The sequence below is a fragment of the Thermosynechococcus sp. GLH187 genome, assembly GCF_031583395.1.
Taxonomy (GTDB): Bacteria; Cyanobacteriota; Cyanobacteriia; order Thermosynechococcales; family Thermosynechococcaceae; genus Thermosynechococcus.
Map to the genome: position 1 here is coordinate 2,401,776 of NZ_CP134175.1, position 57,671 is coordinate 2,459,446.

The 57,671-nt window shown below is 54.6% G+C and carries 49 protein-coding genes and 1 pseudogene (2 of these 50 cut by a window edge); 35 read left to right on the top strand and 15 right to left on the bottom strand.

Going from position 1 to position 57,671, the window contains the following annotated elements:
• On the top strand, positions 1–818 hold the end of the coding sequence (locus RHI63_RS11790) for an SMC family ATPase (RefSeq protein ID WP_310821623.1). It extends 1,945 nt beyond the left edge of the window; only the last 818 of its 2,763 coding nucleotides appear in the window; its start codon lies beyond the left edge, outside the window; its stop codon occupies positions 816–818.
• Here RHI63_RS11790 and RHI63_RS11795 read toward each other — a convergent pair.
• A complete protein-coding gene (locus RHI63_RS11795) occupies positions 815–952 on the bottom strand; it encodes a hypothetical protein (protein WP_024125599.1) in 138 nt (45 codons plus the stop codon). The two genes, RHI63_RS11790 and RHI63_RS11795, sit on opposite strands and share 4 nt — an antisense overlap.
• A 326-nt stretch (positions 953–1,278) precedes the next feature.
• Here RHI63_RS11795 and RHI63_RS11800 point away from each other — a divergent pair, with 326 nt between their 5' ends.
• Together RHI63_RS11800 and RHI63_RS11805 are read left to right on the top strand one after the other, a co-directional pair.
• Positions 1,279–2,019, top strand: a complete 741-nt coding sequence (locus RHI63_RS11800) for an FHA domain-containing protein (protein WP_310744590.1) — start codon at positions 1,279–1,281, stop codon at positions 2,017–2,019.
• A 207-nt stretch (positions 2,020–2,226) separates the two neighbouring features.
• Entirely contained in the window at positions 2,227–2,553 is a 327-nt protein-coding gene (locus RHI63_RS11805) for a 2Fe-2S iron-sulfur cluster-binding protein (RefSeq protein ID WP_206200323.1), read from the top strand.
• Between the two features lie 129 nt (positions 2,554–2,682).
• Here RHI63_RS11805 and glmS read toward each other — a convergent pair whose 3' ends face one another.
• The gene (gene glmS / locus RHI63_RS11810; RefSeq protein WP_310821624.1) at positions 2,683–4,563 is read right to left on the bottom strand and encodes a glutamine--fructose-6-phosphate transaminase (isomerizing); all 1,881 of its coding nucleotides are present in this window, start codon (positions 4,561–4,563) and stop codon (positions 2,683–2,685) included.
• Positions 4,564–4,602: 39 nt separating this feature from the next.
• Positions 4,603–4,908 (bottom strand): hypothetical protein, encoded by a 306-nt coding sequence (locus RHI63_RS11815; RefSeq protein WP_206200325.1) that lies wholly within the window; start codon positions 4,906–4,908, stop codon positions 4,603–4,605.
• A 347-nt stretch (positions 4,909–5,255) separates the two neighbouring features.
• Between RHI63_RS11815 and RHI63_RS11820 the strand changes: the two genes are divergently transcribed.
• Together RHI63_RS11820 and RHI63_RS11825 are read left to right on the top strand one after the other, a co-directional pair.
• Positions 5,256–6,749 (top strand): UDP-N-acetylmuramoyl-L-alanyl-D-glutamate--2,6-diaminopimelate ligase, encoded by a 1,494-nt coding sequence (locus tag RHI63_RS11820; RefSeq protein WP_206200326.1) that lies wholly within the window; start codon positions 5,256–5,258, stop codon positions 6,747–6,749.
• A gap of 41 nt (positions 6,750–6,790) precedes the next feature.
• The gene (locus RHI63_RS11825) at positions 6,791–8,263 is read left to right on the top strand and encodes a helicase C-terminal domain-containing protein (RefSeq protein ID WP_206200327.1); all 1,473 of its coding nucleotides are present in this window, start codon (positions 6,791–6,793) and stop codon (positions 8,261–8,263) included.
• On the opposite strand, the gene larE is transcribed toward RHI63_RS11825, so the two are convergent.
• Complete coding sequence (gene larE / locus RHI63_RS11830; RefSeq protein ID WP_206201702.1) at positions 8,235–9,047, bottom strand: ATP-dependent sacrificial sulfur transferase LarE; 813 nt, start codon at positions 9,045–9,047, stop codon at positions 8,235–8,237. The genes RHI63_RS11825 and larE overlap by 29 nt on opposite strands.
• A gap of 153 nt (positions 9,048–9,200) precedes the next feature.
• On the opposite strand from larE, the gene psb30 reads away from it, so the two are divergent.
• A complete protein-coding gene (gene psb30, locus RHI63_RS11835; RefSeq protein WP_149819710.1) occupies positions 9,201–9,341 on the top strand; it encodes a photosystem II reaction center protein Ycf12/Psb30 in 141 nt (46 codons plus the stop codon).
• A gap of 19 nt (positions 9,342–9,360) precedes the next feature.
• Here psb30 and recJ read toward each other — a convergent pair whose 3' ends face one another.
• Complete coding sequence (gene recJ / locus RHI63_RS11840; protein WP_310821625.1) at positions 9,361–11,649, bottom strand: single-stranded-DNA-specific exonuclease RecJ; 2,289 nt, start codon at positions 11,647–11,649, stop codon at positions 9,361–9,363.
• Between the two features lie 136 nt (positions 11,650–11,785).
• Between recJ and RHI63_RS11845 the strand changes: the two genes are divergently transcribed.
• Positions 11,786–13,375 (top strand): iron uptake porin, encoded by a 1,590-nt coding sequence (locus RHI63_RS11845; protein ID WP_310821626.1) that lies wholly within the window; start codon positions 11,786–11,788, stop codon positions 13,373–13,375.
• Here the strand turns inward: RHI63_RS11845 and RHI63_RS11850 are convergent.
• A complete protein-coding gene (locus tag RHI63_RS11850; protein ID WP_206200329.1) occupies positions 13,372–14,316 on the bottom strand; it encodes a GTP-binding protein in 945 nt (314 codons plus the stop codon). The genes RHI63_RS11845 and RHI63_RS11850 overlap by 4 nt on opposite strands.
• Positions 14,317–14,425: 109 nt before the next feature.
• On the opposite strand from RHI63_RS11850, the gene RHI63_RS11855 reads away from it, so the two are divergent.
• The gene (locus RHI63_RS11855; protein ID WP_206200330.1) at positions 14,426–15,166 is read left to right on the top strand and encodes a DUF561 domain-containing protein; all 741 of its coding nucleotides are present in this window, start codon (positions 14,426–14,428) and stop codon (positions 15,164–15,166) included.
• Positions 15,144–16,148, top strand: a complete 1,005-nt coding sequence (locus RHI63_RS11860) for an RsmB/NOP family class I SAM-dependent RNA methyltransferase (RefSeq protein ID WP_302678380.1) — start codon at positions 15,144–15,146, stop codon at positions 16,146–16,148. Before RHI63_RS11855 ends, RHI63_RS11860 begins: the two co-directional genes overlap by 23 nt.
• Here the strand turns inward: RHI63_RS11860 and RHI63_RS11865 are convergent.
• The gene (locus RHI63_RS11865; protein ID WP_310821627.1) at positions 16,052–17,179 is read right to left on the bottom strand and encodes a hypothetical protein; all 1,128 of its coding nucleotides are present in this window, start codon (positions 17,177–17,179) and stop codon (positions 16,052–16,054) included. The genes RHI63_RS11860 and RHI63_RS11865 overlap by 97 nt on opposite strands.
• Positions 17,180–17,217: 38 nt before the next feature.
• Between RHI63_RS11865 and glgP the strand changes: the two genes are divergently transcribed.
• From glgP to RHI63_RS11950, 17 genes and pseudogenes are all read left to right on the top strand, one after another.
• The gene (glgP, locus tag RHI63_RS11870; protein ID WP_302677450.1) at positions 17,218–19,809 is read left to right on the top strand and encodes an alpha-glucan family phosphorylase; all 2,592 of its coding nucleotides are present in this window, start codon (positions 17,218–17,220) and stop codon (positions 19,807–19,809) included.
• A 12-nt stretch (positions 19,810–19,821) separates the two neighbouring features.
• Complete coding sequence (locus tag RHI63_RS11875; RefSeq protein WP_206200334.1) at positions 19,822–20,127, top strand: nucleotidyltransferase domain-containing protein; 306 nt, start codon at positions 19,822–19,824, stop codon at positions 20,125–20,127.
• Complete coding sequence (locus tag RHI63_RS11880; protein ID WP_310744596.1) at positions 20,121–20,603, top strand: hypothetical protein; 483 nt, start codon at positions 20,121–20,123, stop codon at positions 20,601–20,603. Before RHI63_RS11875 ends, RHI63_RS11880 begins: the two co-directional genes overlap by 7 nt.
• 59 nt (positions 20,604–20,662) lie before the next feature.
• Positions 20,663–21,535, top strand: a pseudogene (locus tag RHI63_RS11885) (efflux RND transporter permease subunit); the annotation flags it as partial.
• A gap of 35 nt (positions 21,536–21,570) precedes the next feature.
• Positions 21,571–21,792, top strand: coding sequence for a hypothetical protein (locus RHI63_RS11890; RefSeq protein ID WP_206200337.1), 222 nt, complete (start codon positions 21,571–21,573; stop codon positions 21,790–21,792).
• Positions 21,789–22,643 (top strand): hypothetical protein, encoded by an 855-nt coding sequence (locus tag RHI63_RS11895; protein WP_206200338.1) that lies wholly within the window; start codon positions 21,789–21,791, stop codon positions 22,641–22,643. The genes RHI63_RS11890 and RHI63_RS11895 overlap by 4 nt, the downstream gene beginning before the upstream one ends.
• Positions 22,644–22,655: 12 nt before the next feature.
• Entirely contained in the window at positions 22,656–23,342 is a 687-nt protein-coding gene (gene rppA / locus RHI63_RS11900; RefSeq protein ID WP_149819732.1) for a two-component system response regulator RppA, read from the top strand.
• Positions 23,343–23,455: 113 nt separating this feature from the next.
• Positions 23,456–24,055: an efflux RND transporter periplasmic adaptor subunit gene (locus RHI63_RS11905; protein ID WP_206200339.1), complete on the top strand. Its 600-nt coding sequence runs from the start codon at positions 23,456–23,458 to the stop codon at positions 24,053–24,055.
• A gap of 124 nt (positions 24,056–24,179) precedes the next feature.
• The gene (locus RHI63_RS11910; RefSeq protein WP_310821629.1) at positions 24,180–26,645 is read left to right on the top strand and encodes an ATP-binding cassette domain-containing protein; all 2,466 of its coding nucleotides are present in this window, start codon (positions 24,180–24,182) and stop codon (positions 26,643–26,645) included.
• 160 nt (positions 26,646–26,805) lie between these two features.
• A complete protein-coding gene (locus RHI63_RS11915) occupies positions 26,806–28,992 on the top strand; it encodes an amylo-alpha-1,6-glucosidase (protein ID WP_206200341.1) in 2,187 nt (728 codons plus the stop codon).
• 78 nt (positions 28,993–29,070) lie between these two features.
• Entirely contained in the window at positions 29,071–31,788 is a 2,718-nt protein-coding gene (locus tag RHI63_RS11920) for a bifunctional acetate--CoA ligase family protein/GNAT family N-acetyltransferase (protein ID WP_310821630.1), read from the top strand.
• A gap of 61 nt (positions 31,789–31,849) precedes the next feature.
• A complete protein-coding gene (locus tag RHI63_RS11925; RefSeq protein WP_206200343.1) occupies positions 31,850–32,986 on the top strand; it encodes a 5-(carboxyamino)imidazole ribonucleotide synthase in 1,137 nt (378 codons plus the stop codon).
• Between the two features lie 12 nt (positions 32,987–32,998).
• Positions 32,999–34,534, top strand: coding sequence for a hypothetical protein (locus RHI63_RS11930; protein WP_206200344.1), 1,536 nt, complete (start codon positions 32,999–33,001; stop codon positions 34,532–34,534).
• 1 nt (position 34,535) lies between these two features.
• Positions 34,536–34,829, top strand: coding sequence for a DUF2103 domain-containing protein (locus RHI63_RS11935; protein WP_206200345.1), 294 nt, complete (start codon positions 34,536–34,538; stop codon positions 34,827–34,829).
• A 3-nt stretch (positions 34,830–34,832) separates the two neighbouring features.
• Positions 34,833–35,840, top strand: coding sequence for an ABC transporter permease (locus tag RHI63_RS11940; RefSeq protein ID WP_206200346.1), 1,008 nt, complete (start codon positions 34,833–34,835; stop codon positions 35,838–35,840).
• A 133-nt stretch (positions 35,841–35,973) separates the two neighbouring features.
• Positions 35,974–36,336, top strand: a complete 363-nt coding sequence (locus tag RHI63_RS11945) for a single-stranded DNA-binding protein (protein WP_206200347.1) — start codon at positions 35,974–35,976, stop codon at positions 36,334–36,336.
• Between the two features lie 54 nt (positions 36,337–36,390).
• Positions 36,391–38,625, top strand: coding sequence for a transglycosylase domain-containing protein (locus RHI63_RS11950; RefSeq protein WP_206200348.1), 2,235 nt, complete (start codon positions 36,391–36,393; stop codon positions 38,623–38,625).
• Here the strand turns inward: RHI63_RS11950 and RHI63_RS11955 are convergent.
• Entirely contained in the window at positions 38,622–39,692 is a 1,071-nt protein-coding gene (locus RHI63_RS11955; RefSeq protein ID WP_310821632.1) for an ABC transporter ATP-binding protein, read from the bottom strand. The two genes, RHI63_RS11950 and RHI63_RS11955, sit on opposite strands and share 4 nt — an antisense overlap.
• Before the next feature lie 267 nt (positions 39,693–39,959).
• Positions 39,960–40,427, bottom strand: coding sequence for a DUF4079 domain-containing protein (locus tag RHI63_RS11960; protein WP_206200350.1), 468 nt, complete (start codon positions 40,425–40,427; stop codon positions 39,960–39,962).
• Between the two features lie 251 nt (positions 40,428–40,678).
• Between RHI63_RS11960 and RHI63_RS11965 the strand changes: the two genes are divergently transcribed.
• Positions 40,679–41,614, top strand: a complete 936-nt coding sequence (locus RHI63_RS11965; RefSeq protein ID WP_302678397.1) for a DUF1517 domain-containing protein — start codon at positions 40,679–40,681, stop codon at positions 41,612–41,614.
• A gap of 3 nt (positions 41,615–41,617) precedes the next feature.
• On the opposite strand, the gene RHI63_RS11970 is transcribed toward RHI63_RS11965, so the two are convergent.
• Positions 41,618–42,601, bottom strand: a complete 984-nt coding sequence (locus tag RHI63_RS11970; RefSeq protein WP_206200352.1) for a glucokinase — start codon at positions 42,599–42,601, stop codon at positions 41,618–41,620.
• A gap of 13 nt (positions 42,602–42,614) precedes the next feature.
• Positions 42,615–43,346 carry a phosphoribosylaminoimidazolesuccinocarboxamide synthase gene (gene purC / locus RHI63_RS11975; protein ID WP_302677432.1) on the bottom strand — a complete coding sequence of 244 codons (732 nt, stop codon included), beginning with the start codon at positions 43,344–43,346 and terminating at the stop codon, positions 42,615–42,617.
• Positions 43,347–43,486: 140 nt separating this feature from the next.
• On the opposite strand from purC, the gene RHI63_RS11980 reads away from it, so the two are divergent.
• Both RHI63_RS11980 and RHI63_RS11985 read left to right on the top strand, forming a co-directional pair.
• Positions 43,487–44,293, top strand: coding sequence for a helix-turn-helix domain-containing protein (locus RHI63_RS11980; RefSeq protein ID WP_206200354.1), 807 nt, complete (start codon positions 43,487–43,489; stop codon positions 44,291–44,293).
• A 10-nt stretch (positions 44,294–44,303) separates the two neighbouring features.
• Positions 44,304–47,795: an AAA-like domain-containing protein gene (locus RHI63_RS11985; protein ID WP_310821633.1), complete on the top strand. Its 3,492-nt coding sequence runs from the start codon at positions 44,304–44,306 to the stop codon at positions 47,793–47,795.
• Here RHI63_RS11985 and RHI63_RS11990 read toward each other — a convergent pair.
• Positions 47,792–48,112, bottom strand: a complete 321-nt coding sequence (locus RHI63_RS11990; RefSeq protein WP_011057339.1) for an MgPME-cyclase complex family protein — start codon at positions 48,110–48,112, stop codon at positions 47,792–47,794. The two genes, RHI63_RS11985 and RHI63_RS11990, sit on opposite strands and share 4 nt — an antisense overlap.
• A gap of 132 nt (positions 48,113–48,244) precedes the next feature.
• Here RHI63_RS11990 and RHI63_RS11995 point away from each other — a divergent pair, with 132 nt between their 5' ends.
• The 5 genes from RHI63_RS11995 (at position 48,245) to RHI63_RS12015 (ending at position 54,602) form a co-directional block, all read left to right on the top strand.
• Positions 48,245–49,162 (top strand): Rpn family recombination-promoting nuclease/putative transposase, encoded by a 918-nt coding sequence (locus RHI63_RS11995; RefSeq protein WP_206200356.1) that lies wholly within the window; start codon positions 48,245–48,247, stop codon positions 49,160–49,162.
• Between the two features lie 3 nt (positions 49,163–49,165).
• A complete protein-coding gene (locus RHI63_RS12000) occupies positions 49,166–50,047 on the top strand; it encodes an Rpn family recombination-promoting nuclease/putative transposase (protein ID WP_206200357.1) in 882 nt (293 codons plus the stop codon).
• A gap of 3 nt (positions 50,048–50,050) precedes the next feature.
• Positions 50,051–50,980, top strand: coding sequence for an Rpn family recombination-promoting nuclease/putative transposase (locus RHI63_RS12005; protein ID WP_206200358.1), 930 nt, complete (start codon positions 50,051–50,053; stop codon positions 50,978–50,980).
• 129 nt (positions 50,981–51,109) lie between these two features.
• Positions 51,110–51,847 carry a 3-oxoacyl-[acyl-carrier-protein] reductase gene (gene fabG / locus RHI63_RS12010; RefSeq protein ID WP_206200359.1) on the top strand — a complete coding sequence of 246 codons (738 nt, stop codon included), beginning with the start codon at positions 51,110–51,112 and terminating at the stop codon, positions 51,845–51,847.
• A gap of 25 nt (positions 51,848–51,872) precedes the next feature.
• A complete protein-coding gene (locus RHI63_RS12015) occupies positions 51,873–54,602 on the top strand; it encodes a valine--tRNA ligase (RefSeq protein WP_310821634.1) in 2,730 nt (909 codons plus the stop codon).
• Between the two features lie 136 nt (positions 54,603–54,738).
• Here the strand turns inward: RHI63_RS12015 and RHI63_RS12020 are convergent, their stop codons facing one another.
• From RHI63_RS12020 to RHI63_RS12030, 3 genes are read right to left on the bottom strand one after another with little or no spacing between them, the layout of a single operon-like run.
• Positions 54,739–55,095: a ribulose bisphosphate carboxylase small subunit gene (locus tag RHI63_RS12020; protein ID WP_206200361.1), complete on the bottom strand. Its 357-nt coding sequence runs from the start codon at positions 55,093–55,095 to the stop codon at positions 54,739–54,741.
• Between the two features lie 30 nt (positions 55,096–55,125).
• A complete protein-coding gene (rcbX, locus tag RHI63_RS12025; protein ID WP_302677423.1) occupies positions 55,126–55,506 on the bottom strand; it encodes a RuBisCO chaperone RbcX in 381 nt (126 codons plus the stop codon).
• A 53-nt stretch (positions 55,507–55,559) separates the two neighbouring features.
• The gene (locus RHI63_RS12030) at positions 55,560–56,987 is read right to left on the bottom strand and encodes a form I ribulose bisphosphate carboxylase large subunit (protein WP_149819787.1); all 1,428 of its coding nucleotides are present in this window, start codon (positions 56,985–56,987) and stop codon (positions 55,560–55,562) included.
• 413 nt (positions 56,988–57,400) lie between these two features.
• Here RHI63_RS12030 and ylqF point away from each other — a divergent pair, with 413 nt between their 5' ends.
• Positions 57,401–57,671, top strand: the 5' portion of a protein-coding gene (ylqF, locus tag RHI63_RS12035) for a ribosome biogenesis GTPase YlqF (protein ID WP_206200363.1). Its footprint extends 578 nt past the window's final position; the window shows 271 of its 849 coding nt (coding positions 1–271); the start codon lies at positions 57,401–57,403; its stop codon lies off the right edge, out of view.

Consider the following 57,671-nt stretch of genomic DNA (forward strand, 5'->3'; position numbering starts at 1 on the left):
AACAGCTTAGCGATGAGCTAGCTAGACTACGTCCCAGCTATGATACCTATCTCCAACACCAGCAGCAGGCCGCCCAAGTAGAAAGCTATGAAGCGGCCCTGAAAACAGCTATGCAAGCCGCCCATGATTTAAAAGCTGCCCTTGCCAAAGCCCAAGCAGAGTACGACGCCCAAGAGCAGCGGGTGGATTTAGCCGCTCTGGAAGCCGTGCGCGATCGCTACGAAAACCTACACCGCGAGTATCAACGGCTCCTTGGTGCGATTCCTGAAAAAGAAAAGCAGTACCAAAGCTGCCTTGCCACCCTCAAGCATCTTGATGAAGTCGCCGCCGAAAAGGAAAAGACACTGCAAAAGCTGGTAGCGGCACAGAAACACCACTATCTGATTGAGACGGCCCGCGAGATTTTCAAAAAGAGTGGCCCCCGCGTCAGTGAAGCCTATCTGCACACCGTTTCCAGCGAAGCCGATCGCCTACTGCGCGAACTCCTCAATCGTCCTGATGTAGCACTCCAGTGGACATCGGACTATGAGATTCAGGTGAATGAAGGCGGCTACTGGCGACCCTTCAAAAGCCTCTCCGGCGGTGAGCAAATGTGTGCGGCCCTTGCGGTGCGCTTAGCCCTGCTGCGGGTACTGGTCAACACTGACATTGCCTTCTTTGATGAACCGACCACCAATATGGATCAGGTGCGCCGCCAACAACTGGCCGAGAGCCTGAGCAATCTCAGAAGTTTTCATCAACTTTTTGTGATTAGCCACGATGAAACCTTTGAAGCCCTCACCGAGCACACGATCCATCTGGAGCGATCGCTCCCTTAGGCGTAGGCCGTGTGGAGTGCCCACCAAATGAGTGCCGCAATAAAGCCAAGAATCAAAACGGCAGAAATCGCGATCATCGCTGGGCTGTCGGCACCATCAAACTTCATAATGCCGCGATTAAAATCCGTGGCCATAGGAATAAACTCCAAGCACCATTGAATCCACAGTAACCAAATTAATTTTAGGCTGCTTTTCTGGCAGTGGGGTTGGGGATAACGACTTGTTACGATTTGTGGCGCTCCCTAAAAACCCTCTTAAATGTGATCAATATCACAGCAGCCCTAGGTGAAACAGGCAAAGGTAGAAGTAAGCACACAGCCTAGACCACTTGTTGAAGTGTCACGTTTTGTAACGTTTTGTAACGTTGCTCCTGCCCTAACTCAAGCTGAAGGCGGGGAGTATTCAGATTTGCAGAGGGGATGATTTCTTGAGGGCTGTTGAAACACGGGGGATAGAGATAATGAATAGCCTGCAACAGGAACGTCACGTCTTAATTTTGAATACCGTGGGTGGCCGGCGGGCGATCGCCCTTGAGGCAGCGGCCTACTCCCTTGGGCGCGATGAGAGTAATGCCATTGTTATTGACTTTGAAACGGTTTCTCGCCAGCACGCTATTCTCCTGCGGGTACCTGTCCCCGGTACCACCAGCTACCGCTATCGTTTGGTGGATGGCAATGCCAATGGTAAGCCCAGTACCAACGGCACCTTTGTCAATGGCAAGCGCATCAGTAGCCATGAATTGCAGCACGGCGATGTGATTCTCTTTGGTCGTAAAGCCAAGGCTTCCTATCTCATGCTCTCGATGGCGGATACCGAGTTCAGCCAATATCTGCAATCCATTGCCTTCCAAAGCATTAAATCCGATCTGCGGGGTGCCAAGGAAACCCTTGTGGGTATGGAGCTAAGTGGCGAACTGCGGCGAACCCCGAGCCGTGAATTGGTGGCAGCGGCAGCCACGCAGTTACATCCTGAAGCCGAATCCGCAAAAGAGACCTTGGCCAGTGAGAGCGACAGGGAGCCGCAGGGGAACAACAAAGAAACCGTCCATGAAAAAGAGAGCCAAGGCTCAAAAACCAGCCTCGTGGGTCTAGGGGCGATCGCCCTTGTGGTTGTTGCCATTATCGCAGGAGCCGTCTGGCGATCGGGCTTCTCCCCCAGTCAACCGCAGGGTACACCACCTGCCACTCAAACCCGCAACTAGCTCAACCCAGATCCTGCATTGCTTTGATAAATAGTTTCAAAGTATAAACAATTCCGTATAACAGTCGTTCCCCTGAGTGCCTTTGCTAAAATGAAAGCAATATGGAATGCGTTCTACAACTGCCTGTGGGGTTGCGATCGCTCTAAAGCCATGGGTTAAGCGGACAAACAGACAGACATTTCAAAAGCCAGTTTTAGGAGAGCTTAAATGACAAAGCGGGATCATAGCAAAGTTTATAGTGTCACACTGGTCAATGAAGCAAGAGGCTTGAATAAAACTATTCGTGTTCATGCCGACGAGTACATTCTTGATGCTGCCGAAGCCCAGGGCATTGCTTTGCCCTACTCCTGCCGCGCCGGTGCCTGCGTCAACTGTGCTGGTCGGATCATCAAAGGGACGGTGGATCAGTCGGATCACTCCTTTTTAAAGCCCAAGGAGTTGGATGCTGGATTTGTGCTGCTGTGTGCGGCCTATCCCACATCCGATTGCGTGATCTCAACCCACGAAGAAGATAACTTACTGAACTTGACTTAATCTTTTAGTTAATTTCGTCATTATTATCGCTCAAAAATTAAGTACCCCCTAGGAGCAGGGTCACAAGTTTTTCTATGTGGTCTTTTATCTTTTATTAGTTATTGGCATTGCCGTCGGTGTAATACAAGGTTATTCAACGGTTACTGACTTGGCGAGGTTGCGGGGTTGATCGACATCTAAGCCACGGCGGGCAGCAATGTGATACGCCAACAGTTGCAGGGGGATCACCGTCAGGATGGGGGAGAGAAGCTCATCGACCTCGGGTACAGGTAAAAGGTTATCGAAGGTGTGCTGGGCTTCAGCCCCGTCGAGGGGGGTGACACCAATGAGGCGGGCATCGCGGGCACGGGCTTCTTGGGCATTGGAGAGGACTTTCTCAAAGACACTGCCGGGCATGGCGATCGTGACCACCGGTACTTTGGCATCGAGGAGGGCGATCGGGCCATGTTTCATCTCACCCGCAGGATACCCCTCGGCATGGATATAGCTAATTTCCTTGAGTTTGAGGGCACCTTCGAGGGCAATGGGAAAGTTGATGCCACGTCCCAAAAAGATAAAGTCTTGGGTCTCGGAAAAGTCATGGGAGAGAGCTTCAATATAGCGTTCTTGGCTTTCTAAAATTTGCTCCATCTGGGCAGGCAATTGGCGCAAGCCAGTGACGAGTTCCGCCAAGCGGGAGCGATCGCAAGACTGCCGCTGCCATGTCAATTCTAGGGTCAGCAGATAGAAGGCCATCAACTGGGCAACGAATGTTTTTGTGGCGGCTACGCCAATTTCAATACCGGCACGGGTATCAATAATGTGGGGCACCAGATGCCCAAGACTACTTTCTGGGCGATTGGTAATCCCCAGCAAACGAGGTTGGAGAGCGCCCGCGAGTCCTTGGCGGCGTTTTAGCTCCATCTCTAGAGCGGCAAGGGTATCCGCTGTTTCCCCAGACTGGGTGACACCAATGGTCAGGGTATGGGGTAGCAGGGGCGGCGGCGCGTAGCGAAACTCTGAGGCATATTGCACACTGGTGGGAATCTGGGCGATTTGCTCAAGAAGATATTTGCCCACAAGGCTGGCGTGCCAACTGGTGCCACAGGCAACAATTTGAATGTGCTGCAGATTTTCGAGGAGGCTGGGGTCTAGGTGCAACTGCACCGGGCTAAAGGAACTGTTCTCATCCCAATCGGCTCGCAAATAGTCCTCTAAACAGGTGCGCACCACCCCCGGCTGCTCATAGATTTCCTTGAGCATGTAGTGCTTAAAGCCCTGCTTTTCCACCATGACGGGGTTCCAGTTGAGGGTGCGAGGGGTTTTGCGTAGGCGATGTCCCGCAAAGTCATAGACTTCAACCCCTGTGGGCGTCAACCGAGCCAGTTCGCCATTTTCCAGCGGCAATACAGCACGGGTATAGGGAATGATCGCTGGGGTATCGGAGGCGCAGAAGAATTCCCCTTGGCCAAAACCAATCACAAGAGGAGCTTGCTGCCGGGCCACGATCAATTCATCGGGATAATCTGCACAGATAACGGCGATCGCAAACGCCCCTTCCAATTGATGCACAGCTTGGCGCACCGCTTCTAGGAGGCCATTGGCGGTGGGGGTCTCAGGCAACGCTTCGGCAATCAGGTGGGGAATGACTTCTGTATCGGTTTCGGAGCGGAAAATGTGCCCCCGCGCTTGGAGTTGCTCCCGCAGTTCACGGTAGTTTTCAATGATGCCATTTTGCACCACGGCTAGGCGATCGCGGCTGTCGCGATGGGGGTGGGCATTGTGTTCCTCTGGTTTACCGTGGGTCGCCCAACGGGTGTGGCCAATGCCAACATGGGCAACAATGTCGAGCTGTTCAACTTTTTCGGCTAAGTTGTGGAGTTTGCCCTTGGCGCGGACACAGAGGAGTTCGCCCTCATTGAGTGTGGCAATGCCAGCGGAATCATAGCCCCGATATTCCAGCTTTTGCAGCCCCTGAAGCAGGACTTGGGCTGCTCGCTGTGGGCCAATATAACCAACAATGCCACACATAATTGATAGACCTCGTAAGCTGAGAGAAACAGGAGTGCTCTAACGACGGCTGGCAAATTGCGGCAGTTCCACCTGTGACCGTTTGAGGGGGAGTCGCGAACGGGAGGCAAAGCGTTCTTTGGTGAATTCGGCTTGCCACGGTTGAATGCCAATGGGTTGAATCGAACGCGGATGGGAAACTGCTGGCATGGTGATCGCGTCTAAGGGTTTCGAGGCGGTTCTGGAGGGAACCTGAACGCGGTAAACTGTCCTGTGCCAAGAGGTTTCAATCTGGCGGCGAGAATTGGCGATCGCTTGCCATTCTTGATCATCCATGTTCCACTCTGTTTTGTGCCACTCACTCATCACCCAACACCCACACCTTAATGACATGTTATTATTCGGATTTTTATGAACTAGATTATCGGAATTTTAACAAAAGGCAAGCTTTGGGCAAAAATTGTCACAGGATGCTAGGGGGACAGCCTGTAACTCCCGTCACCTGCTGTGTTGAGCAATTACGCCAATCCGCTAGGGTTCATGCGCTTTCAGTGCAACTCAAGACACTTCACAAACTGGTACGTGCCTAGGCTTCATCTCCTCTCGTAGAATTCCTCATCCATACAGTGGGGTCGTTCATTTCCGTATCTTTCACCGGCGAGTGCCGTAGTGCCACAATACCCTAAACGGCCTATCACTGGAGATGCACAGCCATGAACCTACGGGAACTCCTAACGGCGGCAGAGATTACGCCGAGTTTTGAGCATCCTGCCCTCGATCAAGAGGTGAAGTCCCTGAGTACGAATTCTTGGGAGTGTCAGCGTGGCTCGTTGTTTATTGGCATGCCTGGCACGCGGGTGGACGGGGGCAATTTTTGGCCAAGTGCCTTGGCAGCGGGGGCGATCGCGGCTGTGGTGTCTCCGCAAGCCAAACCCCGTGAGGGAGATGCCTGTGTGATTGTGGTGCCCGATATTGAGCGTGCCTGTGGTCGGCTCGCGGCTGCTTTTTATCATTACCCCAGCCAGCATCTCAGCCTGCTAGGGGTTACGGGTACAAACGGCAAAACAACCACCACCCACTTGGTGGAACATCTCCTCAACAGTGTGGGCTATCCAACGGCACTCTTGGGAACGCTCTACAGTCGCTGGCCGGGACACTGTGAGATTGCCAGTCATACCACGCCCTTTGCGGTGACTCTTCAGGAACAATTAGCGGCAGCAGTCGCAGCGGGCTGTCGGTTTGGGGTGATGGAGGTGAGTTCCCATGCCTTGGCGCAGGATCGGGTGTGGGGCTGTCAGTTTGAGGTGGCGGCTTTTACCAACTTGACCCAAGATCATCTGGATTATCACCGCGATCTGGAGGACTATTTTGCCGCTAAGACCAAGCTCTTTACTGCTGACTATCTCAAGGGTCGAGCAATTCTCAATGGCGATGATCCCTTTGGCCAGCGACTGGCTCAACAGTTGCCGCGCGATCGCTACTGGACCTATGGCCTCAGCGAGAATGCTGATTTTCGGGCTGAGCATCTCACCTATCGTGTCAATGGCGTGACGGGCACGGTTCATACCCCTATCGGTAGCGGCACCCTAGACTCGCCGTTGGTGGGACAGTTTAATGTGGCCAATGTGCTGGCCGCGATCGCCATGGGGGCAGCGGTAGGACTCCCCCTAGAATCGATGCTGAAGGCGATTCGTGATTTTGCGGGGGTACCGGGGCGGATGGAGCAGGTGCGCATTAGCCCAGACCAAGAGATTACGGTTCTTGTGGATTATGCCCATACCCCCGATAGCCTTGAGAACTTGTTAAAAGCTGCCCGTCCCTTTATTCCCGGTAAGCTAATCTGTGTCTTTGGCTGTGGGGGCGATCGCGATCGTACCAAGCGTCCCCAGATGGGAGCCATTGCCGCTCGCCTTGCGGATCAAGTGGTGGTGACATCCGATAACCCGCGCACCGAGGATCCCCGCCGCATTCTTGATGACATCCTTGCTGGTATCCCACCGCAAACGCCGCTGATCGTTGAGGCCGATCGCCGTCAAGCGATTCTGCAAGCCATTCTGAGGGCAGCGCCGGGTGATGGCGTGATCATTGCTGGCAAAGGTCATGAGGACTACCAAATTCTGGGCACTGAAAAAGTCCACTTCGACGATCGCGAGGAAGCCCGTACTGCCCTCGAACAGCGACGCAAACAACAACTGAATCAAGGCTAACGTGCCACAATAGGGGATTGTTGTTCCACAGCGAGCAGATTGTGATTGAGGCAGAGGTTCACCGCCAATTACGGGCATTTTTACGCAGCAGTGGCGATCGCCGGTGGCCTCACCATCTCACCTTGGCGCGGCTGGTTGCCCGTGCCCTACGGCTGCAGCGGGGGTGTTTACTTCAAGTCACTCAGCGGGCAGTGTTGCAACATCGCTATGGCCTGAGTTATCTGCTGCCGCTGCTGTTGTATCCTGAACCGGCCCTGCTCGTCGTCCCCCAAGAGCGACTGACACGACTACTGCACCAAGAAATTCCTGAACTCCTCACCTTCCTTGCGGTTGCGAAACCGATTCAGCATAGCCCGTACCCGCAGCCAGCCTTTGAGGGGGTGCTTGTAATGAGCCTCGAGGACTGGTGTCGCCACGCCACCGCCCATCCCAACGTTGTCACGATCATTGATGGCATTGAAGCCTTGCCCCAAATTGCCCAGCAGCAGATGACCTGCACCATTACCACCAGCGATTGGGAGCACCTGAAACTCGCGATTCCCAGCGCTGTTGGTGCGATTCGCCAAGTCTATGCCCAGTTGGTGCAGCACCTCTTTCAGCGGCCTCAGAATCCCTACGGCGACTATCTGCTCACCCCTACAGAACAGCAACCGCTCCTTGAACTCCTGCATCAATGGCCGCAGGCGCTGCCTCCCCAATGGTCGCAATTGCGGGACTACCTCAACCGCAGTGACACGGTGATTTGGGGACGGCGCCACCCCACGGTGGGGTACTTCAGCCTCCAAGGACACCCCCTCAGTTTCCGCGCCTATTTTAAGGAGCTTTGGTCGCAAGCGCCTTTTGTCCTCATCGGCAGCGGCCCCGATACAGACTCCCCTCTAGCCTATGTGCAGCAGGAACTAGGGATTCCGCCCCAAACGACGATTAAATTTGCCAGCGATCGCCACAGTGAAGCGATTACCCTTGCGATCTCCGAAGACTTACCTCTCCCCAACACCCCGGAATTTGCCCCAGCCGTCCTGCGGCGTCTCTACGATCTTATTGGCACGATTGGCCATCGGCGGGCGGTGATCCTTGTGAGTGATGTGCCGCTGCGGGAACAGTTGGCCACCCAATTGGCTGCCCTCTACGGTTCACGGGTACAGGTGGAGACGCCAACCCTTGATACGAACACGATTTTAGTGACGGGGGAAGCCTTTTGGCTGCGTCATGGGGCGCAGTTGCCTTGCCCGGCGCTGTTTGTCTTGACCACACTGCCCTTGCCCTCGCCGGAAAAAGCGGTGGTAAGTGCCCGCATTGAATGGCACAAGCAGCAAAAACAGGATTGGTTTCGCCAGTATCTCTTGCCAGAGTGCTTGACGATATTGGATCGCGCCCTTGCCCCTGTGCGTCAGGATGAAACGCTGGTGGCGATTTTGGATCGGCGGCTCACGGAGCGCAGCTATGGCCGGGAAATTCTCCAGAGTCTCAGTCCCTACAACCGCGTTAGCGATCGCGCCCAATCACCGCGTTGAGTTTGCCACTGCGAAAGCCCTCCAGATCCAAGGTGACATAGGTAAAGCCAAGGGACTGAAAGTGGTTCACCAGCTTCTCCAGATCCATCATCGTCACAAAGTGGGCAATCTGCGCTTGGGGCACCTCAATGCGCGCCGTATCGCCATGACTGCGGACGCGGCACAGTTCCCAGCCCTGCTTGCGCAGGTAGTATTCGGCATGGCCCACCCGTTGCAGCTTGGCAAGGGTAATTTCCTCACCGTAGGGAAAGCGCGAACTCAGGCAGGGTTGAGCAGGTTTATTCCACCACGGCAGACCCAAGGATTTGGCAATTTCGCGCACCTCTAGCTTGGTAATCCCCACCTCGGCAAGGGGCGATCGCACCCCCCGTTCTTTGGCTGCGGCAATACCGGGGCGATAGTCTTGGAGGTCATCAGCATTTACACCATCGAGAATGTAGTCATAGCCCCACGCCTGTGCCAGTTCCCGCAGGCGATCGTGGAGTTCACTTTTGCAGAAATAACAGCGATTTACCGGGTTCGTGGCGTAGTTGGGATTGTCCAGTTCATGGGTTTCAATGAGTTCATGGCGAATGCCGATGGCCGCCGCCTGAATGCGGGCATCCTCTAGATCCGCTGGAAAGAGCGAGGGGGACACCGCCGTGACTGCCACCGCGCGATCGCCCAAGACATCCTGAGCAACTTTGGCCACAAGCGTACTATCAATGCCGCCAGAGTAGGCAATCAAGGCTTGATCGAGTTCGCCAATGAGATCCCGTAAGGCCGCTAGTTTGTCCACGCCCATCACCGACCAATGTTCCGAGAATTCTGCTCCTACAGTGTAGCTTAGGGATAGACGCAGCAAGCTCAAGCGCCCATTAAGCAAATGCTGCGAGTGCTCCCCCCTGCTCTACAATAAAATCACGAACTGATAACCGCTGATTGCTCGGGAGAACCTATGGGAATTTTCAATGGCATTATTGAGTTTCTTAGCAATATCAACTTTGAAGTGATTGCCCAACTGACCATGATTGCCATGATTGGCATTGCAGGGCCGGCAATTATCTTCCTACTGGCTGTGCGGCGCGGCAATTTGTAGGCCATTGTTTTGCCAAGAATTAGGAAGTCTCCCACCTTTGCGCTAGCCGTGCCAAATCCTTAGCTTGCAGCTGATACCAGCGTTGCAATCGTGTTAGTTCTGCGGTAATGCTCAGGGTGGGAGCAAATCCTTCACAGCCATAGCCCAAATGGCGCAGGATCGCTACAAGCGTACAGGGAGCAATCCAATAGGTTTGACTCAAGGCTAAAAGATTCACCTTAGTCTGTTCTTTGAGGTCATTTTGAATTGAGAGGATGAGGGTTGTCAGCGGAGCGATCGCCGGTCGTTGGCACCCTACATAGACCATTTCTGGTTGGGCAATGGCCAAGAGCCAACGCAAGTGGGTGGCAGAGGGCGGCAGTGACCAGAGAATGAGGGTGCGACAGCGATCGCGGGGGCGATCGTAGTGAATGGCTGCTGTGGTTAAGTTCGGGGGAACCTCAGGGCGGCCATAGCCATAGAGCAAGACATTGTCCCGCAACTGCGGCAGGAGCGTTGTCAAAGGCGGTAGGGGTTGCCAATGGGGAAGCGGGTGACTGGGCGGATTAGGGACGTACCACGCCAGTGAGGGTTTGACCCCCTTGAGTTCGAGTTCCAACTGGGTTTCGCCATTCCAAGTGTGGGCTGTGAGGTGATAGGCAATATCGACCGTAGTGGGCAACGGAAAAAATTGTCCCCAGCGCCAAGCCTTAGCGGTCATCTGCCGCCCATTCTGCTCTAGGGTGAGTTGCAGATGTTCCCCCTGCTGACCCATGGGTGCTTGTTCGAGAATCTTGACCCCGCGACTACAGAAAATAGGCTGCGGATTCTCACTGCCAAAGGGTTGCAGTTGCTCCACTTGGGCGTAAAAGTCCCACGTCAGCTGCTCAAAGGAGACTTCGGCGTCAAGGGTAACAAGGGGACGCAGATCCTCTGGTTTGAGACAGGTTTGGGCAAAGGCTCGCAGGCGATCGCGCCAAGTCGCTAAATGCTCTGCCCGTAGGCTAAACCCCCCGGCTGCCCTATGACCGCCATATTTCAAGAGCAGATCCTTGGTCGCTTCAAGGGCCTCAAAGACATGGAATTCGGGAATACTGCGAATTGAGCCGCGAATGGTTGTCTCATCTTCATAGGTGCCAATAAACACCGGTACGCCGTAGCGCTCCACGAGCCGCGAGGCAACAATGCCAATGACCCCATGGTGCCAGTCGGGCTGGACGATCACTAAGACCCACTCCTGTTGGGGATCAAAGCCCGTCTCTTCAAGGTGGGCGATCGCCTGTCTCTCAATCTCAGCACAGAGTTCCTGACGGCGACGGTTCGTTTCCTCACACAGGGCTGCCAGTTCCAGAGCACGCTGCGGATCCGCAGTGGTCAGCAGGTCAATCACCACTTGGGGATCACCAATGCGGCCAATGGCATTGATGCGTGGTCCCAGCCGAAACCCTACCGCTGTGGGCTTGAGGGCGGTATTCTGGGCTGGCAAACAACCCGCCATCTGCATCAGCGCTTGCACCCCCACAAGAGAAGAGGTGGGAATTGTTTGTAACCCCTGCTTGACCCAGCGGCGATTCACCCCCATCAAGGGCGCCAAATCCGCGATCGTGCCTAGGGTACACAGTTCCCGCAAAGGCCGCACCAGTTCGCGCCAGTTGCCCAGTCGCTGTGCTAGGGACAGAGCAAGGATATAGGCCATCCCCACCCCAGCGAGGGTATGGTAAGGGGATGTTGGCGGCACCAGTTTCGGATTGAGAATGGCATGGGCAGGGGGCAGTTGCTCCGGCACATCGTGGTGATCCGTCACGATCACCGTCAGTTCCAGTTCCCGTGCCTTGAGAATGGGCTGGTGGGCAGCAATGCCGTTGTCCACGGTGAGAATCAGTTTCACACCGCGCTCGTAGCAGTCTTGAACAATCCGCTCATTAATGCCGTAGCCTTCCTGCATGCGGGAGGGAATTTCATAGTCAATGTCGGCTCCCAAATGGCGCAGCGCACGCAACAGCAGAGCGGTACTGGTCATGCCATCAGCATCGTAATCGCCACAAATGGTCATTTTGTCACCGCGGGCGATCGCCTGCTGCAGGAGTTCCACTGCCAGATCAAGGTCGGGAAAGACCGTTTGCGGTGGCGGTAGCGCTAGAGTTTCCGGCTCGAGAAAGGCCTGTACCGCTTCTGGAGTCGTCAGACCCCGCCGCAGATAAATTTCCGCTAGTGATGCGGGGCAACCCAAGGCCTGCCTCAAGGCGTCACAAGACTCGAGATCAATGGGTGGCAAGAGCCAACGTTGCTGGGGAAGGGCACCCATAATGCGGCGGGGGGAGATAGGCAAAGCGATAACCCCAATGCTAACTTGAGCGTGGCTTTGGTTGACAGACCGAAAAAATAGAATGATAATCGTTACTATTCTCATTTAGCCTTGGTGAATTCCCGAGGCCGTGTCTTGGTGTGAGGTAAGGAGGTCAGTGATGGAAAAATCCCTAACAACGGTTATGGTGGCTGCCATTCACCTTGCACTACTCAGTCCAGCCGCTGTTGCTGAACCTAGGATGCCCGCTCCCGCCAGCATCGGACAGGTGACCTCTGTCTCCCAACTGTCTGACGTACGCCCCACCGATTGGGCCTATCAAGCCCTTGGGTCCCTTGTGGAAAAGTACGGCTGTATTGCTGGCTATCCCGATGGCACCTTTCGGGGCAACCGTGCCCTGACGCGGTTTGAAATGGCGGCTGCTTTGAATGCCTGCTTGGATGTGATTAGCGATCGCTTTGCCACCAAGGAAGATTTAGCCACCTTGCAACGGCTTAGGGAGGAGTTTGCCGCCGAACTGGCCACCCTACGCGGACGGGTGGACAACCTCGAAGCCCGTACTGCTACTCTGGAGGCCACGCAATTTTCAACAACCACCAAGCTCTCTGTGGATGCCGTGATGGCCTTTCAAGCCGGTGGCAATACTCGCCAAGTCGTTGACCCCATCTCTGGGAATACGTTCACTGGGGGCAGCTACAATCCGACGGTGATTAGCAAGGTGGAGATTAACCTCAATACCAGTTTTCGCGGTACGGATTTACTGACCACGACCCTCGAAGTGGGTAACAACGGGTTAGATACGTTCGGGGCAACGGGGATTGGTACTGACGGCTTGATTGCCGGTGGCGCTGCCGATTACAGTGGCGTTGGCGCAAATGTGGAATTATCTCGACTGTTCTATAGCTTCAAGCCCACAAAAGATTTGACCATCGGCGTTGGGCCGCAATTTTATCCCAGTGATATTGTGGATACCAATAGCTACGCCAACGATTCTTTCACGGATTTTAGTTCCAATTTCTTTATCAACAACCCGCTGATTGTGCCCTATGCCGTCAATGATCCCGGTGGGGCGGGTGTCAGTATTGAATGGAATCCGGGAGGCGGATTCTTCACACTGCGCGGTGTTTATGTGGCCGCTGCAGCAGGAGCACCGACGGGTATCCCTACGGGAGGAGGTCTTTTTGGCGATCCCTATCAGGGAACCGTGGAACTGGAGTTTGCCCGTGCCTTTGGTGCCAATGAACGGAACAACTTTGCGGTGCGCCTGCAATATACCAACTCCTCAACCCTGAATATTTCCCAGAATGCCGGCGGTGTCAATGTGGAACTCACCCTCGGTAAGTTTGGCCTCTTTGGCCGCTATGCTTACTCCGATATGAAACTCTATGGCGATGGAGCAACGATTAATGGCTTGGGGCCATTTACTGTGGATCCGGGGGTCTTTGTCATTCCCGCTGGTGGCCAAGTGAAGACCACCGTGCAAACATGGATGGCGGGTTTGGCCTATCGGGACTTGTTGGCGGAAGGATCATTGCTAGCAGCGGCGGTGGGTCAGCCCTTTATTAACTCGTTGGCATCAGCACCCGGGATCAATGATGCTACCCAAACCAACTATGAACTCTTTTTCCGCTATCCCCTCAGCGACAATATCTCAATTACGCCTGTGTTTATGGCAATCACCAATGCCAACAATAGCGCCACCAATAGCCCCATTTTCCAAGGGTTGATCCGCACCACGTTTAGCTTCTAAATCAGACACGCCCTAAAGGCTTGGCGGAGCTGGTGCTCATCAAGGTTACGGCCAATAAAGATGAGTTCATTGCGCTGATGGCCAAGGGGGCGATCGAGGGGACGACCATCAAAGAGCATATGCACCCCCTGAAAAACAAAGGGCTGGGGCTGCTCCGCGAGGTGCAAAATCCCCTTCATGCGGAAAATATCGGGGCCTTGGGTTTGCAGCAACTGGCTCAGCCACGTTTGCAGCTTAGCGCCATCCAATTTGCCCTCAGCAACAATGGCCACAGAACCCACAGATTCATCGTGTTCATGGTGATCTTCGCCAAGAAAGTCTGGGTCGAGTTCGAGGGCCCGCTCAAGGTCAAAGCCCCCCACATCGAGGATGTGCTCCATGGGGATGGCGGCCTGCTGGGTGCAATACACTTTGGCCAAGGGGTTCATGGCATGAATGCGATCGCGCAACTGGGCGAGGTCTGCTTCGCTTACTAAGTCCGTTTTATTGAGCAAAATCACATCGGCAAAGGCAATTTGCTCTTGGGCTTCGTCCGCTTGCCAGTGGTAGTGAATGTGCTTGGCATCCACCACGGTAATCACGGCATCTAGGTGAGTTTGGCTGCGGATGTCCTCATCCATGAAGAAGGTTTGAATGACGGGTGCGGGATCGGCAAGCCCCGTGGTTTCAATAACAAGGTGATCAAACTTGTGCCGCCGCTTCATCAGGTTGCCAATGATACGGATCAAGTCGCCGCGCACCGTACAGCAAATGCAGCCATTATTCATCTCGAAAATTTCTTCATCGGTATTGACCACCAGTTGATGATCAATGCCCACTTCGCCAAACTCGTTGACAATCACAGCGACCTTCTTGCCGTGTTCGTGGGTGAGAATGCGATTGAGGAGTGTGGTTTTACCGGCACCCAAGTAGCCAGTGAGCACTGTAACGGGAACGGTCATAGGCTGGACAACAGCTAGAGACTCTTTGAGCCTATCAAATATCCGTTACAGTCGTTGTGAAAAGGGCTGTAGGATAAAAAAATGCACAACTACGGAAAGTTTCAAGTCTATGCTGCATCCGCGTTTAGCCGCTGCCTTTGAGCAGCGTTCTGTTCTCAAGATTATTAGTGGCCTCAACAATTTTGATCGCGATCGCGTGCGGGCGGTGGTGACTGCTGCCGATCAAGGGGGTGCCACTTTTGTGGATATTGCTGCCGATCCTGAGCTGGTGCGCCTTGCCAAGGAACTGACGACACTGCCGGTCTGTGTGTCTGCGGTGGAGCCATTACAACTGCTAAATGCCGTTGCTGCTGGTGCCGATCTGGTGGAAATCGGCAACTACGATAGCTTCTACGCCCAAGGGCGGGTGTTTAGCGCTGAGGAAGTGCTGGTATTGACGCGCCAAACGCGCGAGTTGCTGCCCCAAATCATGCTGTCGGTCACAGTGCCCCACACGCTGCCCTTGGATCAACAGGTTGCCCTCGCTGAGGCCTTGGTGGCCGCCGGCGCCGATGTCATTCAAACCGAAGGGGGAACCAGTAGCCAACCCCACCACAGTGGCACGTTGGGTCTCATTGAAAAAGCAGCCCCGACATTGGCGGCAACCTACGAAATTTCCCGCGCCGTTGCGGTGCCGGTGCTGTGTGCTTCGGGGCTTTCGACAGTGACGATTCCCTTGGCGATCGCTGCTGGGGCTGCGGGTGTCGGGGTCGGCTCTGCCGTCAACCAACTCAATAGTGAAGTGGCCATGGTGGCCAGTGTGCGTGCCCTCGCCGAAGCAGTCAAAGGTGCCATCGCCCTCCACCGCTAAGCCTGTGGTGAAGCTCTCCCGATTGGCTGTGGCCTGTGCTAACCGTCTCTTTGAGACTGCCGGCGATCGGGAGCGTTTTTTAGAGGCTCTCACCACTCCCCCGCCCTACCCTGCCACGGTGCTGTGGTGTCGCGAGCCAGCGTCTCCCTTACCCTTTGAGCCATTGCCGCCACTTTCTTGGCAGCCCCCTTGGGTGAGTCGCTTTGCCCCCGGCAGCCGTACCGGTCAACACCCTCTCCATGAGGCCGGGGCTTATTATTGCTTGGATAGCTCATCGGTGTTTGCGGCGGTTCCGCTGCTGACGCTGCCCCAAGAGCCGTCATTGGTGATTGATGTGTGTGCGGCGCCCGGCGGCAAGAGCCTCTTTGCGTGGCGATCGCTGCAACCCCGCTACCTCATCTGTAATGAAACCATTGGCAAACGGGTGGGGATGCTGATTAGCAATCTCAAACGCTGTCGAGTGCATCCAGTGGGCGTCACCGCTTGGGATAGTGAAGTGCTGGCTGCTGAGTTCCAAGGCGCTGCTGATGTGGTGATTGTGGATGCTCCCTGCTCTGGGCAATCGCTGCTGGCCAAGGGGCAAAAAGCTGAAGGGTGTTTCCATCCATTGACGATTCGCCACAACCAACGGCGGCAAAAACGCATTCTCGCAACTGCAACAGCCTTGGTGCGCCCGGGGGGATGGTTGCTCTATAGCACCTGCACCTTTAGTCAGGATGAAAATGAGGATGTGGCGGCTTGGCTGATGGCAAGGTTTCCGCAGTGGGTTCCTCAACCTGTGGCGGCACTGGCGGCCTATCAATCCCATCTAGCAGCCTTTCCCTGCTATCGGCTGTGGCCCCACCAAGGGGAAGGAGCGGGCGCCTTTACGATCCTCTGGCAGCATCAGGGGTCTGGGGAAGCCAATCCTTTACCGCAATTGGCTGAAGGTTGCGCCTTGGGCGATCGCTGGCGCTGGCAATCGAATTCCCAACCGGCATAGGTAATGGCAGCAACGGCATTTTGATTTAAACACCGCCCGAAAATGCGACTACTGGCGATCGCGTCCTGACCCATTAAGGTAGCTCCCAGCAGTTGTCCTTGGCGGTTGATCACCACTTGACCCAAGCTCTGACCCTCGGAACTAAACTGCTGAATCTCCCACAGTTGAACGGGTTCCCTGAGGCGTTGCTGGGCTTGCCGCGCATTCCAACCGACGCGGGCAATGGGAACAGGTAGGGCAATCCACCACGGTTGACGGTAGTAATCAAGGGGCAGGGATTTTCGCTGTAAAATCTGGCGGGCGATCGCAAAGGCCTCAAAGTAGGTCAGGGAAGGCAAATGGTACCCCCGCTGCCAACCGCCACAGGCATAGACTTGGGGATGACTGGTGCGCCCTTGGGAATTGATCCGCAGCCACCCTTGAGCATCTCGCTGGAGGCGGTGCAGGTTCAAAGGAGTTGGATCGGGGGCTTTGCGCCTTCCCAGTGGGGGAACCCCTAGACCGAGGCCACTCAGGGCAGCATGCAGGCGATCGTTGAACCACGCATCTTCTGTGGCCACAAGCGGCAGACCTTGTGCATCGGGATGCGAGGCTTTGCCAGACCAGTGGTGCCAACAGGCCAGCTCAATCCTGCTGAGGGCGTCCATATCCTGAGCATCCATTGCCGCAGGCGCATCAAGGAGGAAATAGCCTTGCGCATACAGGCGATCGCCCCCCACCTGAAAATGACAGCGGGGCTGCCAGACAAATTCCCCCGCCCCTGTGATCACATCGACCCCCACCAATTCCAAGACCCTAGGGGCATAGCGGCGCTGTCCGTGGCTGAGGTGGGCTTGAAAGTGCTGCCACTGCTGAGTATCCAATCTTTGAGGGGGAAACTGCGACAGCCACCAGCGTTGCCACTGCCATTGCCACTGCGCATCAGCGGCTGGGATCACTAGGCCAATCCGCCCCAAGGCCGCACACCGATAGGCAATGTCCAATGCCAAAGGACTCGCCGCCACAATCAGCAAATCATACTCAAAGCGCATAGGAAATTAAGATAGAAACGACGACACTGGCAGCTCCTATGAAGCCCATCCGCACGTTTAACGTTCGTCCTCACCTGCCGCAACGTTTGGAACCCCTGCGGGAACTGGCCTACAACCTCTACTGGACGTGGAACACGGAGGCGATCGCCCTCTTTCGCCGTCTCGACCCAGAACTGTGGGAGCAAACCAACCACAATCCCGTCGCCCTGTTGGGACGTATTCGCCAAGATCGCCTCTTGGATGCGGCGGCCGACAACGGCTTTTTGGCACAGATGGAGCGGGTGATCAGCCAATTTCAAGAATATGCCCAGCCTGTGCAGACGTGGTACCAGCAAACGCGCACGGACGCGCCTCCCGGCGAGTGTATTGCCTATTTTTCCCTTGAATTTGGCTTGACAGAGTGCCTGCCGATCTATTCTGGGGGGTTGGGGGTGTTGGCAGGGGATCACCTCAAATCTGCTAGTGACTTGGGACTCCCTTTGGTGGGGGTGGGGCTGCTCTATCAAAAGGGCTACTTTTCGCAGTACCTCAGTGCCGATGGCTGGCAGCAGGAACGCTATCCCAGCAATGATTTTTATACCCTGCCCCTGAAACTCGTCACGACTCCCCAAGGCCAAGAACTCCGCATCCGGGTTGATTACCCCAATCGGGACGTGCAAGCACGGATCTGGCAAGTTCAGGTGGGTCGGGTTCCCCTTTATCTTTTAGACACAAACCTGCCAGAAAACAGCGCCTACGATCAGCAGATCACCGATTACCTCTATGGCGGCGATATGGATCTGCGCATCCATCAGGAGATGCTCCTAGGCATTGGGGGAGTACGCCTGCTCCACAGCTTGGGGTTGCGGCCAACGGTCTATCACATGAATGAGGGGCACTCGGCCTTTTTGTCCCTAGAGCGGATTCGTCAACTGATCACCGAAGAGCAGCTTACCTACGATGAAGCCTTGCAGGTGGTCAAGGCCAGCCAACTCTTTACCACCCATACCCCCGTGCCTGCGGGGATTGATCTGTTTCCTGCCGATAAGGTGACGTACTATGTCGGCCACTATGCGGAGGCCTTTAACCTTTCGCAGCAGGAGTTTCTCTCCCTTGGCCGTGTGAATCCGGGGGCTTTTCAAGAACCCTTTAGTATGGCGAACCTAGCCATTCATACCGCCAGTTTTGTCAATGGGGTGAGCGCGCTCCACGGTGAAGTCTCCCGCCAAATGTTCCAAGGCCTGTGGCCCAATCTGCCGCCGACGGAGGTGCCGATTACCTCGATTACCAATGGCGTCCATGCTCGCAGTCGGGTTTCTGAACCATTGCAATACCTGCTGGATATTTACCTTGGGCCGCAGTGGTCTGATGCGCCCTTGGCGGATCCCCTCTGGTCGCGGGTCAGCAGTATTCCCGATGAGGAGTTGTGGCGTATCCATGAGATTTGCCGCTATCAGTTGGTGATGTTTGTGCGATCGCGCCTACAACGGATGCTTGAAGAGCAGGGCGCCTCTAGTGCTGAATTGACGCAAGCGGCAGAAGTGCTGGATCCGACCGCCTTGACCATTGGCTTTGCCCGTCGCTTTGCTACCTATAAACGCGCCACTCTCTTTTTGCGGGATGTGGAACGGCTGCGGCGAATTTTATTGGGCTCAGTACCGGTGAAAACGGGGGCGAAGCAGCGGCGGCCGATTGTCCAGTTTGTGATTGCGGGCAAGGCGCACCCCAAGGATAACCCCGGCAAAGAACTGATTCAGGAAATTATTCACTTTACGCGCCAAGAGGGCATGGCCAACCACATTGCCTTTATCCCGGATTACGATATGCACGTAGCAAAAATGATGGTGGCAGGCTGTGATGTTTGGCTGAATACCCCTTTGCGGCCTCAGGAGGCCTCCGGCACCAGTGGCATGAAGGCGGCCATGAATGGTTTACCCAATCTGAGTACCTTGGACGGTTGGTGGGACGAGGCGGACTATGTGAAAACGGGTTGGGCGATTGGCCACGGCGAAACCTATGACGATCGCCACTATCAAGATCTGGTGGAAGCCAATGCGCTCTATGAACGGTTGGAGCGGGATGTCATTCCCCTGTTTTACGATCGCGATGAAAATGGGGTGCCGCGCGGCTGGGTGCAAAAAATGAAGGCAGCCCTTGCTCTCAATACGCCTCAGTTTAACACCGCGCGAATGGTGCGCGAGTATGCCCATCGGGGCTATTTCCCCGCCAGCGATCGCTACTTTACTCTCAAGGAAAATAACTATGCTGCAGCCAAGGAACTGGCACGCTGGAAAGCCCATATCTTTGAACACTGGTACTCAATTCAGATCATCAGTGTTGAAACCTCGGCTGAGCACAACCTCGAAGTCAATGAAATAGTTGAAGTCAAAGCTGTGATTGCCCTCGGTGCGCTCTCCCCCAATGACGTACAGGTGATTTTGTTCCAAGGGCGGGTGAATGACGCCGGTACCCTAGAGGAGGCTTGTCCTACCCTGATGACGTTTGTGGGTACCACCCCTGAAGGCTATAGCCTGTACACCGCCGAGATGAGCTACGACACGAGTGGCCACCAAGGCATTGCCCTCCAACTGCTACCGCGCCACGTCTATCTGAGTCATCCCTATGAAATGGGACTGGTCTTGTGGGCTTAGGAGAGAATCAGGTTGCGATTAACGGATCAGCAAGTGCAGCAAATTTGCCAGATAGTGGCGGCGCTGGTGGGTAGCGAGGCTGAGGTGTGGTTGTTTGGTTCGCGGGTGGACGATCGCCTGAAGGGCGGCGATGTGGATTTATTGATCCGGCTGTCTCACCCCGTTGAGAATCCTGCCCTTGTCAGTGCTCGACTCAGTGCCAAAATCAGCCGCGCCATGGCAGGTCGTAAAGTGGATATTCTCCTCTGGGCACCCAATCTCCAGCGGCAGCCGATTCACGATTGGGCCCAACAAACGGGAGTTCGCCTTCAATGTTGAGTCCTCAACTTCAGGAACGCCTACATCACCTCTGCCAACTGGTGGAGCGAGAAGTGGCACACCTACAGGTGACGGATCAACGCCTCTTTCAGGAGCCATTTACGGCACGGCGGGCAGCACAATTGGAGGAGGATATTGACCTAGCGGAGCGGGTGGATGCTTTTGTGGCACGTTTTGGTCGCCTTCAAGATACCCTAGGGAGCAAGCTGTTGCCCGCCTATCTGAGTGCCTTTGGCGAACCAGTGGCAACTTTTTTGGAAAACCTTGACCGTGCTGAGCGACTCGGCCTTGTGCCTGATGCAGACGCTTGGTTTACTATGCGGCAACTGCGCAATCAAATGGTTCACGACTACATTCGAGATGCAGCCATTTTAGCCACGAGTTTGCAAGCTGCCCACGAGTTTGTTCCTGTCCTGATTGAAACTGCAACTCGGTTTTGCCAACGAATAAAGCACCAATCGTCCGGCAACTCCTAGCTTTTCATCTTTATTTCATGTGCCTTTGCCAAAATCAGCCTTAGTAACACACTGTGGTAATGCTGAATCGAATTCTTTGGTGGTCAATTGTCCAACGTTGGTTGGTGGTGCTCGGGGCAATCGCCCTGACGATTTTCGGTATTTTTCAACTGCGGCAAATGCCCCTTGATATACTGCCAGAGTTTGCGCCCCCCCAAGTGGAAATTCAAACGGAGGCACCGGGCCTAGCACCAGAGGAAGTGGAATCGCTGATTACGCTGCCCATTGAAAGTGTCGTCAATGGTACGGCAGGGGTCGAAACTGTGCGCTCTGCATCGTCTCTTGGCTTATCTGTTGTCAAGGTAGTTTTTAGTTGGCAAACGAATATCTATCAAGCACGGCAACTGATTACCGAGCGGTTGCAGGAGGTGCGCGATCGCCTACCACCTAATGCCTCACCCCAAATTTCACCGATTACCTCCCTGATTGCCACGATTTTGATGTATGCCCTTGCCCCCAAGGTGCCCACTGCCCCAGATGCCACCTCCCTCATGGAACTGCGACAGCTTGTGGATCAAAAGGTGGTGAATCGCCTCTTGGCAGTGCCGGGGGTGTCCCAAGTGATTGCCTATGGTGGAGATGTGCCCCAGTATCAGGTGCTGGTTGATCCTGATCGCCTCGCCGCACAACAGGTCTCCTTGCAGGACGTGGTGGCGGGGGTGAGTGGCGCCAATGAAAATGCAGCGGGTGGGGTCATTGTCACTCCCGATCAGGAGTTAATTGTGCGGGGCATTGGTCGGGCAACATCAGTCGCTGATTTAGCGGTGGCGTTGGTGGCGCACCGCAATGGCCAACCAATTCGCGTGCAGGATGTGGCAACAGTCACGAAAGGGCCTGCCTTAGCGCGGGGAGATGGCAGTGTCAATGGACAGCGAGCAATTATCCTTATATTGACTTCTATATCCAAGAGGGGGAAGACCATATTCCCGTGGGTACTGCTACCGTTACTGCTGATATTGAAACGCCAACGGGCGATCGGGTCACTCTACCGATGACCTACACCCCTAGGGACAAACACTACACCGCACGGCTAGCCAATCCCGTGGCAGGAGACTATCGTATTGTTCTCCTTAGCACCATCAATGGTCAACCCATTAACAGTCGTTTTCGCTTTCGTTATGAACCCAATCAGGGAGGAAAACAAGAATGATGCTACCACGCTTTATCCAACCCACCCTCTTGGGACTGGCCATGCTCTTGAGTGGGGCGATCGCCACCCTTGGGATTGCCCAGCAACGGCAAATGCCTATGCTTCATGACCACCATCACCTGCACCACAGTCCCAACCATGAGCACGCAGACGGCTCTGCTACGACCCATATGGAACTGCTGAATGCGCCCGCACCTACGCCTCAACAACCAACCACCTTTACGTTGGCGATTCGCACCCACACTGGTGAAGCAGTGACGCAGTTTGAGCGTTTTCAAGAGGCGCTAATGCACCTGATCATCGTCAGTGATGATTTTCAAGTGTTTCAGCACCTGCATCCCCGCTATCTGGGTGAAGGTCAGTTTCAAGTCACAACCACATTGCCCCAAGGGGGAGGCTACACCCTCATTGCCGATTATAAACCCGCTGGCGCTGACGAAACGGTGGCGATGATCCCGATCGCGGCTGAAGGAACGCCGCCCGCATCGAGTACGCCAACCTCTCAAACCACCCAAGTGATTGGCACAACGGCAGTCGAACTAAAACTCCCTCAACCCCTCAAGGCTGGATCAGCGGTGGAAGTGGCCTTTCGCCTACGGGATGCTGCCACCCAGCAACCCCTTAGGGATCTGCGCCCCTACCTTGGCGAAGCAGGGCATCTGGTGATTTTGCGAGACACGACTCCCCTCGAACCTGCTGATTATCTCCATGCCCATGCCGTGGATCATCAACCTAAGGAGGTGATCCGTTTTATGACCCAGTTTCCTGTGCCCGGACGTTACAAGCTCTGGGGACAGTTCCAGCGGGGTGAGCAAATTGTTACTGCTCCCTTTTGGGTGACGGTGAATTAGGGGATTGCACGGATGAAGGTGTTGCTGCTTGAAGATGAACCGGATTTAGGAGCCGCCATTCAGCGGGTGTTGCAACGGGAAGGCTATGTGGTGGACTGGGCGCAGGAGGGGGAACTGGTTTGGGCCTACGTTGAGCAGTTGCAGGTGGACTACAGTGTTGCGATTTTGGATTGGATGGTTCCTCGGCTGTCGGGGTTGGAGGTTTGTCAGCGACTGCGTATCCACCACTACACGGTGCCCATTTTGTTGCTGACGGCACGGGATGGCCTCAGCGATCGCGTTCAGGGATTAGATGCGGGGGCAGATGACTATTTGATTAAGCCCTTTGCAATGGCTGAGTTGCTGGCGCGGCTGCGGGCTTTACTGCGGCGATCGCCCCAATTCCAACCCCAGCAATTGTGTCAAGGGGCATTAACGTTAGACTATGGTACCTTCACCCTGAGAAATAGGGCGGGTACTGAGGTGCAGTTAACCGCTAAGGAATTCCAGACCTTGGAATACCTCATGAAACGCCCCCAGCGGATTCTCAGTAGCGACCAACTGATGATGCAGCTTTGGGAAGTGGGCAGTGAACCCAGTAGTAATGTAGTGGCAGCACAAATTCGCCTGCTGCGCCGCAAACTCGCCCTCCTTGGTCAAGAGCACTGCATTGAAACCGTCCATGGGTTAGGCTATCGCTTTGTTGTCGATCATGGTTGATCATAAGCTCTTCCGCCACAGCCGCAGTCGTCTTGCCCTCTGGTATGCCCTCACCATGAGCGCTATTCTCAACGGTTGCTTACCCTACAGAAGCACAGCAAGCACAGGTGGCTGTGGGTCAAGCTCTAAATATCACTGTTGCAGGACTTCCCAATCGTGTTTTCCGCAGTCGTATTGAACTCATTGATAGTGTCGTTGATCCCGCCACGCAGCAAGTTGCGGTACGCGCCAGCTTGGCTAATTCCAGCCAAGAACTCAAACCTGGTAGCTTTGCGACTGTCCAAATTTTTGACGATCGCCAAACCCGCAATGCCGTGATGATTCCCCAGTCCGCGATCGTGGAGCCAGTCGATCAGCCCCCCCTTGTGTTTGTGCAGAATGGTACTGCCTTTGAAGCTGTCGAAGTGACCCTTGGCCAGCGAGTTGGCGATCCGGTAGAAGTAATTAGCGGTCTTTATGGGGGCGATCGTATTGTTACCCAAGGTACGATGCAACTCTATGCCCAATCTCTGCGGGGGGATACCTCAACCGCTACTTCAGACACAAAACCGGAAACAGACTCTCCACCGTGGATTTGGTTGGGGGCGGCTGTTGGGGCGATCGCTCTATTTGGGGCAGGTCTAGGTTGGCAAGCCTATCGAACACAACGGCTGAATTCCGCAGCGCATACCGAACCCTCTCAATCTTCTACCCCCACGAAGGTCAACCCTTAGAAATCGCAAAATGCCACTCGATCTTCTCCATTCTGAGGGGTTTGTGTGTCACGAGGACAGGGTGTCTGCCAAACTAGGCAAGATATTAGTTAGAGTTTTGAACACCTTGAACAGGCAGATAGTGATGCGATCGCCCCCCCCAAAAACGATTGTTGATCTCCCCACCGTCACCCTCACCCTCGAAAGTCAGGGGAAAATGTTGACCTATTCCCTGACCCAACCGGAGCATCGCCTCGGACGCGATTACCAATGGGCAGATTTAGTAGTGCCCGATGATCCACTGTGGTCAGTGATTTCCAGCCGCCATGCGGTTTTTAAGCAACAGGGGGCAACCTACTACCTCTGGGATGGCGATGGCCATCAACGCCGCAGTACCAATGGCACCTTCTACCACCAACGCCGCATCGGCATTGAAGAGGGCTTTGCCCTTGGGGAAACCCTACGCTTAGAAATTGGCCAAGACCCGAAAAACAAAGTGCAATTGCTGGTGCAGATCCAGTTTTCGGGCACGGCCAGTCCACCGCCTTTGCCGCAGCAGCGCCGCCTTGTCCTCAAAACCCTCAAAGAATGGCCGCTGACTTTAGGGCGCGAAGCCAGCAACAGCTATCAGCATTGGCAACTGGATGCCCCCACGGTGTCTTTGCGCCACGCCAGTATTGATCGCACCAGTGCCGGCCTCTACGTCCTACGGGATTTGGGCAGCAGCAACGGCACCTATGTCAACGCCAAACTCCTCAAAGACCCCTACACGCTGCGCAATGGCGATCAAATTCGCATTGGTCCCTTTGTCCTGCTCTACCGCCACGAGACCCTAGAGATTACGGATCAGGGCAGCCACATTCGCATTGATGCTTGGGGATTGGAACGATGGGTGAAAACCCCAGCGGGCGATCGCTCCCTCTTGCAAGAGGTCTCCTTTGTGGCGGAGCCGACGCAGCTTGTGGGTATTGTCGGTGGCAGTGGTACGGGGAAATCCACCCTCTTGAAAGTGTTGATGGGGCTGGCTCCCCTTCAGGCAGGACAGGTGCTACTCAATGGTCTCGATCTGCATCGCAATCTTGCCACCTACCGTCACCAAATTGGTTATGTACCCCAAGATGATATTGTCCACGCCCGCCTCACGGTCGCCGAAGTCCTGAACTATGCGGCGCAACTGCGCTTACCAGCGGATACCGATGCCCAAAACCGCAAAGCCGCCATTCAGCGAGTTCTTGAACAGGTGCAGTTAACGGGAACTGAAGATCAACTGGTGGCGAGTCTCAGTGGCGGTCAGCGCAAGCGGGTGAGTATTGCCGTTGAGCTATTGGCCAACCCCAAGCTCTTTTTCCTTGACGAACCCACCTCGGGTCTGGATCCGGGGCTAGACTTTTTGTTGATGCAGTTGCTGCGGCAATTGGCAGATGAAGAACGCACGATTGTCTTGGTGACCCATGCTACGAGTCATGTGCATTTGTGCGATCGCCTGCTGGTTCTAGGCTCGGGTGGGCGTCTTTGCTATTTTGGCCCTAGCGATCGCGCTTGTGAATTCTTTAGCCCTGATCGCCCCCTGAATTCCGTGGCTGAAATCTATGCCCTCTTAACCCCAGAAAACAGCGCCGCGTGGAGTCAAAAATTTCGCCAATCCACGGACTATCAACGCTACCTTGCCAGCCACCTCAGCATGGGGCAGCACTATGAGAGCACCAGTGTTTTGGGGGGCGAAAACCGTGCCAGTGCCGAATCCTCTCCCCAACAGCCAGCACCCCCTCACCTCTATCAATGGCGGGTGTTGTGTCAACGCCAGTGGCAACTCCTGTGGCGCGATCGCCTCAGCCTTGTCTTGAATCTGATCAGCGTCCCCATTGCCCTGCTGCTCACCCGCTTTGCTATTGATCGCTCCCCCTTTGTCCCCCAAGATCCCCCCGGCCTGCTGCAAGCGGCTCAAACCCTGCGCATTCTCTTTGTCTTTACCTGTGCCTGTCTTTGGGTGGGACTCTCCGGCTGGGCGCAAGCCTTGATTACAGAGGTAGCCATCTACCGCCGCGAACGTCTTGCCAATCTCAGTCTCTGGGCTTACATGGCAGCCAAACTCACCCTTGGTAAGGGGATGGCTTTGGTACAAACACTGCTCATTACCCTTGTGGCACTGTTGGCCTTTGGTCTGCCGCAGGGTACCCTCCTCCCTTGGCCGGTGGGGTTTGGCATCACCACCTTCCTGACCCTAGTGGCCAGTCTCTGTCTGGGACTTTTGATCTCCGCTGCTGTGAGTAATAGCGATCAAGCGAGCAAGATTTTACCGCCATTGCTCCTGCCGCAAATTATCTTTGCCGGTGTCCTCTTTAAGCTCACGGGAATTGCAAGGGCACTCTCTTGGCTGACGATTGGCCGTTGGACAATGGGTGCCTATGGTGCCTTGATTGACGTGAATGACATGGTACCGCCGCCCCTCGATTTTGGCCTTTTTGAACCACCGCCTCAGCCCTTTGATCCAACACCTGTCTATGCTCCCACTTGGGGTAATCTGCTGCTAAATTGGGGACTGCTGATCCTCCACAGCCTCATTTACACGGGCGTGGCCACCTATTTGCAATGGCGCAAAGCGCCACCTTAAGGCCATCGGGGGTTGATCTTCCAACCAGAGGCAGGGTTCAACCGCATATTGACTCATTACAATTGTGCATATTTACTTATTGCAATTATGGCTGTCCTGCGAGATGATCTAACAAATGACCCAAAATTGTTCCTATTGAACATAGACTGCTGCCGCACCCATGGAGAGCGATGTTGTTTCCCTGTATGGGCGCGATTATATCCCCATTGTCGCCCCGCCCCCGCCGGCTACTAAAATTCGAACTCACCCGAAAACGGTTCCGGTGCTCAAGGACGACGATGTGCTGCTCATTTGTGATGAGTTGGGCAATATCTGTAATGACGAGCAGCAAACGGCTATTACAGGTTTATTTTGTCAGGATACCCGCTTCCTCAGTCAGGCGGAATTGCGCGTGGGGGGCGATCGCCCGATTCTGCTGAGTTTTCATTGTACAGGTAGCCATGCGCTCAAGGTGGTGTGCACCAATCCCAAGCAACCTTCTCTGCCCGCGGAGGCCTTAGCAATTGAACGATTCCTAGTGGTGCGGGGTGCCCTCTTTGAAACGATTCTCATCACCAATCATCAGGCGCAGCCGGCCAGCGTGGAGATTCGTTTAACCTTTGCGGCAGACTTTCAAGATTTATTTGAAATTCGCCAATACGGCGGTGGTCGCCCACAGCGGGGAAAAACGCTGCAACCCGTCAGTTGTGAATTGCGCCACACCAAAGGACGGGCGGATCTGTGCTTTGCCTACCAAGGGCTTGATGGCGCCCTTATGGAAACCCAAGTGCAGTTCTTGGGCACCCCTCCGGATCGTCTTGATGACACCACCGCCCTCTGGCGTCTCAAGCTAGAACCCCAAGGCTACCACAGCATTCACTATTGCATCCGCCCCTTTACCAATGGGGCACCCACAGCCCATGTCCCTGTGCCTTCATCCCTAGCGGCTGCCGATCAAGCGGCTCAACAGGAGCGGCAACAGTGGTGGTCAGACTGCACGGAAATTGTCACCTCAAATCCGCAGTGGAATCGCATCCTACGGCGGGGGATGGCAGATCTCTATATGCTCTTGCAGTCCTTTGGCCATGGCAAGGTGCTGACGGCTGGCATTCCTTGGTTTGCCACCCTGTTTGGCCGTGACTCGATCATCTCAGCCATGCAGACACTGATCCTCAATCCAGCGATCGCCCGTGATACGCTGCGCACCCTTGCCCATTACCAAGGGAAACAGGTCTGTCCTGAGCGCGATGAGCAGCCGGGGAAAATTCTCCATGAACTGCGCTTTGGCGAGATGGCGCGCAACCGCGAGATTCCCCATACCCCCTACTATGGTACGGTGGATGCCACCCCCCTGTGGCTGATGCTCTATGCCGATTACTACGCATGGACGGGCGATCGCACCACGGTCGAGGCGCTCTGGCCCCATGCCCTTGCGGCAATGAACTGGGTGGATCAACAAATGGCCGCCACGGGCTACCTCACCTACGATCGCCAAGCAGCCAAAGGCATTGACAACCAAGGCTGGAAAGATTCTGGCAATTGTATCGTCAACCGTCGCGGTCAACTGGCTCACAGTCCCATTGCCCTCTGTGAAGTTCAAGGCTACGTCTATGCCGCCAAAACCCGTCTGAGTGCCCTCGCTCGAGACTTTGGCTATGGCGAGTGGGGCGATCGCTGGCGGCAGCAAGCAACGGATCTCAAAGCTCGCTTTAACCGCGACTTTTGGCTTGAACCGGAGGGATTTTATGCCCTAGCCCTCGATGGCGAGGGTCGCCCCGTTGATAGCCTCACGTCCAATGCAGGTCAGTGCTTGATGACAGGAATCTGTGACCCCGAAAAAGCCCAACGGGTCGGACAACGTCTGCGGCTGCCGGATCTATTCAATGGTTGGGGCATTCGTACCCTCAGCAGCACCTCCCCTGCCTACAATCCCATTGGCTATCACTTGGGGTCGGTCTGGCCCCACGATACGGGTCTGATTGCCTTGGGGCTGCGCGCCATTGGTGATAGTGACTTTGCCCTGACCTTAGTGGATACCCTTTTTGATATGGCCTGTCGGCAGCCAGATTTACGCCCACCAGAACTTTTCTGTGGCTTCGATCGCCAGACCTATCCCCAACCGGTGCAATATCCCGTAGCCTGCTCTCCCCAAGCTTGGGCAACGGGCAGTCTGTTTCAATTCATTCAGATCATGGCTTGGCCGCTGGTGGATGTGCCCCAAGGCAAGTTTTTGGTGCATCAGCCCCTGTTGCCCAACAGTATCGAGGAACTCCACCTCCGTAATTTGCGGGTCGGTGACACTCGCTTTCACCTGCGGCTTTGGCGCACGGGCGAGAAGGGCTGTGACTGGGAAGTACAGCCGGCGTAACGAATCGTAACTCGGAACGATCGCCCTCGCTAGAGTAGAGGTGGCTCAGTTCCCAACCTCTGTAACGCAAGCAACAGCATGACCCGAACCACCGCCTACGACATTTGGCGCGCCGGTCATCAATCCCTGCGCCCCCTCTTTGCCCCCAAAAGTGTTGCTGTCATCGGTGCCAGTGAAAAAGAAGGCAGTGTTGGCCGCACCCTTCTCTGGAATCTGATTCAAACCCCCTTTGGCGGAACGGTTTTTCCCGTCAACCCGCGCCGCAGTTCGGTGTTGGGCATCAAGGCCTATGCCCGTGTGACGGCGATCCCCGAAGCGGTTGATCTCGCAGTCATTGCCACCCCTGCGGCTACAGTACCAGCGGTGGTTGCCGAGTGTGCAGCAGCGGGTGTGAAGGGGGCAATTATTGTCTCGGCGGGATTTCGGGAAGTGGGGGCGGCGGGTCTTGCCCTCGAAGAAGAGATTTTAGCCATCGCCCGTCAGGCGCGGATGCGCATTATTGGTCCCAATTGTTTGGGGGTAATGTGTCCGCCCACGGGGCTGAATGCTACCTTTGCCGCGACAATGGCGCGATCGGGTCATGTCGGCTTTCTCAGTCAAAGTGGCGCCCTGTGCACTTCGATTTTGGACTGGAGTTTGCAGGAGAATGTCGGCTTTAGTGCTTTTGTTTCCATTGGTACGATGCTGGATGTGGGCTGGGGCGACCTCATTTACTACCTAGGCGATGATCCGCAAACCCGCTGCATTGTTATTTACATGGAATCTCTGGGGGATGCGCGATCGTTCCTCTCCGCCGCGCGGGAAGTGGCCTATGTCAAGCCGATTATTGTCATCAAAGCAGGACGTACTGCCGCCGCCGCTCAGGCCGCCGCTTCCCATACCGGGGCATTGATGGGATCCGATGCAGTGGTGGATGCGGCCCTAGAACGCTGTGGGGTGCTGCGGGTGGAAACCATTGAAGATTTGTTTGACATGGCCGAAGTCCTCGACAAGCAATCGCGCCCCAAAGGCCCCCATCTGACGATTCTCACCAATGCCGGTGGACCTGGGGTCTTGGCCACTGATGCCCTGATTCGGGCGGGTGGTAAACTGAGTCCCCTATCTGCGCAGACCCTCAAGGCACTGAATCAAGTGCTCCCCCCCGCTTGGAGCCACGGTAACCCCGTGGATATTTTGGGGGATGCCACTGCGGATCGCTATCTCAAAGCTCTGCAATACTGTGAAACTGATGCCAACAGTGATGGCCTACTGGTGGTGCTGACGCCCCAAGCTATGACCGATCCGCTGGCGATCGCCCAAGATCTCGCTACCTATGCCAAAAACCGTCCCAGTGGTGCCAAGCCGATTCTGGCCAGTTGGATGGGGGGCACAACGGTCAAAGGGGGAGAAGCGATTCTCAATCAGGCGGGCATTCCCACCTATGCCTATGCCGATACCGCTGCCCGCATCTTTAGTTATATGTGGCGCTATAGCGATCACTTGCAGGCGCTTTACCAAACCCCCTCGCTGCCCCTAACCACCACCCCCCCGGATCGGAATGCTGTCAGTCAACTCTTTGAGCACGTGCGCAGTGAGGGGCGTACCCTATTGACGGAGTGGGAAGCCAAGGCGGTTCTTGCTGCCTACGGCCTACCGGTGGTGGAAACCTGTATTGCCCGCAGTGAAGCAGAGGCAGTGGCTGCTGCCGATCGCCTAGGGTATCCTGTAGTTCTCAAGCTCTATTCACCCACAATTACCCACAAAACGGATGTCGGGGGTGTTGCCCTCAATCTTCCCGATGCGGCTGCGGTCATTACCGCCTACCAACAGATTGAGAAAAATGTCACCACTGCTGCTGGCGCAGGTCATTTTGCTGGTGTCACCGTGCAGCCGATGATCCCATGGAAGGGGTTTGAACTCATTTTGGGCAGTTCCACCGATGCTCAGTTTGGGCCGGTGATTCTCTTTGGTACGGGGGGACAGTTGGTGGAAGTCCTCGAAGACACCGCGATCGCCCTTCCCCCCCTGAACACCACCTTGGCACGCCGTCTGATTCAGCAAACGAAAATCTCCCGTGCCTTTGCCGGCGTGCGGGGCTGGCCAGCCGTCAACCTTGCCCTATTAGAAGATCTGCTGGTGCGCTTTAGCCTGCTGGTGGTGGAGCAGCCGTGGATTAAGGAAATTGACATCAACCCCCTCTTGGTGGCACCCCCGGATCGCCTGATGGCCTTGGATGCCCGCATTGTGCTCCACAAAGAGGAAAGCACCTTTGTCAAGCCTGCGATTCGTCCCTATCCCACCCAATACGTGAGTCCTTGGCAGTTGCGCGATGGTACCCCAGTGCTGATTCGACCGATTCGGCCAGAGGATGAACCCCTAATGCGGCAGTACCATGCCACCCTCTCGGAGCAGAGTGTCTATTTGCGCTATTTCCACCTGATGAAGTTGTCGCAGCGGGTTGCCCACGATCGCCTAGTGCGCATCTGTTTTGTGGACTACGATCGCGAGATGGCTCTGGTGGTGGAGCATCAAGGCGCCAGTGAACCGCAAATTATTGGTGCGGCTCGCCTCAGTAAGGATCACTTTAGCAATACAGCCGAGTTTTCGATGTTGATTAGCGATCGCTGGCAGCGGCAAGGCCTTGGCACTGAATTACTACACCGCTTGATTCAAATTGGCCGCGATGAGGGGCTAAGTGCCATCCACGCCTATGTTCTCAAGGATAACGAGGGGATGATTCGTATTTGCCGCAAATTGAACTTTGAGTTTGCTGCCGGTGATGATCCCAGCGTTTGGTTTGTGCAGCTGGATCTCTAGGGGGCAATCCAAGGGGCATTGAGATAGGACAATAGTTTCCGTTGAGTCTATTGCGGAAAGAGTGAACAAGGTAACTCAGATCGGTGTTATTGGTGGCGGTCAGTTGGCTTGGATGTTGGGGCTGGCGGCCAAGGAAATGGGACTCTCGCTGTGGGTACAAACGTCTGCGGCAACGGATCCAGCCGTCGCGGTTGCTGCGGGGGTCTGCTATGGGGCGATCGCCGATGTGGCAACGACAGCGCAACTGGCTAAGCAGGTTGATGTGATTACCTTTGAGAATGAGTTTGTCGATCTCGAGGGGTTGCAGCGCCTTGAACAGCAGGGGATTTGTTTTTATCCCCGCCTTGCCTCCTTGGCTCCCCTCTTGAACAAGTACCAGCAGCGCCACTTTTTGCAACAACTGGGGATTCCTGTACCCGCCTTTGGCTATTTGGGCGATCGCCCGCCCAGCATTCCCTGTGTGATTAAAGCCTGTCGCCACGGCTATGACGGCCAAGGCACATTTGTCATCTCCGATGAGCAGGCATGGCAGCAGTTTCAGCAGCGTTGGCCAGAAATTCCGCCCCAAGGGTTTTTGGTGGAAGCCTTTGTGCCCTATGTCAAAGAACTGGCGATCATGGCAGCGCGATCGCCCCAAGGAGACATTGCCCTATACCCCGTGGTGGAAACGCAGCAGGTGGCTGCCATCTGTCGCTGGGTGATTGCCCCTGCCCCGGTTGACCCCCAAGTGAGTGAGCAAATTCAGCAGATTGCCCGCCAAATCCTAACGGCACTTGATGCTGTGGGTATTTTTGGCATTGAGTTTTTCCTCACAGCCACGGGTGAGGTACTCGTGAATGAAATTGCGCCCCGCACCCACAATTCTGGGCATTACACCATTGATGCCTGCGTCACGAGTCAATTTCAGCAGCACTTGCGCGCCATTAGTGGCCAGTCCTTGGGCAGTCCCGCCATGCAGGTACCGGCAGCGGTGATGGTAAATCTCTTGGGCTTAGCCGAACCGCAGGTTGACTATGGGGCAAAATGTCAGGTCTTGGCGGCTCTCCCCCACGCGAACCTTCACTGGTATGGTAAAAGTCAAACCTACGCGGGTCGCAAGTTGGGTCATCTTACAGTGCTGTTGGCAGAACCAGCGGCAGCCCTACCCATGATCCAGCACATTGAAGCCCTCTGGTATAGTACGCCTGTTGCTGTGTGACCGTTCCTGCTAATGCGTTCTCACTCCTTCCCTCAGCCCCTTGATCGCGCTGCTTTGAGTGTGTTCCTTGTGGCGCTGGTGCTGACCCTTTTGCTGTTGTGGGGGGGCGATCGCACCCAGGCCCAAGTGCGGGACTTTACATGGCAAAACCGCGATGTGGGGTCTGACGATCGCGCCTTTATCCTCGCCTTTAATCGGCTGATGGATTGGTCATCGGTGGCGGCGCATCTCAAGATTGAGCCACCCCTTGAGGGCAAGGCCAGTTGGTCGGGTCGTCGTTTTGCCTACACGCTGACACAGCCGATTCCCTACGGTCAAACCTTCAAAGTCTCCCTCGAGGATGCCGTTTCTGTGCCCCAAGGGAAACCAATCAAACCCTTTCAGGGACAGTTTCGCAGTCGCGATCGCGTGCTGGTCTATCTTGGCTCCGGGGTTGAAGAGGGGCGCCTCATCCTCTATAACCTGACGCTGCAACGGAAGATATTCCTTACACCTGCCAATCTACGGGTGTTTGACTTTCAGCCCTATCCTGCTGGCGATCGCATTCTCTTTAGTGCCGGTCAGCGCGGCGAGCAAATGGGCTTTGACCCCCAACTGTACACCGTGACTACCGGGCTATACTTCAATGCCCCTGAAACCCCCCGCCGGCAACCTCGACCCGTGGGCGAAATTTCCCTGATCCTTGACAATAGCGAGTATCAAAACCTGCGCTTTCAGTTGGCCAATGATGGCAGCAAAATCGTGGTTCAGCGGGTAAATCGTCTCCAGCCTGCGGATAGCTCCCTGTGGCTCCTCGATGAAAATTTTCAGCCTCGGCGGCTCAACCAAGCGGCTGCCGGTGATTTTCGCATTGCCCCCGACAACCAGCATTTAATCATTGCCCAAGGGCAGGGGTTAGCGATTGTGCCCCTAGAAGCCGGCAATGGTGAGAGTGACTTTGACTTTTTGCCCCAGTATGGCATGGTGCTGGACTTTAGCCGCGATGGCCGGCAAGTGGCAGCGGTGAAGTTTAACCCCAATTTCTCGCGATCGCTCTATGTGGTGGACATCTTTGGCGAGCATAGGGAACTGCTAACCATCAATGGCTCAATCATTGCCGGCCAATTTGACCCCAAGGGGGAATTTCTCTATGCCATCCTCACCCGCATTGAAGGGGAAGGCCATTACCGCGAAGTTCCCTATCTTGCCCTCTTTGATCTGAAAACCAAGGAACTGTTCAAGCTCAAAGATTTTGACCCGCAGCAGGAACTCTACCTCAGCTTGGCACCCGATGGCCGTACATTGGCCATTGACGCTGTTGAGGGACGGGAAATGCCCGATGTGGTGGATAATAGCGATCTGTATAGCGAGACTGCCCCTGTCAACCCCAGTCCCAGTGATCTGGCAGAACTGCCCACTGACCCCCAAGCACCCCCCCCGCCACCGCGTCAACTTCCCCCCCAACAACATCAAATTTGGCTTTTCCCCCTAGAATTAAATCAAGATAAAATTGTCGTTGGGATGCCAGAACCTTTGGCACCCGGCTTGCACGCACGGTGGTTACCCTAACATGGCAGCAGGAACGGGTCGGGTCGTCCTCAATCACTCCACTCACATTGAAGGTCTCATTCCCGTCTTGGAAAAATTGGCCAAGGTGGCAGGCATTAGTACCCTCACGCCCGGTGTCATTGCTTCCGTCAAAGGGAAATCCCCCCATCTGCATCTACGGGTGTCGGTGCCCATCAAAGGTGGGTTTAAGGTGATTGCGCGGCGAGGCAAAACGGTGCAGGAGGTGTTTGTCATTACCCAACTGAGTGAAGCAGAACTCAAGGCTGCTATTGATGCCGTGCTGGCTTCCAAATGATCCATGCTCAAATCCATTGGCCAACGCTTTGAACCCCTTGGGAATGACACCAGCCGCCTTGTTCTCAAACGCTTGGGAGAAGCGATCATCACGCTGCTGTTGGCCTCGGCGTTGAGTTTTGCCATTATGCAGTTGGCACCGGGCAACTATCTGGACAATCTCAAGGCGGATCCCCAAATTTCTTTGGAACGCTTGCAGGAATTGGAGCGGCAATTTGGTCTTGACAAGTCGCCCGTGGAGCAATACTTGCACTGGCTGTGGCAGATGATTCGCTATGGCAACTTTGGCACTAGTTTTGTCTACCAGCGATCGGTGGCCTCCCTATTGTGGGAGCGGGTACCCGCCACCCTCCTGTTGTCCGTAAGTTCCATTCTGCTCACCTGGGGATTAGCCATTCCCTTAGGTATTTGGGCAGCGGTGACGCAAGATCGTTGGAGCGATCGCCTGCTGCGGGTCATTAGCTACATTGGCCAAGGATTTCCCAGTTTTATTACGGCTCTGTTGCTCCTGTTTCTGGCGCAAAGTACGCCTTTGTTTCCCGTAGGGGGCATGACCAGTTTGTTTTACGACGACCTCCCTTGGTGGGGCAAAGTTCTGGATATTGCTTGGCACCTGATTTTACCGACTATCGCCCTCACCCTCAGCAGTTTTGCGGGTTTACAACGGTTGATGCGGGGTAATTTACTAGATGTGCTGCGGCAAAACTACATTCAAACGGCACGAGCCAAGGGACTCCCAGAATCGCGGGTGATCTACGTCCATGCCCTACGCAATGCGGTGAACCCCCTCATTACCCTGTTGGGTTTTGAATTTGCCAGCCTCCTCAGTGGTGCTTTTATTGCCGAGTTTTTCTTTAACTGGCCGGGTCTGGGGCGCTTAATTTTACAGGCGGTAACTGCCCAAGATATTTACGTGGTCATGGCCAGCCTGATGATGGGGGCAGTGATGCTGATTATTGGCAACCTCCTTGCAGATTTACTCCTGAAATGGGCTGATCCCCGCATTCGGTAACCCCGCAGAACCCAATTTTTACAAAAATCTATAGAGAGGCAACAGCTGAGCAAGGCGCTGGCTGGGCTTTGAGGCAGTAGCACCAATGGAACCATGTACAATGGGGCAAAGAGCAGTTTGAGGCTAGTCAGCCATGGGTCTAAACGTGGTTCATCTAGTGGGTCGTGTCGGCAGTGATCCCGACGTTCGCTATTTTGAGTCGGGGAGTGTGAAGTGTCGGCTGACCTTAGCCGTGAATCGCCCCACCAAGGAGGATCAGCCCGATTGGTTTAACTTGGAAATTTGGGGAAAAACCGCTCAGGTGGCTGCTGATTATGTGCGCAAAGGAACGCTGTTGGGTATCAAGGGCAGTCTCAAGTTCGATCGCTGGCAAGACCGCAACACGGGGGCCGATCGCTCCTCGCCGGTCATTTTAGTTGACCGAATGGATATTCTCAGTTCCAAGCGGGATACGGATCCCAGTGCCGTGCCAGCGGGCTATGTGCCAGAAATGTAGGGATACAATTAGGTTGCCAGTGCGTCCAATATCATTGTCCCTATAGCTGCTGCCATGCCCAATCCTGCCCGCGATCTTTGGCAGTCCATGACTCAAACCGTCACCCAAGCGGTACAGACGGTACACTCTCGCTTTGATTGGCAACAGGTCTCCCTGCGGGAAAATGCCCGCACGCCCGAACTATGGGTGGAGTTCAAAGGTCAACGCCAAGTCTTTCCCTTGGTGGGCGATCGCTACATTCTTGGCCGCAGTCAGAGCCGCGCCGATATTATTGTCGATGCCGAAATTGTCAGTGGCACCCATGCCCGCCTCAAACGCCTCACCCCCACAGGGGTCTTTCAAATTCAGGATTTGGACTCCACCAATGGCATCTATCGCCAACGTAAGCGACTGCAAACGGCTGAGCTACACCATGGCGATGTGATCACCCTTGGACCACCGGAGGTGAAAGGCGCCGTTACCCTCCACTTCCACAATCCGCCCCCGCTATGGGTTGCGGTTCTCACCTACAGCATTTGGGGAATTATGGGCATCAGTGCCCTTGGGATTGGCTTGCTGAGTGTGGAAGCCAACAAAGTGGCGGTGCGTCCCCTGCCACCCCTAGAGCAAGGCCCGATTATTCTCCTTGATCGCCAAGGGGAACTGATCAATCCAGTCGAAGATCGCCCCCACCGCGAACTCAAACGGCTCAATGAGTTTTCCCCTTACTTAGTCCATGGGGTCTTGGCCTCTGAGGATGTGCGCTACTACTGGCACTTTGGTGTTGATCCTCTGGGCATGGCGCGAGCGGTAGTTACCAACCTATTAACCCGCCAAACACGCGAAGGAGCAAGTACCCTATCCCAGCAGTTGGCACGTACACTCTTTCGTTCCCATGTGGGGATGGATGAGAGCCTCGGCCGCAAGTGGCGCGAAATGGCGGTTGCCCTCAAGTTGGAATTTTTCTACAGCAAAGATGAGTTGCTCTTGGCCTACCTCAACCGTGTCTATCTGGGTATGGGCAATCGTGGCTTTGAGGATGCGGCGCAATTCTACTTTGATAAGCCTGCCAAAGACTTGACACTCAATGAGGCCGCCACCCTAGTGGGGATTCTGCCGGCACCGAACCGCTTTAACCCGGTGCGCGACTACGATGCGGCGGTGGATTATCGCAATCGGGTCATTTTGCGCATGGTGCAGCAGGGCTACATCAGCAAAGAAGAGGGCGATCGCGCCCGTCGCTCCCGCATTGAAATTAGCCCAAAGGCGCGAGAATGGCTCAGCACCCAGCGCTTTCCCTACTACACCGACCATGTCTATCAAGAACTGGCTCAACTCCTTGGCGATGAACTCGCCCAAGAGGGCAACCTGATTGTGGAGACAGGCCTAGACCCCCGCTGGCAAGAACTGGCCGAAACCAGTCTGCGCAATTTTATCACCAGCACTGGCAGCGCCTATGGGGTTCATCAGGGGGGACTGATTACCCTGCGGCCGAGGGATGGTCTGATTCTTGCCCTCGTGGGTGGCGTGGATTACCAAAAAAGCCAGTTTAACCGTGCCACCCTTGCCCTGCGTCAACCGGGCTCCACATTCAAGGTGTTTGTCTATACCGAAGCCCTCCTGCAAGGCCATAGGGCTGGTGAAACCTTTTCCTGCGCGCCCGTCTTCTGGCAGGGGCAACAGTTCGAGGGCTGCCGTGGGGGGGGTGGTGCCATGGATTTAGCCACCGCCTTAGCCCTTTCGGAAAATCCGATTGCTTTACGTCTTGCCCAAGCCGTTGGTTTAGAAGCCACGATTCGATTGGCCAGAGCAATGGGGATTACGACGCCTCTGCAAGCGGTGCCCGGCCTTGTTCTCGGTCAAAGTGAGACGACCCTCCTTGAAATGAGTGGTGCCTTTGCCGTAATCGCCAATGAAGGACAGCGCATTCCCCCCCATGCCATTGTTTCGGTGCGCGATGGCGGTGATTGTAAAAGTACAAACGACTGGCAGACCTGTCGCCTGATCTATGCCGCGAGTGATGAAAGGCCTCAACGGGTGCTCGATCCAGCGATCGCCAATGAAATGACGCATTTGCTGACAGCTGTTGTCAGCCGGGGAACGGGTCGTGCCGCTGCCATTGGTCGTCCAGTCGCTGGCAAAACCGGCACTACCAATGATGGTCGCGATCTTTGGTTTATTGGCTATGTGCCCACTGCCGATGTTCTCACCGGAATTTGGCTGGGCAATGATGATAATAGTCCCAGCCAAGGCAGTAGTGGGTTGGCTGCTGCTCTTTGGGGCGAATATATGGGGCGTGCCCTAAATTAGAGTTCCTTGGGAAAGAAACGCACCGCTTGCGCGGCCACTTTCACAGGGGTACCAACGGGTAAATTCACAGCAAGGGGCTGGCGGGCATGGAAATCTTGACCGGAGGGCAGTTGAATGCAGTAGCGATACTCGCGACCAAGGAACTGGCGATCGCGAATCACAAAGCAGCTGGTTGCCGCAGTGTCTGGCTGCAATTGCACATCCTCTTCCCGAATCATCACCTCCCCTTCCCTCTTGGGGAGTGCTTCCGGCAGGGGAAACACGCCAACATCCGTGAGCACTTGAGAACCTTCAGCACAGGCGGGCAAAAAGTTGGCTTGGCTAATAAACCCAGCCACAAATCGCGAGGCCGGGCAGCAATAAATCTCCTCCGGCGTGCCCACCTGTTCAATTTTTCCTTTGCCCATAACGGCTAAGCGATCCGACAGACTCAGGGCTTCCTCCTGATCATGGGTCACAAAAATTGCCGTTGTCCCTGTGCCCTTGAGAATTCGGCGTAACTCTTCCCGCAGTTGCAGCCGCACTTGGGCATCCAGATTACTCAGGGGTTCATCCAGAAGAATCACCGCTGGTTGGGGGGCGATCGCCCGCGCCAAGGCAACTCGTTGCTGTTGGCCACCCGACAATTCATGGGGATAGCGCTTTTTCAGATCCGCCAGCTGCACTAGAGCCAAAACTGCTGCCACCCGCTCCTGAATTTGCTGCTTGTTCAGGCCTTGTTGTTGCAAACCAAAGGCAATATTCTCCGCCACTGTCAAATGGGGAAACAGGGCAAAGTCCTGAAAGACCATGCCCAAAGACCGTTGCTCAGGGGGCACAAAGACATTGGCCGCGGCCACACAGCGATCGCCTACCCTAATTTCCCCGGCATCGGGCGTGTCCAGACCCGCAATTAAGCGCAGTAAGGTTGTCTTGCCACAGCCTGAGGGTCCTAATAGACCCAGAATTTCCCCCTCCTGAACCCAGAGGCTGACATCGCGAATCGCAGCAAAGCGGCCAAAGGATTTATGTAAGTGCTCAACTTGGACGGCTGTTTGAAGCGTTGGCATCAGGGGAAGTGTGGTCATGATCACCCAGAAAGCGAACTGTCTGCAATCAGTAAAGCGAAGGAGCACCCACTGCATTAGGAATTATTTGCAGTACAGCCCTTTTCTGAAATATCGGGTACGTCAGGTAAGTGAAATGCTGACCCACACGTGCTTTTGCAGTGCTAAGCATATTCATCCCTGTGAAAAGGGCTGTAATTAGTGCTCCTCATATTCTGGCACAAAAGTCCTCGCTTGTTGCAGAGATTTTGCAATTGCTACACTCGCTGCCTAGGTTGCCATCCGCATCTAACTAGCATTGAGAATGCGTTGCACAATTTGCAGACCCGTCACCGCCTGCCAACCAAAGAGGATCACCAGAAACAGGTTGAGGGTCATGTGCAGGGCTCGAGCCGTCTCACTGCCCTTTTGCATAAAGGGAACTAAGCTAGCGGAAAGGGCAATCAGAGCCGTCATGGTCAGACCCACAATCAAGTGGGGCCCGACAAAGAGCTTGCCATTATTGATATAGGTCACAGCCATACCGCCAATCGTGCCCATCACCATTAGGGCGAGTAAGATGGCGCCAACTTGGTGGTGTTTGACGTTCACCTTGGCTTGGATCAGCGCTTTCTTTTCCTCGCCACTGAGGGAGCGCAGGCGACGGGTTTGAATCCCTAAATACATGGCATAAAGTGTGAGCGCAAAAAGAATCCACATCAGCACCGGGTGGGCAAAGGTAATCACCGGCTTAAGAGGCTCAGGAATTTCAATCATTGTTTTCGTGAACAGAACTCGGCAGGCAAAGCATTCATCGAAAGTTTGCTTTTCATATCGTAATACAGCCCTTTTCTAAAATATGGCCTACACCAAGGGGGCGCGAGGCTTCCGTAATTTTGACTGCTGCCAGCGTGTTCCATCCCCGCGAAAAGGGCTGTAGGGTTTACCCATCTGTTCTAAAGATGACAAAACGTTAGACTGAGAGCAGGACCTCTCCTTCGGTGTGTCAATCCTTGGGAACACGATTTATGATGAAAACTTTTTGGCAACGTCTCAAATCTGTCACCGCCATTGTGGCAGTGGGGGTATTGATTGCCCATCTTATCCTTGATAGTGGTGCCGCATGGGCCGCCCGCAGTGGTGGACGTGTCGGGGGTGGCTCCTTTAGTCGTCCGGCGCCCACCCGTTCCTACGGTGCCCCCCGCAGTGATTACGGCGGCTATGCTCAGCCCGTTCCAGTCTATGGCGGTGGTTTTGGCTTTCCCTTCCTGATTCCCTTCTTTGGTTTTGGCGGTGGCTTTGGCGGCCTATTCACGATCATTATGATTGGTGTGCTGGCCAATATCTTGATCTCCACCTTCCGCAACTTCCGCAATAGCAGTGATGAGTCAGAAATCTACCAAGACAACCCCGTGGTCTCGCTACATACGCTGCAGGTGGGACTCGTCGCCCAAGCTCGCGAACTCCAAGAGGAACTCAATCAACTAGCCCTCACTGCCGATACCGCAACGCCCGAAGGTCTCACCAAAGTGCTGCAAGAGGCAACCCTTGCCCTGCTGCGCCATCCCCAATACTGGGTCTATGCCCATGCCAGTAGCCAAGAAACCAAGCTGTTGCAAGCAGAAACCGCCTTTAACCAACTGGCACTTGCGGAGCGCAGTAAGCTGAGCGCTGAAACCCTCTCCAACTACCGCCGTGACATTAAGCAAACAGCGATCGCCCCCATTGTCAGCAATGATGTGGGTGAATATATTGTTGTAACTTTGGTGGTGGCTGCCACGGGTCGCTTGAAACTGCCCGCAGTCAATAATGACCTAGAGCTACGGCAAGCGCTGCAACAGTTGGGAGGCATTGGTAGCGATCGCCTACTGGCGGTCGAATTGCTCTGGCAACCCCAAGCCATTGGTGACACCCTCACTGCCGATGAGTTGCTAATGGCCTATCCACAACTGAAGCACCTCTAACCCCTAGGCCCCCTGAGCGGCTAAATGTACCGCGCCCCGCAATCCCACCTCTGGATTCGTAATCACTGCAACGTACAACTGCTCCATCAGGGGGCGAAATCGTCCCTTACTCACAAACCCTTGGCGAAACGTGCCATCGGTCATTTTCGGCAGAATTTTGGGGGCAATCCCTCCGGCAATCAGCACCCCCCCCAAGGGCAAACTTTTCAGGGCAAGGTTGCCAGCCTCTGCCCCATAGGCATCCACAAACATCCGTAAGGCTTCTGCACACAGAGGATCCCCCTCAAGGCCGTATTGACTGATCACGGCGGCGCGATCCTCCACCTCTGCCATGGCTGCTGCAACCACTGCTGATTCGGGAGCAAAGTGGACACTCTTGAGATACTCGTAAATTGCCACTAGCCCCGCGCCAGAAACCACCCGTTCCACAGAAACTCGCTCGTAGGTTTGCCACAAATAGCGCAATAGACCCATTTCCTGTTCATTGCGGGGTGGAAAGTCGGTGTGGCCACCCTCTAGGGGCATCACTTGGTAGCGATCGCCCTGCCAAATCATCAGTGCTTCCCCCAAGCCAGTACCCGCTCCCAATAGGGCAATAGGCGCTTGGGGACGCCGCGGCCGCTCCTGAAGGACAACAAAATCCGTCGGCGGTAATACTAATGCACCATAGGCTACGGCTGCAAAATCATTCAGCAGCGTCACGCAAGGGATCTGCAATGCCGTTTCTAATTCGGCACCACTGACCCGCCAGCCCAAATTGGTGACCTGAGCCACTTGGTCAATCACAGGCCCCGGAATCCCCAGACAAGCCCGCTGTGGATGGGCAGGACTCTCCTTGAGGAACGTTTGCAAAAGAGTTGTCAAGTCAGGGAAATCGCGGCTGGCGTATTTCGCCCTGTGAAGCAAATGCCAATCACTGCCCACCACATCCCATAACTCGATGAGAGTTTTTGTGCCACCCACATCGGCGCCAAGTACAACGGTCATTGCCCACCCCTTGCTAACTCACGCTATGGGCTAACACTCGCTGCATCACGAGGGCGTAGGCATCCTCAATGGCGCCCAAATCTTGGCGAAAACGATCTTTATCGAGAATGCGCTTTTTAGGATCACTTTCATCTTGATTCCAGAGGCGGCAACTGTCGGGACTAATTTCATCCGCTAAAAGAATCTCCCCCGTCGGACTGCGGCCAAACTCCAGCTTAAAGTCCACCAAGGTAATGCCACACTCCGCAAAAAAGCGACTGAGATGGGTATTGACGGCCAAGGCCATTTCCTTGATCGTTGCAACTTCCTCATCTGTAGCAATCTGCAATAGGCGCAGGCGATCGCCTGTAAGGAGCGGGTCACCAAGATCATCATTCTTGAGGTAAAACTCCACCAAGGGGGGATTGAGTTCTAATCCCAAGGGCAATCCCGTCTGCCGACAAAGGCTTCCCGCTGCCCGATTGCGCACCACCACCTCAAGGGGAATAATCTCTACTCGCCGAATGTGCATCTTGTTTGGCGCCACTTGAGCAATAAAATGGTTGGGGATGCCCTGAGCCGCCAGATACTGAAACAAATGGCTGGCGATCGCGCAGTTCATCACTCCCTTGTTTTGGATCGAGCCACGCTTCTGGGCATTAAAGGCGGTGGCCTCATCCTTGAACTCCGCCAGCAAGATGTCTGGATCCGCTGTGGCATAAATAATCTTTGCCTTGCCTTCGTACAAGGGAGAGAACTGAGTCATAAAAAGAGGTGCGTCTAAAAGCCAGATCTAGCCTAGCAAAGGCAGTCCCCCAATCCACAGCAGCTTGCTATAGGATAATCCCAATGGCTAAACCCCTCTTCGGCAAATTGGCATAGACTGACGGCAGGAGATAGATAGCGATGCCTCACTTCAGTAATCAACAGGCAGAAAAACTGGCAGAAATTGGTGCCTTCCTCCGCGAAAAGCGAGGGGAAGTGGGTCTAAGTCTTGAGGAGGTGGCCGCCAAAACGTTGGTGCGCCAGTCAATCCTTGCAGCCATTGAAAATGCCAACCTTGAGGAGTTGCCCGAACCCGTCTATACCCAAGGATTTATTCGCCGTTTTGCCGATGCCCTTGGCCTTGATGGCAAAAGTATTGCCGCCAATTTTCCAACAGTGGCTGACCCTGTGGAGCGCCCCGATAAACCCAGTCTTCCCAGGGGCGATATAGGTTGGCAGTTGCGCCCAATTCACCTCTACCTAATGTACTTTGCCCTCGTGGCAGCAGCAGTGGCTGGGTTGGCCTATCTCTTTCGTCCTCAAGCCCAAAGCATCACCGATTTAGCCCCCGCACCGACACCTACCGCGTCCCCCAGTCCCACACCCACCCCCACAGCAGCGGCAACACCGACGCCCAGCCCCACGACCCCTGAAACGGTTGAGGTCAAGTTGTCCCTCTCCGATGCCTCGTGGCTCGAGGTGGAAGCCGATGGTCGAGTTGTCTATGCTGGTATTTTGGAGTTGGGAACAGAGCGCAGTTGGCAAGCCAAGGAGCGTTTAATTGTCCGCACGGGGAATGCTGGCGCTGTCAAGGTGAGTGTCAATAATGGTCCGTCCCAACCGATGGGGCAACTGGGAGAAGTGACAGAAAAAGAATTTCTTGCTAGTCAGGCCACTTCAGAGAGGGCAACCACGTCAACAGCACCGGAGCGTAGCGTTTCCAACTAGGTCACCCTCAATGGATGCAGCAACCACCTATCAAGTGGGGGGCAGTTTACCGACCACATCGGCAGTCTATGTCCGACGGCAAGCGGATGCGGATCTGTTGGCTGCCCTGACCGCTGGTGAGTTTTGCTATATTCTCAATTCGCGGCAAATGGGCAAATCCAGCTTGCGGGTGCAAGTAACACAGCAATTGATCACAATGGGGTACCGCTGTGCTGCCCTCGACATTACCAAAATTGGCAGCCAAAATATTCAACCCGAGCAGTGGTATGCCAGCTTTGTGGGTGCCCTCATTCAGGGATTTCAGTTAACTGATGTGGTCTCCTTGCGCGCTTGGTGGCGCGATCGCCAGCTGGTGTCACCCATTCAGCGCCTCAGTGATTTCGTAGAAACAGTGCTGCTTGCCCACACCCGTGAACCCCTTGTCATTTTTATTGATGAAATTGATAGTTTGTTGAGTCTGCCCTTTTCCACCGATGATTTTTTTGCTTGGATCCGCGCTTGTTACAACCAACGGGCAGATTATCCCGAATATCAGCGCTTAACCTTTGCTCTCTTTGGCGTGGCCACCCCCGATCAACTGATTCAAGATAAGCAACGCACCCCCTTTAACATTGGTTGTGCCATTGATTTACAGGGATTTACCCTTGCGGAAGCCACCCCCCTACTCAAGGGCATTGCCCATCTTAGCGACAACCCCGATCAACTCTTGGCGGAAATTCTCAATTGGACGGGTGGCCAACCCTTCTTGACCCAAAAACTCTGTCGCCTGCTGCAACACCACGGGTCATTTATGCCGGCGTCAACCCTCTCCCATGAGTTAGCCCAGTTTGTCCAAGAGCATATCCTTCAGGATTGGGAGCGGCAAGATGAACCCGAACACCTCAAGACCATTCGCAATCGCTTGCTGGCCGATGAACAGCGCATCGGTCGTCTCTTGGGTCTCTATCAGCGGGTTTTAGAAACGGGGGGTATTCCCCTTGATGGCAGTAGTGAGCAGCGAGCCCTCGCTCTAACGGGATTGGTGTGCCAGCGCCAAGGCAAATTGCAGGTGTTTAACCCCATCTATGCCCAAGTTTTTGATGCCCAGTGGGTTGAGCAACAGTTGGCACAACTGCGCCCCTACAGTGAGGAGTTCCAAGCATGGCTGCGCTCTGGGGGCAGTGATAGCTCCCGTCTCCTGCGGGGACAAGCCCTTGAGGAAGCGTTGATCTGGGCCAGTGGCAAAAGCCTCAGTGATCTGGATTATCAGTATCTTTCTGCCAGTCAGGAGGCCAACCAGAAAGCGATTCAAGACACGTTACTGCTCGAGCGCCAAGAAAAGGAGACGATCAGTGCTGCCAACCGCATTCTCGAGGCAGCTCGCCAAAAAGCCAGTCGTCTGACCCGCCGCGCCCTCATGGCTCTTGGTATTGTTTCTGTGATTTCTCTGGGGGTAGCGGCAATTTTGGCAAAAACCTATGCAGATCTACAAGCCTCCCAAGAAAGTCTAGTCCTTGAGCAAACCAGTAATGATCTTCTGGAACAGTTTCAAGCCCAAGAGTTACCCGCCCTTTTAGCAGGTATTGAGGCAGGACGCCACTTAAAACGACTGGTGGGCGATCGCCCCCTGAGTCAATACCCTACGACGCGCCCCCTCTTTGTGCTTAATTTTCTCCTCGATCACATTCAAGCCCGCAACCAATGGCAGAGTGACAATACCCCCCTGATGGCGGCCTTTTTGACGGCTGATGGTCAGCAGTTCAGCATTAGTGAAAGCGGCGTTGTCGAATTTTGGCGAGTGAACGGCGAGCGACTGAGTGCCCAGTCTTTGGAGATTGGCAATGTCAAACTGGCACGGATCAGCCCTAGGGGCGATCGCGTGGGTCTGCTCAATAATAAGGGCGAAATTTCCCTGTGGCGTGTCGAACTGCAAAAACTTATCTTTGAACGGCGTTTGCCTGCCTTACCGATCAATAACTTTCGCTTTAGTCCAGAGGGGCAGGAGTTGGCGGCCACCACAACTACAGGGGATATGCTGCGTTGGAGCCTTGAAGGGGAATTACTGGCCACTATTCCCACCCCTAGCCAGAGTATCAATAGCTTGAGTTATGCCATCAGGGGCGATCGCTTGGCCACTGCCGATGAAGAAGGCTGGATTCGGGTTTGGTCTCGTCAGGGGGAACTGCTCCAAGCATGGCAAGTCCAAGCCGATCTTCCCGTTCCCCAAACCAGTTTGACCTATCTCAGCAATGGCCAACTGGCGACGGTAGGCAAAGATGGCACCCTCCGCCTTTGGAAGACCAAGGGGCAACAAATCAATCAATGGCGTGTCAGTGCAGCCCCAGTGTATTTTGTGGGTACGTCTCCTGTGGGCTATCGTCTATTGACCCTGAGCACAGATAACACGATGCGTCTGTGGCAGCCAACGGGTGAACTGATTGCTGAGTTGGGGAGTCATGAACGCCTGATCAATACCGTCAGCTTTAATCCAACGGGGTCAGTGCTCCTCAGTAGCGATCGCGGGGGGCAAATGACGCTGTGGTACCTCGATCATCACCGCACGGAACACTGGTTTGCCGATCAAGAAAGTATTTGGACAGTGGCCTTAGATCCCCAAGCAGCCACAGTGGTCACGGGGGGCAAAGATGGTCGCGTCAAGTACTGGCAACGGGATGGCACGCTCCTTGCCACAACCCCAGTTCTCGATCCTCAAGGCATCAACCAAGTGCTCTTTAGTCCCAGCGGCCAACGGGTAGCGATCGCCACCAAAGGGGGAAAATTAGTGATCTGGAACCTTGCGGATCGCTCCCAGCAAATCTGGCAACTGCCCATCGAGGCTACCCTCTACACCGTGTCCATAGATCCCCAACGACGGTACTTAGCCGCAGGCGATGAAAAAGGCACCATTTATCTTGTTGACCTCCAGCGGCCAGAGAACATTCAAAAGCGCAAAAGTGAAGGGGAAATTTGGAGCCTCAGCTTCCATCCGACACTCCCCCTGCTGGCGAGTACGGGGTCTGCGGGCACAATTGAGGTCTGGAATTTTGAGGGCGATCGCCTTGCCTATCGCCTGAACCCTGATGCAGGATGGCTGGCCAGTCTTGAATTTAGTGCCAACGGCCAATTTCTAGCGGCGGCTGGCGAAAGTGGCTCCGTCTATTTGTGGTCAATTCACGGCAAGAATGCCCCCAGCAACCCCCGTGTGTTTCGTGCTCACCAGCGCAGTATTGTCAGTCTCGGTCTTAGCCCCGATGGTGAAATGATTGCCACCGCCTCCCCCGATCGCAGTGTGCGGGTTTGGAACCAAAGAGGCCAGCTCATTACACTGATTGATCGTATTTCTGCCATTCCCTACAGCGTTGATGTGAGTGGCCAAGACGAACTTTATGTGGCGATTGGTACCGAGGATGACGAGGTCTTGATTAGCCCGCTGGCCACCCTAGGACAGTTATTAACCAGCGCCTGTGACTGGCTCAAGGACTACCGTCAACAAAATCCCGATGTTGCTCAAGCCTGTCCCTAAACGCTTGCAAGGGAAGCAAGGGGATTCGGAACCTCCTCGCTGGTGAATTGCCCCATCAGCACATACTCCAAGCGCAGCTTCAGCCACTGAATAAATTGCTGGTTGGTGGAGATAATGGCTGCGGCGGGCTGTGGACAACGCGCCTTCTGTTCAGCAAACTGGGGCTGCTCTAAAAACGCCGGCTCGGGCACCAGCCAAAAATCAATCTCTTTGCCTTGCTCCCGATAGTGACGCTGTCGCTCGCGAAACACTTCCTCAAGGGGTTCTTCCTCAGTCAAAAACTTTTTGCTTGCGAGAATGTAATAGTACGTCGCCATAGGGATCTATGCAAAACCACAACATATTCTATACAGTCCTCAGCTTAGCATAGGGGGAACCCCTGCCTCCATAACACTCTAGTTCTGAAGTTTTCTGAGGTTTCTGGTCGGAGCGATCGCTCTTCCTAGCCCATGCACCGCGACTCCCTCTTTTACCAACTGTTTGCCCAGCTGCCCCAAACCCTCTTTGACCTCTTGGGCAGAGACACACCGCAGGGGTATCGTTTTGAATCCGTGGAACTCAAGCAAACGGCCTTTCGCATTGATGGCGTCTTCGTGCCCCCCGACCCCTCGGGAATAGTCTATTTTTGTGAAGTGCAGTTTCAGCGGGACAACACCTTCTACGAACGATTCTTTGCGGAAATCTTTCTCTATCTGCGGCTGTATCGTCAAACCTTCTCTGATTGGCAAGCGGTGGTTATTTATCCCAATCGCCAAGCAGAACAAGAGTGTTTTGAGCCGTATCAATTGTTAGTGAATAGCGATCGCCTGCGTCGGGTCTATTTGAATGAACTCGGTTCACTTGAGGCGTTGCCATTGAGCCTAGCCCTGATGCAGCTCACCGTGTTACCCGAAGCAGAAATGCCGACAGCAGCACGGTTGCTGGCAGAGCGCACTCGCACAGAGGCAGTGCCAAGGCCAGAAGCCATAATGGAGTTAATCACAACCATTGTGCTCTACAAGTTCACCAAGCTGAGTCGCGAGGAGGTACTGCGCATGCTGGGGTTTACCACTGAAGAACTAAAGCGGACGCGATTTTATCAAGAAGTGTATGCTGAGGCACGAGAGGAAGGGCGACAAGAGGGGCGACAAGAGGGGCGACAAGAGGGGCGACAAGAGGGACGAGAAGAAGGACGGCAAGAAGGATTGCAGCAAGGAGAAGCAGCCGTTGTCCTACGGCAGTTAAGGCGGCGGTTTGGTAGTGTGCCCAATGACCTTGAAGAACGGATTCGTCAGCTCTCTCCCGATCAAATCGAAGCGTTGGCAGAAGCACTCCTAGACTTCACTGGTCTAGAGGAAGTGTTTGCGTGGCTAAATCGCTCTTCCTAGCCCATGCACCGCGACTCCCTCTTTTACCAACTGTTTGCCCAGCTGCCCCAAACCCTCTTTGACCTTTTGGGCATAGACACCCCTCAGGGGTATCGTTTTGACTCCGTGGAACTCAAGCAAACGGCCTTTCGCATTGATGGCGTCTTCGTGCCCCCCGACCCCTCGGGAATAGTCTATTTTTGTGAAGTGCAGTTTCAGCGGGACAACACCTTCTACGAACGATTCTTTGCGGAAATCTTTCTCTATCTGCGGCTGTATCGTCAAACCTTCTCTGATTGGCAAGCGGTGGTTATTTATCCCAATCGCCAAGCTGAACAAGAGTGTTTTGAGCCGTATCAATTGTTAGTGAATAGCGATCGCCTGCGTCGGGTCTATTTGAATGAACTTGGTTCACTTGAGGCGTTGCCATTGAGCCTAGCCCTGATGCAGCTCACCGTGTTACCCGAAGCAGAAATGCCGACAGCAGCACGGTTGCTGGCAGAGCGCACTCGCACAGAGGCAGTGCCAAGGCCAGAAGTCATAATGGAGTTAATCACAACCATTGTGCTCTACAAGTTCACCAAGCTGAGTCGGGAGGAGGTGCTGCGCATGCTGGGGTTTACCACTGAAGAACTAAAGCGGACGCGATTTTATCAAGAAGTGTATGCTGAGGCACGAGAGGAAGGGCGACAAGAGGGGCGACAAGAGGGGCGACAAGAAGGATTGCAGCAAGGAGAAGCAGCCGTTGTCCTACGGCAGTTAAGGCGGCGGTTTGGTAGTGTGCCCAATGACCTTGAAGAAGGGATTCGTCAGCTCTCTCCCGATCAAATCGAAGCGTTGGCAGAAGCACTTCTAGACTTCACTGACCTAGAGGAAGTGTTTGCGTGGCTAAATCGCTCTTCCTAGCCCATGCACCGCGACTCCCTCTTTTACCAACTGTTTGCCCAGCTGCCCCAAACCCTCTTTGACCTTTTGGGCATAGACACCCCTCAGGGGTATCGTTTTGACTCAGTCGAGTTGAAGCAAACCGCCTTTCGCATTGATGGCGTCTTCGTGCCCCCTGACCCCTCGGGAATAGTCTATTTTTGTGAAGTGCAGTTTCAGCGGGACACTACCTTCTACGAACGATTCTTTGCTGAAATCTTTCTCTACTTGCGTCTGTATCGCCAAACCTTCTCTGATTGGCAAGCGGTGGTTATTTATCCCAATCGCCAAGCTGAACAAGAGTGTTTTGAGCCGTATCAATTGTTAGTGAATAGCGATCGCCTGCGTCGGGTCTATTTGAATGAACTTGGTTCACTTGAGGCGTTGCCATTGAGCCTAGCCCTGATGCAGCTCACCGTGTTACCCGAAGCAGAAATGCCGACAGCAGCACGGTTGCTGGCAGAGCGCACTCGCACAGAGGCAGTGCCAAGGCCAGAAGTCATAATGGAGTTAATCACAACCATTGTGCTCTACAAGTTCACCAAGCTGAGTCGGGAGGAGGTGCTGCGCATGCTGGGGTTTACCACTGAAGAACTAAAGCGGACGCGATTTTATCAAGAGGTTTATGCTGAGGCACGAGAGGATGGATTACAGCAAGGATTACAACAAGGACTACAGCAAGGACTACAGCAAGGACTACAGCAGGGATTGCAACAAGGATTGCAACAAGGACTACAGCAAGGAGAAGCAGCCGTTGTCCTGCGGCAGTTAAGGCGGCGGTTTGGTAGTGTGCCCAATGACCTTGAAAAACGCATTCGTCAGCTCTCTGCCGATCAAATCGAAGCGTTGGCAGAAGCACTCCTAGACTTCACTGACCTAGAGGCAGTGTCTGATTGGCTCGATCGCTCCGCCTAAGAATACTGCCTCGCGTGTTGATCTATTTGGGTTGACATGCCCTAGACCCAAGAGGGGTAACATCGGCTGTTAAAATTTGTGATGGACTATCCATACGTGCAGCATTTTTGCCCTTAGGAGAGAACTGATTTGAGCGAAGCAGCCGTTGCCATTGTCACTGGTGCCTCACGGGGAATTGGTCGGGCGATCGCCCTCGAACTGGCGAAAGAAGGAGCCACTGTAGTTGTCAACTACGCCCGTTCTGCTGAAGCTGCCCTTGAAGTGGTGCAAATGATTGAACAGCAAGGGGGAACAGCGATCGCGATTGCTGCCGATGTATCTATCCCTGAGCAGGTCGATACCCTTGTGGCCAAAACGGTGGACACCTATGGCCGCGTCGATGTGCTGGTCAACAATGCCGGCATTACCCGCGACACGCTGCTGCTGCGCATGAGCCTCGAGGATTGGCAGGCGGTGATTAACCTGAACCTGACGGGGGTCTTCCTGTGTACCCGTGCGGTGAGTAAACTGATGCTCAAGCAAAAGCGGGGACGAATTATCAACATTGCTTCGGTAGCCGGGCAAATGGGCAACCCTGGCCAAGCCAACTACAGTGCTGCCAAAGCAGGCGTGATTGGGTTTAGCAAAACTGTGGCCAAAGAACTCGCCAGTCGGGGCATTACCGTGAATGCCGTTGCCCCCGGTTTTATTGCCACTGAGATGACCGCTGGACTCAAGGCAGAGGACATTCTTAAATTCATTCCCCTAGGGCGGTATGGCGAACCCACAGAGGTGGCAGGGATGGTGCGCTTTTTGGCCTTGGATCCGGCAGCCGCCTACATTACGGGGCAAGTCTTCAATGTGGATGGTGGTATGGTGATGGCCTAGGCGCCTTGGAGTAGTGCAGCAACCCATGACCGACGCGATTACCCTCCCCAGTCAATACGATCCCAAGCAAACCGAGGCCAAATGGCAACAGCTTTGGGAAAGCAGTGGTGTCTTTCACGCCGATCCCAACCACCCTGGCAAGCCCTATTGCATTGTCATTCCGCCTCCGAATGTCACCGGCAGTTTGCACATGGGTCACGCCTTTGAGCACGCCCTGATTGATGTGCTGATTCGCTATCACCGCATGATTGGTCGCAACGTCCTCTGGCTGCCGGGGACAGACCATGCCAGTATTGCTGTTAGCACGATTTTGGATCAACAGTTGCACGCGGAGGGCACCAACCGCTTTGCCTTGGGACGAGAGGCCTATCTGCAGCGGGCTTGGGCGTGGAAGGAGTCATCGGGCAATACGATTGTCGGCCAAATTCGTCGCTTGGGACTGTCGGTGGATTGGTCGCGCGAACGCTTCACCATGGACGAGGGGTTGTCGCGGGCGGTGCTGACCGCCTTTAATCGCCTCTATGAAGCAGGGCTGATCTATCGCGGTAAGTATTTGGTGAACTGGTGCCCCGCCAGTCAATCGGCAGTCTCGGATTTAGAAGTGGAAAACCGTGAAGTACAGGGGCATCTCTGGCATTTTCGCTATCCGCTGACGGATGGCTCAGGATATTTGGAGGTGGCGACGACCCGGCCAGAAACGATGCTGGGAGATACAGCGGTGGCGGTTCACCCTGAGGACGATCGCTATCGCCATTTGATTGGCAAAACGCTGCGGCTTCCCCTGATGAATCGGGAAATTCCCATTATTGGCGATCCCTTAGTAGATCCGACCTTTGGCACCGGCTGTGTGAAAGTCACCCCAGCCCACGATCCCAATGATTTTGTCATGGGGCAACGCCATCACCTACCCATGATTAACCTGATGAATAAGGATGGCACCCTCAATGAGAATGCTGGCGAGTTTGCAGGTCTGGATCGCTTTGTGGCGCGTAAACAGGTGGTGGCTCGCCTAGAGGCAGAGGGCTTTTTGGTACGGGTGGAGGACTATAAACACACCGTTCCCTATAGCGATCGCGGCAAAGTCCCCATTGAACCGCTCCTCTCTACTCAATGGTTTGTGAAAATTCGTCCCCTCGCGGATGCTACCCTCAAGGCACTGGATAAAAAGCACTCCCCCCGCTTTATCCCCGATCGCTGGGCAAAGGTCTATCGCGATTGGCTGGTGAACTTACGGGATTGGTGTATTTCACGGCAACTGTGGTGGGGGCATCAAATTCCCGCTTGGTATGTGGTCAGTGAAACCGAAGGCAAAGTGCGCGATGACACGCCCTTTGTGGTGGCCATGGATGAGGCCGCTGCCCGCGCCAAGGCGATCGCCCAATTTGGCAAGGAGATTCAGCTCCAGCAGGATCAGGACGTACTGGATACGTGGTTTTCCTCTGGTCTATGGCCCTTTTCTACCCTCGGCTGGCCCGATGATACGCCAGACTATCGCTGCTATTACCCCAACACCACCCTTGTGACCGGGTTTGACATCATCTTTTTCTGGGTGGCGCGGATGACTATGATGGGGCAGTACTTCACGGGTAAAATCCCCTTCCGCGATGTCTATATCCACGGCTTGGTGCGGGATGAAAACAACAAGAAAATGTCCAAGTCTGCCAACAATGGCATTGACCCGCTGATCTTAATTGAAAAATACGGTACTGATGCGCTGCGCTATAGCTTGGTCAAGGAAGTGGTGGGCGCCGGTCAGGATATTCGCTTGGCCTACAACCGCAAAACCGATGAATCGGCAACCGTCGAGGCGGCTCGCAACTTTGCCAACAAGCTCTGGAATGCCTCTCGCTTTGTGTTGCTGAATCTAGAGGGACAAACCCCCAGCCAGTTGGGGACACCACAGCGGCGGGACTTGGCGGCCAGCGATCGTTGGATTCTCAGTCGCTACCACACGGCCATTCAAACCACCCGCGAACGCATTGAAAGCTATGGCCTTGGGGAGGCGGCTAAGGGACTCTACGAATTCATCTGGGGGGATTTTTGCGACTGGTACATTGAACTGGTGAAACCCCGTTTGCAAGGGGAAAACACCAAAGCTAAGCGCACGGCGCAACAGGTGCTAGCCACGGTTCTCGATGGTATCCTGAAGCTGCTCCATCCTTTCATGCCCCACATCACCGAGGAAATTTGGCACACGCTGCATCAGGTGGGAGACAGTGAAGTTTTAGCGGTACAACCCTACCCGAAAGTGAATCGCCGCGCCATTGACCCTGACCTTGAAGCCCAATTTAGCCTTTTGATTGAAACCATCCGCACCCTTCGCAATCTGCGGGCAGAGGCAGGGATTAAGCCGGGATTGTATATTACGGCCTTGATTGAGGCCAGTGCTGAGGAAGCACCGATCTTTGAGGCTGGGGCGGCAGATATTCAACACCTAGCGCGCCTTGAGTCGCTAACCATTGGCACCGACCTGCAAATTCCGCAGCAGGTGTTTAGTGGTGTGGTTGGCAAAAGCGAGGTGCTCATTCCCCTAGCGGGGGTCGTGGATGTGGCGGCCTTGGTGGCCAAACTCCAGCAGGAGGGCGAGCGCCTGACCAAAGACATTCAATCTTTAACGGCTCGCCTCAACAACCCCAATTTTGTTAACAAAGCCCAACCAGAGGTGGTGGCTATGGCTCAGGCGCAACTGACCGCTGCCCAACAGCAACTCGCGATTATTCAGCGCCGACTCCAGTCGCTAAGTGCCGATGCCTAAACCCAATCCTGATCAGTAGAAAACAGCACCGCAAGCAGTTGAAGCCTACTTGTGTGATCGCTCGCCTCGTTAACGTGCAATAAAAAATAGGGGGGTGTTTCCCCCCCCCCTAAAATGGACTGAGAAAATCTCAGCCTTAGTAGCGATAGCCGCCGTAGCCGCTGTTGGCCTGATTGGGCTTGTAGACAATAAAGCCCATCACTTGGCACTGCTTGATATTGTCAAAGGCCACCACCCGGATAAAGCAGTTAGGATATTCCGAGCGGCACTGCTGCACCTCGTTGAGCACCTCTTGGGCATTGGTGCAGTTAAACAGGGGCAGCTTCCACATCGTCCAGTAGTGAATCTCAGCATCAGAGGTTTCGTTGAACTCTACGCAGGGGTGGTAACCCTGATCAATCGCGTACTGGATTTGCCGCATAATTTGGGCATCACTGAGGGGAGGCAGGTAGGAGAAAGTTTCGTAACGACGCTCTTTGGGCAGTGTTTTCATAGGTTCCTCAATTGGTTCACAGTCAACAAATTATTCAGGAGTTTCTGGATGGCTGCTCTCAACATTGGCTTCCGACACTTGGGTCATCCGCTCCAGTTGTTGACAGCGTTGTTGCAAGTTGGCCTGCTGGATGCCCGCACGTAACATTTCTGGTAGATAGTCCGCCACCATTTCCGCGAGATGTTCGCGTACCGTGAGGATGCGAAAACCGAGATCGGGCTGTTCGCGAAAGAGAGCTTCCAAGTAGCGTTCACCATCTTGGATACTTTCTTGACTCGTGAACTGGTGTAGCCAGAGCGATCGCGGTGGATCGGTTTCGGCCAGTTGCCCAATCACGGTTCGCACGGCCTGATAGGTGAGATAACTCATCAGGGTTTTGGTGGTTTGCTTCGCAATGTGCTTGACATCCATAGACCTACGGGGAAATCGTTGCCGTAGCTCCGATTGAACCCCAACTGCACCACCTAGATCGTGTCTTGCGCTTCAAACTCGAACTTGATTTCTTTCCAGAGTTCGCAGGCAGCAGCCAGTTCTGGACTCCAGCGAGCGGCTTCGCGGATGATGTCGCTGCCTTCGCGCATCAGGTCACGACCTTCGTTGCGGGCTTGGATGCAGGCTTCAAGGGCGACCCGGTTCGCAGTTGCCCCCGGTGCATTCCCCCAAGGGTGACCAAGTGTGCCGCCCCCAAATTGCAGCACAGAATCATCACCAAAAATGTCCACCAGTGCGGGCATGTGCCAGACGTGAATGCCACCAGAAGCCACCGCCATCACTCCTGGCATCGAGGCCCAGTCTTGGGTGAAGTAAATGCCACGAGAGCGATCCTGCTCAATGTAGTTTTCCCGCAACAGATCGATAAAACCAAGGGTGATGGCTTTATCCCCTTCCAGCTTACCGACAACGGTACCGGTGTGGATGTGGTCACCCCCAGACATCCGCAAGCACTTGGCCAAGACCCGGAAGTGGATGCCGTGGTTTTTCTGACGGTCAATCACAGCGTGCATAGCGCGGTGAATGTGCAGTAGCATGCCATTGTCACGGCACCATTTGGCCAAGGTAGTGTTGGCAGTGAACCCCGCGGTCAGGAAGTCATGCATGATGATGGGCATTTCCAGTTCTTTGGCAAACTCTGCCCGCTTCAGCATTTCCTCGCAAGTGGGAGCGGTTACGTTGAGATAGTGGCCTTTGATTTCGCCAGTTTCGGCTTGGGCTTTGTGAATGGCATCGGCAACGAAGAGGAAGCGATCGCGCCAGCGTTGGAAGGGCTGGGAGTTGATGTTTTCGTCATCTTTGGTGAAGTCCAGACCACCGCGCAGACATTCATAAACGGCACGGCCATAGTTTTTCGCCGACAGACCCAGTTTCGGCTTGATCGTGCAGCCCAAGAGGGGACGACCATATTTATTCAATTTGTCGCGCTCCACTTGAATCCCGTGGGGGGGGCCTTGGAAGGTTTTCAGGTAAGCCACCGGAATCCGCAGGTCTTCTAGACGCAGCGCTTTGAGGGCTTTGAAACCAAACACGTTCCCCACAATGGAGGTCAGCATGTTGGTGACGGATCCTTCTTCAAAGAGATCCAGCGGGTAGGCAATGTAGGCGATGAACTGATTATCTTCACCCGGCAGGGGTTCGATGTCGTAGCAGCGACCTTTGTAGCGATCCAAGTCGGTCAGCAGGTCGGTCCACACGGTGGTCCATGTCCCTGTCGAGGATTCTGCGGCAACGGCGGCGGCAGCTTCCTCAAAGGGCACGCCCGGCTGCGGGGTCACACGAAAGGCCGCTAGAATATCGGTATCTTTGGGAGTGTAATCAGGGGTGTAATAGGTCAGGCGGTAGTCTTTTACCCCTGCCTGATACCCAGCTTTCTGGGATTTGGATTGCGTATAGGCCATAGACGTTTTTCCTCTTTAACAGTGACTGTGCCGAATAGAGCAATCTCTACGGGCAACCTTTGCAATGGGTAGTGTGAACGCTACGATTCCCCCAAAATGGGGCAAAATTGAGCAATGCAAAACTCAGCGAGATGATGCAACCATCCGCAAGCCTGTGATATCGTCGTAGGTCTTATGCTTAAGCATCAGCTTAGTTGATACCCAATGCAATAACTTTTGCTTTGGAGATTCTTAATTATTCTATAGGTTTGGGTTATCAATCTTTAGAGTTGTTTATAGGTTTCTAATCAGAGGCGCACAACCATAGTGCTCTGTCTATTCAAAAACGATTGAGGATTATCTGAAATCAATTGAATGGCGTTCATGGGGGGCGATCGCTCTATTGTTTTTGCAAAAAAGGGGGTGGAATTTCTATGAGTCCGATCATTCAATGGTATCCCGGCCACATTGCTAAGGCAGAACGCGCCCTTAAGGAACAACTGAAACAGGTGGATGTGATCTTAGAAGTGCGGGATGCACGGATTCCCCTGGCCAGTTACCATCCCCAAATTCGTCAGTGGGCTAGTGGCAAGCACCGCCTCTTAGTGCTCAATGGCATGGACAGGATTAGCGATCGCGATCGCCAGCAGTGGCTGACATGGTTTGAGACCCAAGGAGAAACCGTCTTTTTCACCAATGCGCAGC

What these genes read in the sequence shown, in the direction of transcription:
- RHI63_RS11795 (WP_024125599.1), bottom strand. Translation starts at nt 952, where the DNA reads ATGGCCACGGATTTTAATCGCGGCATTATGAAGTTTGATGGTGCCGAC.
- RHI63_RS11800 (WP_310744590.1), top strand. Translation starts at nt 1,279, where the DNA reads ATGAATAGCCTGCAACAGGAACGTCACGTCTTAATTTTGAATACCGTG.
- RHI63_RS11805 (WP_206200323.1), top strand. Translation starts at nt 2,227, where the DNA reads ATGACAAAGCGGGATCATAGCAAAGTTTATAGTGTCACACTGGTCAAT.
- glmS (WP_310821624.1), bottom strand. Translation starts at nt 4,563, where the DNA reads ATGTGTGGCATTGTTGGTTATATTGGCCCACAGCGAGCAGCCCAAGTC.
- RHI63_RS11815 (WP_206200325.1), bottom strand. Translation starts at nt 4,908, where the DNA reads ATGAGTGAGTGGCACAAAACAGAGTGGAACATGGATGATCAAGAATGG.
- RHI63_RS11820 (WP_206200326.1), top strand. Translation starts at nt 5,256, where the DNA reads ATGAACCTACGGGAACTCCTAACGGCGGCAGAGATTACGCCGAGTTTT.
- larE (WP_206201702.1), bottom strand. Translation starts at nt 9,047, where the DNA reads ATGGGCGTGGACAAACTAGCGGCCTTACGGGATCTCATTGGCGAACTC.
- psb30 (WP_149819710.1), top strand. Translation starts at nt 9,201, where the DNA reads ATGGGAATTTTCAATGGCATTATTGAGTTTCTTAGCAATATCAACTTT.
- RHI63_RS11845 (WP_310821626.1), top strand. Translation starts at nt 11,786, where the DNA reads ATGGAAAAATCCCTAACAACGGTTATGGTGGCTGCCATTCACCTTGCA.
- RHI63_RS11850 (WP_206200329.1), bottom strand. Translation starts at nt 14,316, where the DNA reads ATGACCGTTCCCGTTACAGTGCTCACTGGCTACTTGGGTGCCGGTAAA.
- RHI63_RS11855 (WP_206200330.1), top strand. Translation starts at nt 14,426, where the DNA reads ATGCTGCATCCGCGTTTAGCCGCTGCCTTTGAGCAGCGTTCTGTTCTC.
- RHI63_RS11865 (WP_310821627.1), bottom strand. Translation starts at nt 17,179, where the DNA reads ATGCGCTTTGAGTATGATTTGCTGATTGTGGCGGCGAGTCCTTTGGCA.
- glgP (WP_302677450.1), top strand. Translation starts at nt 17,218, where the DNA reads ATGAAGCCCATCCGCACGTTTAACGTTCGTCCTCACCTGCCGCAACGT.
- RHI63_RS11880 (WP_310744596.1), top strand. Translation starts at nt 20,121, where the DNA reads ATGTTGAGTCCTCAACTTCAGGAACGCCTACATCACCTCTGCCAACTG.
- RHI63_RS11895 (WP_206200338.1), top strand. Translation starts at nt 21,789, where the DNA reads ATGATGCTACCACGCTTTATCCAACCCACCCTCTTGGGACTGGCCATG.
- rppA (WP_149819732.1), top strand. Translation starts at nt 22,656, where the DNA reads ATGAAGGTGTTGCTGCTTGAAGATGAACCGGATTTAGGAGCCGCCATT.
- RHI63_RS11910 (WP_310821629.1), top strand. Translation starts at nt 24,180, where the DNA reads ATGCGATCGCCCCCCCCAAAAACGATTGTTGATCTCCCCACCGTCACC.
- RHI63_RS11915 (WP_206200341.1), top strand. Translation starts at nt 26,806, where the DNA reads ATGGAGAGCGATGTTGTTTCCCTGTATGGGCGCGATTATATCCCCATT.
- RHI63_RS11920 (WP_310821630.1), top strand. Translation starts at nt 29,071, where the DNA reads ATGACCCGAACCACCGCCTACGACATTTGGCGCGCCGGTCATCAATCC.
- RHI63_RS11930 (WP_206200344.1), top strand. Translation starts at nt 32,999, where the DNA reads ATGCGTTCTCACTCCTTCCCTCAGCCCCTTGATCGCGCTGCTTTGAGT.
- RHI63_RS11935 (WP_206200345.1), top strand. Translation starts at nt 34,536, where the DNA reads ATGGCAGCAGGAACGGGTCGGGTCGTCCTCAATCACTCCACTCACATT.
- RHI63_RS11940 (WP_206200346.1), top strand. Translation starts at nt 34,833, where the DNA reads ATGCTCAAATCCATTGGCCAACGCTTTGAACCCCTTGGGAATGACACC.
- RHI63_RS11945 (WP_206200347.1), top strand. Translation starts at nt 35,974, where the DNA reads ATGGGTCTAAACGTGGTTCATCTAGTGGGTCGTGTCGGCAGTGATCCC.
- RHI63_RS11950 (WP_206200348.1), top strand. Translation starts at nt 36,391, where the DNA reads ATGCCCAATCCTGCCCGCGATCTTTGGCAGTCCATGACTCAAACCGTC.
- RHI63_RS11955 (WP_310821632.1), bottom strand. Translation starts at nt 39,692, where the DNA reads ATGACCACACTTCCCCTGATGCCAACGCTTCAAACAGCCGTCCAAGTT.
- RHI63_RS11960 (WP_206200350.1), bottom strand. Translation starts at nt 40,427, where the DNA reads ATGATTGAAATTCCTGAGCCTCTTAAGCCGGTGATTACCTTTGCCCAC.
- RHI63_RS11965 (WP_302678397.1), top strand. Translation starts at nt 40,679, where the DNA reads ATGATGAAAACTTTTTGGCAACGTCTCAAATCTGTCACCGCCATTGTG.
- RHI63_RS11970 (WP_206200352.1), bottom strand. Translation starts at nt 42,601, where the DNA reads ATGACCGTTGTACTTGGCGCCGATGTGGGTGGCACAAAAACTCTCATC.
- purC (WP_302677432.1), bottom strand. Translation starts at nt 43,346, where the DNA reads ATGACTCAGTTCTCTCCCTTGTACGAAGGCAAGGCAAAGATTATTTAT.
- RHI63_RS11980 (WP_206200354.1), top strand. Translation starts at nt 43,487, where the DNA reads ATGCCTCACTTCAGTAATCAACAGGCAGAAAAACTGGCAGAAATTGGT.
- RHI63_RS11985 (WP_310821633.1), top strand. Translation starts at nt 44,304, where the DNA reads ATGGATGCAGCAACCACCTATCAAGTGGGGGGCAGTTTACCGACCACA.
- RHI63_RS11990 (WP_011057339.1), bottom strand. Translation starts at nt 48,112, where the DNA reads ATGGCGACGTACTATTACATTCTCGCAAGCAAAAAGTTTTTGACTGAG.
- RHI63_RS11995 (WP_206200356.1), top strand. Translation starts at nt 48,245, where the DNA reads ATGCACCGCGACTCCCTCTTTTACCAACTGTTTGCCCAGCTGCCCCAA.
- RHI63_RS12000 (WP_206200357.1), top strand. Translation starts at nt 49,166, where the DNA reads ATGCACCGCGACTCCCTCTTTTACCAACTGTTTGCCCAGCTGCCCCAA.
- RHI63_RS12005 (WP_206200358.1), top strand. Translation starts at nt 50,051, where the DNA reads ATGCACCGCGACTCCCTCTTTTACCAACTGTTTGCCCAGCTGCCCCAA.
- RHI63_RS12015 (WP_310821634.1), top strand. Translation starts at nt 51,873, where the DNA reads ATGACCGACGCGATTACCCTCCCCAGTCAATACGATCCCAAGCAAACC.
- RHI63_RS12020 (WP_206200361.1), bottom strand. Translation starts at nt 55,095, where the DNA reads ATGAAAACACTGCCCAAAGAGCGTCGTTACGAAACTTTCTCCTACCTG.
- rcbX (WP_302677423.1), bottom strand. Translation starts at nt 55,506, where the DNA reads ATGGATGTCAAGCACATTGCGAAGCAAACCACCAAAACCCTGATGAGT.
- RHI63_RS12030 (WP_149819787.1), bottom strand. Translation starts at nt 56,987, where the DNA reads ATGGCCTATACGCAATCCAAATCCCAGAAAGCTGGGTATCAGGCAGGG.